Source organism: Pantoea sp. SIMBA_079, assembly GCF_046940275.1.
Lineage (GTDB): Bacteria > Pseudomonadota > Gammaproteobacteria > Enterobacterales > Enterobacteriaceae > Pantoea > Pantoea borealis.
In genome coordinates, this window is record NZ_JAWRYR010000004.1 from 285,548 (window position 1) to 338,068 (window position 52,521).

At 55.2% G+C, this 52,521-nt stretch carries 52 protein-coding genes, 5 tRNA genes and 1 pseudogene (1 of these 58 running past the window's edge); 22 read left to right on the top strand and 36 right to left on the bottom strand.

Annotated elements, in window-relative coordinates; translation table 11 throughout:
- Nucleotides 1–224: the 3' portion of a glucans biosynthesis protein MdoC gene (mdoC, locus tag SB719_RS08795; RefSeq protein ID WP_292972131.1), read on the top strand. The gene continues 907 nt to the left of window position 1, outside the view; 224 of the gene's 1,131 nt are visible here — the last part of the coding sequence; its start codon lies beyond the left edge, outside the window; it ends in the stop codon at nt 222–224.
- 31 nt (nt 225–255) lie between these two features.
- Here the strand turns inward: mdoC and SB719_RS08800 are convergent, their stop codons facing one another.
- Nucleotides 256–1,716 (bottom strand): phospholipase D-like domain-containing protein, encoded by a 1,461-nt coding sequence (locus SB719_RS08800; RefSeq protein WP_304232423.1) that lies wholly within the window; start codon nt 1,714–1,716, stop codon nt 256–258.
- Nucleotides 1,717–1,863: 147 nt separating this feature from the next.
- Here SB719_RS08800 and SB719_RS08805 point away from each other — a divergent pair, with 147 nt between their 5' ends.
- Nucleotides 1,864–3,006 (top strand): beta-glucosidase, encoded by a 1,143-nt coding sequence (locus SB719_RS08805; RefSeq protein ID WP_293004624.1) that lies wholly within the window; start codon nt 1,864–1,866, stop codon nt 3,004–3,006.
- Here SB719_RS08805 and SB719_RS08810 read toward each other — a convergent pair.
- From SB719_RS08810 to SB719_RS08830, 5 genes are all read right to left on the bottom strand, one after another.
- Nucleotides 2,994–3,167, bottom strand: a complete 174-nt coding sequence (locus SB719_RS08810; RefSeq protein ID WP_167350679.1) for a hypothetical protein — start codon at nt 3,165–3,167, stop codon at nt 2,994–2,996. The two genes, SB719_RS08805 and SB719_RS08810, sit on opposite strands and share 13 nt — an antisense overlap.
- A gap of 326 nt (nt 3,168–3,493) precedes the next feature.
- Nucleotides 3,494–4,867 (bottom strand): efflux transporter outer membrane subunit, encoded by a 1,374-nt coding sequence (locus tag SB719_RS08815; RefSeq protein WP_412159139.1) that lies wholly within the window; start codon nt 4,865–4,867, stop codon nt 3,494–3,496.
- A complete protein-coding gene (locus SB719_RS08820; RefSeq protein WP_304232416.1) occupies nt 4,864–5,955 on the bottom strand; it encodes an HlyD family secretion protein in 1,092 nt (363 codons plus the stop codon). The genes SB719_RS08815 and SB719_RS08820 overlap by 4 nt, the downstream gene beginning before the upstream one ends.
- Before the next feature lie 11 nt (nt 5,956–5,966).
- Nucleotides 5,967–7,637, bottom strand: a complete 1,671-nt coding sequence (locus SB719_RS08825; RefSeq protein ID WP_065649635.1) for an MFS transporter — start codon at nt 7,635–7,637, stop codon at nt 5,967–5,969.
- Between the two features lie 2 nt (nt 7,638–7,639).
- Nucleotides 7,640–8,071 carry a MarR family winged helix-turn-helix transcriptional regulator gene (locus SB719_RS08830; protein WP_065649636.1) on the bottom strand — a complete coding sequence of 144 codons (432 nt, stop codon included), beginning with the start codon at nt 8,069–8,071 and terminating at the stop codon, nt 7,640–7,642.
- A 430-nt stretch (nt 8,072–8,501) separates the two neighbouring features.
- Between SB719_RS08830 and SB719_RS08835 the strand changes: the two genes are divergently transcribed.
- Together SB719_RS08835 and SB719_RS08840 are read left to right on the top strand one after the other, a co-directional pair.
- Nucleotides 8,502–10,001, top strand: a complete 1,500-nt coding sequence (locus SB719_RS08835) for a SulP family inorganic anion transporter (RefSeq protein ID WP_065649637.1) — start codon at nt 8,502–8,504, stop codon at nt 9,999–10,001.
- Between the two features lie 154 nt (nt 10,002–10,155).
- Nucleotides 10,156–10,326: a hypothetical protein gene (locus tag SB719_RS08840; RefSeq protein WP_167350680.1), complete on the top strand. Its 171-nt coding sequence runs from the start codon at nt 10,156–10,158 to the stop codon at nt 10,324–10,326.
- Nucleotides 10,327–10,495: 169 nt separating this feature from the next.
- Here SB719_RS08840 and SB719_RS08845 read toward each other — a convergent pair whose 3' ends face one another.
- From SB719_RS08845 to uvrY, 9 genes are all read right to left on the bottom strand, one after another.
- Complete coding sequence (locus SB719_RS08845; protein WP_412159140.1) at nt 10,496–13,357, bottom strand: hypothetical protein; 2,862 nt, start codon at nt 13,355–13,357, stop codon at nt 10,496–10,498.
- Between the two features lie 548 nt (nt 13,358–13,905).
- Nucleotides 13,906–14,718 (bottom strand): hypothetical protein, encoded by an 813-nt coding sequence (locus SB719_RS08850; RefSeq protein WP_304232409.1) that lies wholly within the window; start codon nt 14,716–14,718, stop codon nt 13,906–13,908.
- 335 nt (nt 14,719–15,053) lie between these two features.
- A complete protein-coding gene (locus SB719_RS08855; RefSeq protein WP_304232407.1) occupies nt 15,054–15,329 on the bottom strand; it encodes a hypothetical protein in 276 nt (91 codons plus the stop codon).
- Between the two features lie 666 nt (nt 15,330–15,995).
- Nucleotides 15,996–16,081: transfer RNA gene (locus SB719_RS08860), tRNA-Leu, on the bottom strand.
- Nucleotides 16,082–16,092: 11 nt separating this feature from the next.
- Nucleotides 16,093–16,166: transfer RNA gene (locus SB719_RS08865), tRNA-Cys, on the bottom strand.
- Between the two features lie 42 nt (nt 16,167–16,208).
- A tRNA-Gly gene (locus SB719_RS08870) sits at nt 16,209–16,284 on the bottom strand.
- A gap of 149 nt (nt 16,285–16,433) precedes the next feature.
- On the bottom strand, nt 16,434–16,982 hold the full coding sequence (gene pgsA, locus SB719_RS08875) for a CDP-diacylglycerol--glycerol-3-phosphate 3-phosphatidyltransferase (protein WP_065649638.1): 549 nt from the start codon (nt 16,980–16,982) through the stop codon (nt 16,434–16,436).
- Nucleotides 16,983–17,050: 68 nt separating this feature from the next.
- Complete coding sequence (gene uvrC / locus SB719_RS08880) at nt 17,051–18,883, bottom strand: excinuclease ABC subunit UvrC (protein ID WP_065649639.1); 1,833 nt, start codon at nt 18,881–18,883, stop codon at nt 17,051–17,053.
- The gene (uvrY, locus tag SB719_RS08885; RefSeq protein WP_304232403.1) at nt 18,876–19,535 is read right to left on the bottom strand and encodes a UvrY/SirA/GacA family response regulator transcription factor; all 660 of its coding nucleotides are present in this window, start codon (nt 19,533–19,535) and stop codon (nt 18,876–18,878) included. The genes uvrC and uvrY overlap by 8 nt, the downstream gene beginning before the upstream one ends.
- A gap of 390 nt (nt 19,536–19,925) precedes the next feature.
- Here uvrY and SB719_RS08890 point away from each other — a divergent pair, with 390 nt between their 5' ends.
- Entirely contained in the window at nt 19,926–20,153 is a 228-nt protein-coding gene (locus SB719_RS08890; RefSeq protein WP_039383713.1) for a DUF2594 family protein, read from the top strand.
- A gap of 29 nt (nt 20,154–20,182) precedes the next feature.
- Here SB719_RS08890 and SB719_RS08895 read toward each other — a convergent pair whose 3' ends face one another.
- The 3 genes from SB719_RS08895 to SB719_RS08905 form a co-directional block, all read right to left on the bottom strand.
- Nucleotides 20,183–20,794: an acyl-homoserine-lactone synthase gene (locus SB719_RS08895; RefSeq protein ID WP_065649640.1), complete on the bottom strand. Its 612-nt coding sequence runs from the start codon at nt 20,792–20,794 to the stop codon at nt 20,183–20,185.
- A 123-nt stretch (nt 20,795–20,917) separates the two neighbouring features.
- Entirely contained in the window at nt 20,918–21,640 is a 723-nt protein-coding gene (gene sdiA / locus SB719_RS08900; protein ID WP_304232399.1) for a transcriptional regulator SdiA, read from the bottom strand.
- An 809-nt stretch (nt 21,641–22,449) separates the two neighbouring features.
- Nucleotides 22,450–23,148, bottom strand: a complete 699-nt coding sequence (locus SB719_RS08905) for an extensin family protein (protein WP_304232396.1) — start codon at nt 23,146–23,148, stop codon at nt 22,450–22,452.
- 286 nt (nt 23,149–23,434) lie between these two features.
- On the opposite strand from SB719_RS08905, the gene cycA reads away from it, so the two are divergent.
- Nucleotides 23,435–24,826, top strand: a complete 1,392-nt coding sequence (gene cycA, locus SB719_RS08910; protein WP_065649643.1) for a D-serine/D-alanine/glycine transporter — start codon at nt 23,435–23,437, stop codon at nt 24,824–24,826.
- Nucleotides 24,827–24,867: 41 nt separating this feature from the next.
- On the opposite strand, the gene SB719_RS08915 is transcribed toward cycA, so the two are convergent.
- Both SB719_RS08915 and rutR read right to left on the bottom strand, forming a co-directional pair.
- Nucleotides 24,868–25,842, bottom strand: a complete 975-nt coding sequence (locus SB719_RS08915) for a metal-dependent hydrolase (RefSeq protein WP_304232391.1) — start codon at nt 25,840–25,842, stop codon at nt 24,868–24,870.
- A 19-nt stretch (nt 25,843–25,861) separates the two neighbouring features.
- Nucleotides 25,862–26,497, bottom strand: a complete 636-nt coding sequence (rutR, locus tag SB719_RS08920; RefSeq protein ID WP_065649645.1) for an HTH-type transcriptional regulator RutR — start codon at nt 26,495–26,497, stop codon at nt 25,862–25,864.
- 294 nt (nt 26,498–26,791) lie between these two features.
- Here rutR and rutA point away from each other — a divergent pair, with 294 nt between their 5' ends.
- Genes rutA through rutG form a run of 6 tightly spaced genes read left to right on the top strand, consistent with a single transcriptional unit; the run spans nt 26,792 to nt 31,729 of the window.
- Nucleotides 26,792–27,883, top strand: a complete 1,092-nt coding sequence (gene rutA, locus SB719_RS08925; protein ID WP_065649646.1) for a pyrimidine utilization protein A — start codon at nt 26,792–26,794, stop codon at nt 27,881–27,883.
- Nucleotides 27,883–28,596 (top strand): pyrimidine utilization protein B, encoded by a 714-nt coding sequence (gene rutB / locus SB719_RS08930; RefSeq protein WP_292972504.1) that lies wholly within the window; start codon nt 27,883–27,885, stop codon nt 28,594–28,596. Before rutA ends, rutB begins: the two co-directional genes overlap by 1 nt.
- Nucleotides 28,597–28,621: 25 nt before the next feature.
- Nucleotides 28,622–29,017 carry a pyrimidine utilization protein C gene (gene rutC, locus SB719_RS08935; protein WP_314686566.1) on the top strand — a complete coding sequence of 132 codons (396 nt, stop codon included), beginning with the start codon at nt 28,622–28,624 and terminating at the stop codon, nt 29,015–29,017.
- Nucleotides 29,017–29,820 (top strand): pyrimidine utilization protein D, encoded by an 804-nt coding sequence (gene rutD, locus SB719_RS08940; protein ID WP_314686569.1) that lies wholly within the window; start codon nt 29,017–29,019, stop codon nt 29,818–29,820. The genes rutC and rutD overlap by 1 nt, the downstream gene beginning before the upstream one ends.
- Before the next feature lie 16 nt (nt 29,821–29,836).
- Complete coding sequence (gene rutF / locus SB719_RS08945; RefSeq protein ID WP_065649649.1) at nt 29,837–30,358, top strand: NADH-dependent FMN reductase RutF; 522 nt, start codon at nt 29,837–29,839, stop codon at nt 30,356–30,358.
- 45 nt (nt 30,359–30,403) lie between these two features.
- Nucleotides 30,404–31,729: a pyrimidine utilization transport protein G gene (rutG, locus tag SB719_RS08950; protein WP_065649650.1), complete on the top strand. Its 1,326-nt coding sequence runs from the start codon at nt 30,404–30,406 to the stop codon at nt 31,727–31,729.
- Here the strand turns inward: rutG and SB719_RS08955 are convergent.
- Entirely contained in the window at nt 31,726–32,640 is a 915-nt protein-coding gene (locus SB719_RS08955) for a DMT family transporter (protein WP_065649651.1), read from the bottom strand. The genes rutG and SB719_RS08955 overlap by 4 nt on opposite strands.
- Nucleotides 32,641–32,909: 269 nt before the next feature.
- Between SB719_RS08955 and wrbA the strand changes: the two genes are divergently transcribed.
- Genes wrbA through SB719_RS08970 form a run of 3 tightly spaced genes read left to right on the top strand, consistent with a single transcriptional unit; the run spans nt 32,910 to nt 35,186 of the window.
- Nucleotides 32,910–33,509: an NAD(P)H:quinone oxidoreductase gene (gene wrbA / locus SB719_RS08960; protein ID WP_065649652.1), complete on the top strand. Its 600-nt coding sequence runs from the start codon at nt 32,910–32,912 to the stop codon at nt 33,507–33,509.
- A gap of 18 nt (nt 33,510–33,527) precedes the next feature.
- Nucleotides 33,528–33,758 carry a YccJ family protein gene (locus SB719_RS08965; RefSeq protein ID WP_065649653.1) on the top strand — a complete coding sequence of 77 codons (231 nt, stop codon included), beginning with the start codon at nt 33,528–33,530 and terminating at the stop codon, nt 33,756–33,758.
- 54 nt (nt 33,759–33,812) lie between these two features.
- Nucleotides 33,813–35,186, top strand: coding sequence for an NAD-dependent succinate-semialdehyde dehydrogenase (locus tag SB719_RS08970; RefSeq protein WP_304232378.1), 1,374 nt, complete (start codon nt 33,813–33,815; stop codon nt 35,184–35,186).
- Nucleotides 35,187–35,256: 70 nt separating this feature from the next.
- Here SB719_RS08970 and agp read toward each other — a convergent pair whose 3' ends face one another.
- The 3 genes from agp to SB719_RS08985 form a co-directional block, all read right to left on the bottom strand.
- The gene (agp, locus tag SB719_RS08975) at nt 35,257–36,909 is read right to left on the bottom strand and encodes a bifunctional glucose-1-phosphatase/inositol phosphatase (RefSeq protein ID WP_412159141.1); all 1,653 of its coding nucleotides are present in this window, start codon (nt 36,907–36,909) and stop codon (nt 35,257–35,259) included.
- Between the two features lie 230 nt (nt 36,910–37,139).
- Nucleotides 37,140–37,227: transfer RNA gene (locus tag SB719_RS08980), tRNA-Ser, on the bottom strand.
- A 34-nt stretch (nt 37,228–37,261) separates the two neighbouring features.
- A tRNA-Ser gene (locus SB719_RS08985) sits at nt 37,262–37,349 on the bottom strand.
- 223 nt (nt 37,350–37,572) lie between these two features.
- Here SB719_RS08985 and yccA point away from each other — a divergent pair.
- Nucleotides 37,573–38,229, top strand: a complete 657-nt coding sequence (gene yccA / locus SB719_RS08990) for an FtsH protease modulator YccA (RefSeq protein WP_065649656.1) — start codon at nt 37,573–37,575, stop codon at nt 38,227–38,229.
- A 100-nt stretch (nt 38,230–38,329) separates the two neighbouring features.
- Nucleotides 38,330–38,656: a TusE/DsrC/DsvC family sulfur relay protein gene (locus tag SB719_RS08995; RefSeq protein ID WP_065649657.1), complete on the top strand. Its 327-nt coding sequence runs from the start codon at nt 38,330–38,332 to the stop codon at nt 38,654–38,656.
- On the opposite strand, the gene yccX is transcribed toward SB719_RS08995, so the two are convergent.
- The gene (gene yccX / locus SB719_RS09000) at nt 38,657–38,935 is read right to left on the bottom strand and encodes an acylphosphatase (RefSeq protein ID WP_304232373.1); all 279 of its coding nucleotides are present in this window, start codon (nt 38,933–38,935) and stop codon (nt 38,657–38,659) included.
- A gap of 85 nt (nt 38,936–39,020) precedes the next feature.
- Between yccX and rlmI the strand changes: the two genes are divergently transcribed.
- Complete coding sequence (gene rlmI, locus SB719_RS09005) at nt 39,021–40,211, top strand: 23S rRNA (cytosine(1962)-C(5))-methyltransferase RlmI (protein ID WP_065649659.1); 1,191 nt, start codon at nt 39,021–39,023, stop codon at nt 40,209–40,211.
- A 59-nt stretch (nt 40,212–40,270) separates the two neighbouring features.
- On the top strand, nt 40,271–40,588 hold the full coding sequence (hspQ, locus tag SB719_RS09010; protein ID WP_039383664.1) for a heat shock protein HspQ: 318 nt from the start codon (nt 40,271–40,273) through the stop codon (nt 40,586–40,588).
- A 38-nt stretch (nt 40,589–40,626) separates the two neighbouring features.
- Here the strand turns inward: hspQ and SB719_RS09015 are convergent, their stop codons facing one another.
- Nucleotides 40,627–41,043, bottom strand: coding sequence for a CoA-binding protein (locus SB719_RS09015; protein WP_065649660.1), 417 nt, complete (start codon nt 41,041–41,043; stop codon nt 40,627–40,629).
- A 177-nt stretch (nt 41,044–41,220) separates the two neighbouring features.
- Here SB719_RS09015 and SB719_RS09020 point away from each other — a divergent pair, with 177 nt between their 5' ends.
- Nucleotides 41,221–41,841: a DUF2057 family protein gene (locus SB719_RS09020; protein ID WP_314686590.1), complete on the top strand. Its 621-nt coding sequence runs from the start codon at nt 41,221–41,223 to the stop codon at nt 41,839–41,841.
- 39 nt (nt 41,842–41,880) lie between these two features.
- On the opposite strand, the gene helD is transcribed toward SB719_RS09020, so the two are convergent.
- From helD to SB719_RS09070, 10 genes are all read right to left on the bottom strand, one after another.
- Complete coding sequence (helD, locus tag SB719_RS09025; RefSeq protein WP_412159142.1) at nt 41,881–43,935, bottom strand: DNA helicase IV; 2,055 nt, start codon at nt 43,933–43,935, stop codon at nt 41,881–41,883.
- A 234-nt stretch (nt 43,936–44,169) separates the two neighbouring features.
- Nucleotides 44,170–44,388: an ogr/Delta-like zinc finger family protein gene (locus SB719_RS09030; RefSeq protein ID WP_283341212.1), complete on the bottom strand. Its 219-nt coding sequence runs from the start codon at nt 44,386–44,388 to the stop codon at nt 44,170–44,172.
- Nucleotides 44,389–44,480: 92 nt separating this feature from the next.
- Entirely contained in the window at nt 44,481–45,647 is a 1,167-nt protein-coding gene (locus SB719_RS09035) for a phage late control D family protein (RefSeq protein WP_412159143.1), read from the bottom strand.
- Entirely contained in the window at nt 45,644–46,171 is a 528-nt protein-coding gene (locus SB719_RS09040; protein ID WP_412159144.1) for a phage tail protein, read from the bottom strand. The genes SB719_RS09035 and SB719_RS09040 overlap by 4 nt, the downstream gene beginning before the upstream one ends.
- Before the next feature lie 3 nt (nt 46,172–46,174).
- A complete protein-coding gene (locus tag SB719_RS09045; protein ID WP_412159145.1) occupies nt 46,175–48,655 on the bottom strand; it encodes a phage tail tape measure protein in 2,481 nt (826 codons plus the stop codon).
- Nucleotides 48,645–48,770 carry a GpE family phage tail protein gene (locus SB719_RS09050; protein WP_052246449.1) on the bottom strand — a complete coding sequence of 42 codons (126 nt, stop codon included), beginning with the start codon at nt 48,768–48,770 and terminating at the stop codon, nt 48,645–48,647. The genes SB719_RS09045 and SB719_RS09050 overlap by 11 nt, the downstream gene beginning before the upstream one ends.
- A gap of 32 nt (nt 48,771–48,802) precedes the next feature.
- Nucleotides 48,803–49,081 carry a phage tail assembly protein gene (locus tag SB719_RS09055; RefSeq protein WP_412159146.1) on the bottom strand — a complete coding sequence of 93 codons (279 nt, stop codon included), beginning with the start codon at nt 49,079–49,081 and terminating at the stop codon, nt 48,803–48,805.
- 65 nt (nt 49,082–49,146) lie between these two features.
- Complete coding sequence (locus SB719_RS09060) at nt 49,147–49,656, bottom strand: phage major tail tube protein (protein ID WP_412159147.1); 510 nt, start codon at nt 49,654–49,656, stop codon at nt 49,147–49,149.
- A gap of 12 nt (nt 49,657–49,668) precedes the next feature.
- On the bottom strand, nt 49,669–50,838 hold the full coding sequence (locus SB719_RS09065; protein WP_412159148.1) for a phage tail sheath protein: 1,170 nt from the start codon (nt 50,836–50,838) through the stop codon (nt 49,669–49,671).
- A 41-nt stretch (nt 50,839–50,879) separates the two neighbouring features.
- Nucleotides 50,880–51,497 carry a recombinase family protein gene (locus tag SB719_RS09070; protein ID WP_412159149.1) on the bottom strand — a complete coding sequence of 206 codons (618 nt, stop codon included), beginning with the start codon at nt 51,495–51,497 and terminating at the stop codon, nt 50,880–50,882.
- Nucleotides 51,498–51,719: 222 nt separating this feature from the next.
- Here SB719_RS09070 and SB719_RS09075 point away from each other — a divergent pair, with 222 nt between their 5' ends.
- The gene (locus tag SB719_RS09075; RefSeq protein ID WP_412159150.1) at nt 51,720–52,313 is read left to right on the top strand and encodes a hypothetical protein; all 594 of its coding nucleotides are present in this window, start codon (nt 51,720–51,722) and stop codon (nt 52,311–52,313) included.
- A gap of 126 nt (nt 52,314–52,439) precedes the next feature.
- Nucleotides 52,440–52,521 (top strand): annotated as a pseudogene (locus tag SB719_RS09080) (hypothetical protein); the annotation flags it as partial.

Genomic DNA, 52,521 nt, shown 5'->3' on the forward strand with positions numbered 1-52,521 from the left:
TCGTTTATCTGGTAAACGCCTCGTTGTTTATCTATCTCGTCCATCATCCGCTTACCATTCTGTATGGGATATATGTGACGCCACACATCAGCAATAATACGCTGGGTTTCTTTGCCGGGCTGATAACGGTATTTGCGGCAGCCTTTGCGCTGTATGAAATCCACCTGCGTATTCCGCTGCTGCGCTTTCTGTTTTCCGGTAAAAAAGCCGCGCAGAAAGGATGATGCTGCACCGGCGGCGCGTCTCAGCGCGTCGCTACAGCAGCCACTCTACCGGCAGCCGCCACACCAGCCGCACCAGCAGTCGCTGCAGCAGCGTCGACTGCGGTTCATGTTTATGTACCACTTCTGCGCCCTGCTCATCCTGTTCTATCCAGTTAACGCGGCCCCACTTGTCCAGCCGCAGCGTCCAGGCACGATGTTGCATGCCGCGACTGAAGCGCTGATGCGTCTGGCGCGCCAGGGTTTCGCTCTCAATCACCAGTCCCATTTCGGTGTTGAGTACCGCTGAGCGGGGATCAAAATTAAAAGAGCCCACAAACACTTTGCGTTGATCAACGGTGAACGTTTTCGCATGCAGGCTGGAGCCAGAGTTACCCGTCAGTCCGCGATCGTGCGGCGGGTCGCCGGCGTGTGCCTGAGGTTTCAGCTCATACAGCGCAATACCATGGCGCAGCAGCTTTTTTCGCCAGCGTGCATATCCGGCATGCACCACGGTGACATCATTAGCGGCCAGTGAGTTTGTCAGCACGGCGATACGTACGCCGCGCCGGCGTAGTGACAATAGCTGTGCGACTCCGGCGCGGGTCGGTACAAAATAGGCTGAGATAATATCGAACTGCTGCTGCGGCGTGCCAATTACCTCCAGCATCCGCTGCGGCAGCAGGCTGCTACGCCTGGCTTTGCCCAGCCCTTTTCGCGGGTCGTCGCTTAGCAGGCGTGCCTGTGCCCAGGTCATCTCCAGCGCGCCCTGCTCCAGCTGGCTGACAAAGGTAGAGTGGTCAAGGCGTGCCAGATAACGCTGCACTGCCTCACTCTGCTGCCATTCCGGCGGCAGGCGCACCGCTTCGGCCTCATCGCTGCGTACGTCCACTACGCTGCGTAACGGCGATACCGCCTGACTATGCCAGTAGCGCTCAAAATCCGCTGTGACCTCATCGACAACCGGCCCGATGGCCAGCACGTCGAGGTCGGTAAACAGCGGCTCATTGCCGGTGCCAAAGTATTCATCACCAACGTTGCGCCCTCCCACCAGCGTTGCGGCGCCATCAACCGTGAGACTTTTGTTGTGCATACGGCGATTCAGGCGGGCGAAGTCAGTCAGGTAGCCCAGCGCACGGAGCGTGCGGAAGGAAAACGGGTTAAACAGCCTTACTGCAATATTCGGATGACGATCCAGTTCCGCCAGCGTGTTATCCAGCCCTGGCGTATTATTATCATCCAGCAGTAAGCGCACCCTGATGCCGCGTCCGGCAGCATCCAGCAGCGCGCTGAACAGCAGGCGGCCGGACATGTCGTTATGCCAGATGTAATACTGCACATCGATAGTGTGTCGCGCCATGCTCATCAGCAGGTAACGCGCTGCAAACGCGTCCAATCCATCGTTAAGCGGATGGATGCCGCTCAGACCGGGATGCTGTGCGCACTGCTGCGCCACGCTTTGCCGTAACTCACCGCCCGCGGCCAACTGGCCGGGCAGCGCTGCTGCTTCGCTCATACTGGATCCCTGAATACGTAATCACGCTTACTATTAGCATTGTCGCTGTGGCAGGCAACCTGCACGGCTGATCGGCAGAGCCGGCTGCTAATTTAGTCTAGACTTAGCCCGTGGTTCTGCATCAGGCGTTTACCTGAGGAGTGAAATATGACCGCGTTACTGCCTCGTTATCAACCCCGGCTTTTTCGCAGTTTTTTTCAGGGCAGCTTTCCCTGCTCTACCGCCTGCCGCAGCGGTGGCCGCCGTCTGGATATGGTTGTCAGTAGCGGACACGATATGCTGCTGGACAAAGACTACGCCGCGCTGGCGCGGGAAGGCCTGCACACGGCACGTGATGGTGCGCGCTGGCATCTGATTGAAGCCACGCCTGGCCAGTACGACTGGCGCTCCTTTCTGCCGATGATCCACGCGGCCGCACGCCATAATATGCAGATTATCTGGGAACTGGCTCACTTTGGTTATCCGGCACATCTCGATATCTGGAAACCGGCGTTTGTTGAACACTTTGCCCGCTATGCACGCGCTATGGCACAGCTGATGCGCGATGAGGGCGTAGAGCAGCCTTTTTTTACCCCGATCAATCAAATCTCATTCTGGGCCTGGGCCGGTGCGGATGTTTCATGGCTCGATCCTTATGCCAGCGAGCGCGGACGCGATCTGAAGCGTCAGCTGGTGCGCGCCTCTCTGGCGGCCATGCACGCGATCCGCGACGTCTATCCTGAAGCACGCTTTGTGCTGACCGATCCGCTGGTACAAATCGCCGCAGATGCGGGTAAGCCAGAGAGTGCAGAGCATGCTGCCCGACAGCATGAGATGCAGTTTGAAGCGTGGGACTGGCTGGCAGGACGCGCTGAACCCGGACTCGGCGGACAGACGGACTTTCTCGATATACTGGGCCTGAACTACTATCCCGACAATCACTGGTTCTGGTCAGGTGATACTCTGCCCCCCGACCATCCGCAGCGTCAGCCTCTGCATCAGCTGCTGCTGGCGTGCTGGCAGCGTTATCAGCGTCCGCTGCTGCTGGCGGAAACGGGGGCTGAAGGCGAGGCGCGTGCGCCCTGGCTGCGGCACGTCAGTGCTGAAGCGCGGCTGGCACTGGCGCAGGGCGTTGCGCTGGAGGGAATTTCACTCTATCCCGTGGTGGAGTATCCGGCCTGGGCAGATGATCGCCGTTCGCCCGGCGCCCTGTTCGGGCTTGGCGATCCCAACGGTAACCGCACTCTCCATGAGGGACTGGCACTGGAGTTGCGCAGTCAGCAAATCAAATGGCAGCGTCAGGAGTGCTGAGCACGATGAGGCCCCGGCGCACAGGTTTTTGCGTCCTGCAGCGGGTCGACAGGGCGGCGTACATCGGTAAGCCAGGCCATGGTAACCAGAAAGATCACGCCAATCAGACAGGCGCAGAGTAAGCCGATAATAGCGATCAGTTTATCGTCGCGGGCGTCCATTTAGCACTCCTTGCGGGCGTTGCAGCTGCATTGCAGGCGTTAGCTCATCCACAGAGTGAGCATCAGGACGAAGATTATAAGCGTTACCGAAGTGACCGCAAGAACCACAATGGCGAAGTGGGCATCGTCAAGCGGCTGACGATGAGACTCGTCGTGATCGTCAGGTGGAGCCGGCAAACTCATGGAAACTCAATAGCATAAGCAGGATAAAGGCGGAATTGCGCATTGAGTGTAATGGAAAGTGATAAAGATTTCACGACTATTTCCCCGCGAAACAGATACCGTGCGTGACTTTATCACTCTCCCGTTACTGCTAAAATCCCGCCTCAGGCAGCGTGCCAGCCGCCACCCAGCGCCCGATAGAGATCGATCTGTGCCTGCAGCAGATTGTTTTTCACTGAAACAATATTCAGTTGCGTGGTAAACAGCGTACGCTGCGCATCAAGCTCATCAAGATAAGAGGCATAACCATTCTGATAACGATTACGGGCAATCCGATACGCTTCCGCCACAAACTCCTCCTGTTTTTGCAGTTCTGCCAGCTGTTCCTGATTACGGCGAATCGCATCCAGCGCGTCATCTGTTTCTGAGAAAGCGTTACGAACCGTTTTTTCATAGCTGTAGAGCGCCTGATTACGCGTCGCCATCTGCACATCAACCTGTGCCGTCAGCGCTTCGCGATTAAGCAAAGGCGCAAGGATGCTGCCACCCAGACTCCAGAGACGAAACGGATTATCCAGTAATGTATGCAGCTCACTGCTCTGCAGCGTGCCGCTGGCGGTGAGGTTAAGTGAAGGCAGCAGTCTGGCGCGTGCGGACGCCAGAGAGGCATCTGCCGCCAGCAGCGCACGCTGCGCCTGAATGATATCGGGACGCCGGTTCAGCAGCTGCGAGGGCAGCAGCGCGGGCAGCTTATGCGGCCGGATGTTATCAAAGCGATGACTGCGTGCGATCTCACGCGGGTTCATGCCCGCCAGGACGCTTAATGCGTTCTCCTGCTGTGCAATCTGATGCTGCAGCTGCGGAATTTGCGCGCTGGCCGTCTGGTACTCTGACTCCGCCTGCATCCACTCCAGTCGTGACGTGTAGCCGGTTTCAAACTGGCGTCGGGCAAGCTGGCGGGAGTTTTCGCGGGTTGCCAGCGTCGCCTGAGTCACGCGCAGCTGCTCATCCAGGGCGGCGAGCGTGACATAACCTGATGCCACTGAGCTGGCCACCGTAAGCTCAGCCGCCGCCGCCGCCGCGCGCTGCGCCTCCAGCGTAGCCGCCGCCGCGCGTATGCTGTTACTGCGGCTGCCCCAAAGATCGACCTCATAATTAGCCTGAAGCAACCCCTGAAATATGGCGCTTTCATTAGGCTGGCCGGTTGCTGCCGAGAGCGAACGCTGTCGGCTGGCGGCCACCCCGGCCGAGATCACCGGAAAGTTATCGCCCTGCGCCGCGCGCACCTGTGCCCGATACTGATCGACACGCGACCGGGCAAGAAGAATATCGCTGTTATGTTCCAGCGCCTGACTGACCAGACGATTCAGATCGCTGTCGCCAAAAGTACGCCACCACGCGGCTTCCGGGGGTGCCTGTGGCCCGGTCCGATCACGCCACTGCGCCGGGATCGGAAGCGATGCCGGGGCTTTTTCCACTTCAGTAGCACAACCGCTGAGCAGCAGTAGCGCAAGTGAGAGAGTTAACAGCGGCTTCACGGCGTCTCCTTCACCGGTTCTGCGGCAGTATCGATGCTGACCTCCACTGACATGCCCGGGCGCAGCAGCTGCTGCTCCTCTGCATCAATGCTGATCCGTACCGGAATACGTTGCGCAATCTTCACAAAGTTTCCGGTGGCGTTGTCAGGTGAGATGGCGCTGAATTCTGAGCCAGCCGCAGGGGAAATGAACTCCACCCTGCCGCTGAAGCGCCGGCCATTAAGCGCATCGACGCTAAACGTCACCGGTAAGCCCGGGCGAATATGCGCCAGCTGCGTCTCTTTAAAATTGGCAATCACCCACTTTTTATCCGGCACCACCGAGGTGAGACGCGTACCGGCGGTAACATAGGTTCCTTTGCGCACAGAGAGCTGTCCCAGCTGACCGCTGTCAGGCGCCACAATGCGGGTGTTGGCAAGGTCGATATTCGCCAGCTCCAGCGCCGCGCGGGCGTTAGTCACATCCGCTTCAAGCGAAGCACGATTCACCACCACCGTTTGCAGATTCTGTTGCGCCACGGCAACCTGCGCTTCGGCCTGTCGCATCTGCGCCTGCGCCTGCGCATCAGCTGCACGTGAGGCGTCACGCTCGCGCACCGAAAGCGACCCATCCGACGCCAGATTTTCTACCCGTTTTAAGTCAAGCCCGCTTTTCTGCCGCTGTGCCCGGGCATTTTCCAGCGCGGCTTTGTTACTGAGAATGGTCGCTTCAGCACTTTTCCGCTGCTGCTGATTATTCTTCAGTGCCGCCACTTTCATCTCCAGCTGCGCCTGTGCCTGATGCACACGCTGACGATAAATACGATCGTCAATGGTCATCAGTAGCTCACCCCGGCTCACCGGCTGCAGATCCACGACCTCAACACCGGTCAGATAGCCGCTGACCTGCGGACTGATAAAGGTGATCTGGCCGCGTACATAAGCGTTTTCGGTGGTCTGCACGCTGCTGGTAAACGGCCAGAGCTGCCACGCATAAAGAATTACCAGCACACCCACAATCACAATGCCCGCGCCGGCAGCGATAGAAAGCGTGCGGCGGCGATGCGTGCGTTCGCGCTCAGCTACCTGCAGATCATCCTGTTGACTCATCTTTTCTCCGTTTAGTTCGCTGAGGGCGCAGTCTGACGCGGCTCATCCTGATGATTTTTCGCCTGCCGCCACGCGAGATAACGCTGACGCGACAGCCGCCATAATACCCACAGCAGCGTGCACATCGCCAGGGCTGCCGTGAGCAGATAAGTGTCATTATAGGCAAGGACATTCGCCTGCAGCGTGGCGACTGTCTGTAGCTGGCTGCTGCTCTGGGCACTCAGCAGTACGCTGTCTGTCAGCTGGCTGTTAAACAGCGCCCGGTACTGATCCAGCCGTTCGGTAACGTTAGGATCAAGCTGCGAGAGTCTGTCGGCCAGTAAGCTGGAATGGTACTTCTCCCGCCAGGTCTGAAAGGTTCCGAGGATGGCTGACCCGATCAGCCCGCCCAGATTCTGGCTCATACCAAAGAGTACAACAAAGCTGACCAGGTTTTTCGGCTGTGTCACCACGCTGCCTATCCCCAGCAGCATAGCTGGCGCAAGGAAAAAGGCGCTGCTGAAGCCCAGCAGAAACTGACTAAAATAGAGATTGTGCGCGCGCGTCAGCGGATTTGACTGCGCATCCATCAGCGAGGCCACAATCATAATGGCCAGTGAGGTCACAATGGGCCAGTTAAGCTGACCAGGCTTAATAGTCAGCGCACTGGCGATAATGCCGCAGATGACGCCGGCGATAATGGCCAGCGCCAGGCCGTGCAGCTGATCGTTGAGTAGCCCCAGCTGTTGCAAAAAGCCGATCGCGCCGGTGTTCTGCTCAGCCAGTACGATACGGATCATGATCATGGCGATACCCAGCCGGACAATCATGCCGCTGCTCAGCCAGCGGGTGTTGATAAGCGGGTTGGTCCGGTTATGCTCCAGTACCACAGCTGAAACAATCAGCACCAGCGCCAGCGCCAGACAGACGCCCAGCCAGGGCGTAGTAAACCACCACTCAATACGCCCCAGTGACAGCACGCCACACAGCAGCGCCATACCGGGTGCCAGCAGCAGAAACGTCACAAAATCGAGTTTTTCAAACGCTTTAATGCGGTCACCCGGGGGCAGTCTCACCACCAGCACGCAGCCAAGCGCAATCAGCGCCAGCCCGAGTTCAAACAGATAGAGCCCGCGCCACTCCTCCAGCTGCAGTAGCTCAGTAGAAAAAAGCCGCGCCAGCGGGATCGCCAGCTGCGAAGCGGTAATGCCAATCACCAGCGCCTTGAGCCGGTGCTTTGCCGGCCACGCCTGTACCTGATAGTAGATGCCCAGCGAGCTGAGCGCGGCGGCGACCATTCCGTGTGCGGTGCGCACAATAATTGCGGAGCTGAGATCGTTGGCAAACAGATGAAAAAACGCCACGATGACATACAGCACCAGAAACGCTTCAGTAAACAGCCGCAGACCAAACTGCTGGCGAAATTTCACCAGCAGCAGGTTGATCGATATATTTCCCATCACGTATACCGCCGGCAGCCAGGCAATTTCGTTGCTATACGCGGCAAACGTGCCCTGCAGATTTGTCAGATTCGCCGTAACCAGCGCGTTACTCAGCGCGCCGGTCAGCGTAATCAGCAAGCCGATCAGACCAAACGCGACGCGTTTGCCTGGTGAATGCAACGGCGTGGAGGGTGAGCCCGGCAGCATCGGCTTTTCATGCGGCAGCCACTCCCGCTGCGCGTAAGGATTACGCCTGGCCATACTCAGGCACTACCCAGACGGTTAAGCAACTGCTGCAGTACCGTTTCCGTCACAGCCAGCGCAGCGGGATCGATATCAGCCAGCAGCTGACTGCGCAGGGCATCTGCCTGCGCTTTGACCTGGGTAAACGCCTGTTCGCCCTGCGTGGTAAGCACCAGCAGACGCTTACGCCGATCTTCCGGCGTTTGCAGACGAGCCAGCAGCTGCTGCTTCACAAGCCGATCCACCAGCGGCACTACGCTCGCATCCTCCAGACCCAGCTGCTGCGCCAGCGCTTTCTGCGTCAGCGGCTGGCTGGCGGTAGCGACGCTGGCAATGGCCATCCAGCTGCTCATACTCAAATCATTCTCTTTCAGCCGGCGATCGACCGCCAGCCGCCATGCATGAGCCGTCTGATGTAAAAGCCGGGAAAAAGGCTGCGGATAGTCAACCAAACTTAGCCACCTAATGGTTAGATACCTAACTAAAAGAAGGCGTAATTATAATCCACGCAGATATAAAAAGGAAAAGGTTGTATCGATTTGAGATAAAAACCTGTACATGTCAGACCACAGCCTGCGGAGAGCGCAGCTAAAAGCCTAATATCGCACAAAATGCTTAAGAAATTAGTTGTACAAAAACGCTGTTTTTGTATAACTTTAGCGCCATGAATCGGCTGACGATTCAGTAACGAATGATGCTTTTGCGTCGCCTCTGCAGGTGTTTTTTGGATTTCCACCTGCAGAGGTTATTTTTTTACCCTGCCGCTGTCTCTCTTTCGCTGGCCTGGGCCATCAATGCCCGGTAACATTCACACGTCACACACCCTGTTTTCCAGCTGCATCGCTGCTGCATACGCCTTATAACTTAGAGTCCACACACGTTATGAATTCACAAACCGATCGCACCACAGCTGACGCTGGCGATTTAACGGTCGCCCGCGTTTTGCGTTCGCCGGCCCTGCTCACCCGCGAGTGTCTGGCCGGGGTTATCACTGCCCTGGCGCTCATTCCTGAAGTTATCTCTTTCTCTGTTATTGCGGGCGTTGATCCCAAAGTCAGTCTGATCGCTTCGGTCGTACTCTGTCTGACGCTTTCACTGCTGGGTGGACGCCCGGCGATGGTGACCGCGGCGGCGGGTTCAGTGGCGCTGGTTATCGGCCCGATGGTCCACGCGCACGGTGTGGCCTATATTCTGCCTGCCGTCATTCTGGCAGGCATTATTCAGATTCTGTTTGGCGTTACCGGCCTTTCGCGCATGATGCGTTATATCCCGCGCTCGGTGATGCTGGGCTTTGTAAACGCGCTGGGCGTACTGATTTTCTTTGCACAGGTACCGCACGTCTGGGGCCACTCTCCGCTGGTCTGGGGCCTGTTTGCCGCCACGCTGGCCATTGTGCTGCTGCTGCCGCGCGTGCTGAAAAGTGTTCCGTCGCCGCTGGTTGCTATTGTCGTGGTGACCGCCGTTGCCCTGCTGCTCGGTTATCGCGTACCCAGCGTGGGCGATGAAGGTCCGATGAGCGCCGGGCTGCCCGGCTTTACCGAACTGCTGGTGCCACTGAACCTGCAGACGCTGCAGATCGTCTGGCCTGCCGCGCTTTCCGTCGCATTTGTCGGCCTGATGGAGTCGCTGCTGACGGCAAAGCTGGTGGATGATCTTACCGATACTCCGTCAGGCAAACGGCGGGAATCCTGGGCACTGGGTATTGGCAATATTCTCGCTGGTTTTTATGGCGGTATTGCGGGCTGCGCCATGATCGGTCAGACGATTGTTAACGTTGAACTGGGTCGCGCACGCACCCGGATTTCAACCGTAGCGGCTGCACTGGTACTGCTGTTGCTGGTCACTGGCCTGAGCCATATCATGGCGCAGATCCCGATGGTGGTTCTGGCAGGTATTATGATGGTGGTGGCGGTTAAAACCGTTAACTGGCACAGCCTGCAACCCGCAACGCTGAAACGGATGCCGTGGTCAGAAACGCTGGTCATGGTGGTGACCGTTGCGATCACCGTCTGGACCAGCAACCTGGCGATTGGCGTACTGCTTGGCGTGATCCTTGCCATGATGCTGTTTGCCCGGCGTATCGCCCATGTTATCCATGCCGAGCGCACGCTCAGCCCGGACGGGGATCGGGTTCACTACACCGTACGCGGTCCGCTGTTTTTCGCCAGCAGTAATGACCTGTTCGAGCACTTTGATTATGGCCACGATCCGAGCCAGGTCACTATCGACCTGACTCACGCCCAGATTTGGGACGCCTCCAGCGTTGCCGCACTGGATGCTATCGAATACCGTTATCAGCGTCACGGAGCCACCGTGACCTTTACCGGTCTGGATAACCGCAGCAGTGATTTTCGCGATCGTCTGAGCGGTAATCTCGGTTAACCCGCCTGCCAGCAGGGCGCCCTCTGCGCGCCCTGCCCGTCCGGAATCCTAAAACTCCCCCGTTTCGCTTGCAAGTTAGCCTTTCAGCGGCTTTGCTTAACGGCGCAACGCGCTGAATGGCAAGCGTATAAAAGCAGTTTATTAAGGGGATTGTATGTCGTGGATTATAAAAGCAGGTCTGGTAGCGGTTACGCTTCTTTCACTGGCAGGCTGCATGCAGCACAGTGATGCCGTGGGTGCCGACGGTCGTCCGCACGCGCCAAGTAATCAGCCGGTGCCAGGCGCCAGCGAAGGGGAAGGCCCGGTCGGCCAGCCGCAGGGATAATGCCCGCTACCCGGCTGCGCCGGGTAGTTATTGCCTGACCGGGATGTTGAAGTATGGATACAAGCGGCAGTGAATCCTTACCTTTGCAAAAATATTTCTCTTTAAAAAAGCAATCGACATCCTGCCTTTGCCGACATTCCCGGTATGAAGTCACGGTTATTAGCCAGATTTACTCTTTGCCGACTTTATCATGAGCAGACCGCACCATGGCTATTCGTTGATGCTGTCTCTCACTTCTCCCCGCCGAAGGCAGGTCCGGGAGTCCGGGAGTCTGGTTAATATCCGCGAGGCGTTCTTCCATAACTTCCTGCGTTAGTCGTCCTAATAATCTATCTACCTCTGTCTCATCCGGTCGTGTTACGGATAAATTTTTCTCTATGAGGCTTGCTACCTGATTAAACAGACGTTGCTCTTCAGCCGCCAGCTTTTCCGTGACCCGCTCCATGTCAGTCAGGCGCTGTTTTAGCTCACTATCAGGAAGATTTTTCTGCAGTGCCTGGGTAAAAGCCGTTATAGCAGCATCAGCTTCATTTCTTAACCGCTCTGCCGTACTGATAACCGGCCTCAGGTTAGCCGCTGGCACGCTCATACTGCGTGTTGAAGTCGTCCCGGATTGGACTGCCAGCGCTTTCAGCATCGCTTGCATTTTCTTTCCTGTCTCTTCTCTTTTACTGTTATAAGCACGCATGCGAGCATGATAATACTGGCTGAAACGAGCGTTGATTTCGCTTCTCTCTCGGGCATGCCTGGCCCTGAGATCCTGCCCCCCTGCAACCATATCAGCAACGTGGTGCTCAAGGCTGTTCCACGCATCACGGTCCGCTTCCCTGCGTTTTGCCTGATCTATTGCTGCCTTGTGTGCCAGCCTTTCTCTGTCCTGTTGAATATTCTTGTCGCGCCGGAGAACATGTCCGGTCAGCTTCTCTTCTGCCTGTATAAAACCTTCAGGGGTAGTCAGCTGAGCCAATTTACCTCTGATGCGCTCTACTTCAGGCGATTGCGCTACAGACGATCCGGGTTTCCATGCAGTGCCGATTTCAGGCTCCCGCTCCAGTTCTGCAGATAATGCGCGAGCAGCCCGTTGAGTCTCCGTATCCTTTCCTGCAACGCTCAGGGTCCGGATTAATCCATCATTCCAGGAGTGCATATTTATCTGCCCACGTTTTTCCAGCAAATATTGCTTTAGCGGGTCGAGCAGTGAGGTTTGGGTTACTTCGTTTGCCAGGCTTGCTTCGCCAGCAATAGTCTCGTTTAAAGTCTCATAATAATCTGCAGCGAGGGCCTGGCTAAAATCATTACTCATTTGCGGATAGCTGGCAGAGGAAATATCCTTATCTAAAATAGTCTTAAGTATCTCTTTACCCGGATGGTGCGCCACTTCAGCCAGCGGCAGACCTAATTTAAGCAGGGCATTGAATTCGTGCTGCCGATCGTGGTCCGGCATTCCGTGCTGATATTTCAGCGTTGCCAGGGATCTGATTGGGCGTAATTTCTTTATTTCAGGTGGGGCGATTTTTGAAGAGGATTTATCCGGCGCTGAAGCGAGAACAGCATAGCTGGCCGGCCGTGCATCGGACCAGGCTTTTTTCAGCTGGGAAGCAGTGACAGCAACGCCAGCCTCTTTTAAATGCTGTAAAACCTCTTTTTCACTGCTGCGCGAGGGTAAATCAGTTTCCTTTAGCCAGGCGCTCAGTGCTGAGCGCGTTACCGCCCCACCGCTGCTGGTTGCCAGCGAGGCTAAGGGCGTGGATCTTTCCGGCATGACGGTTTCAGCGTTTTCAGCGTTTTCAGCGGATCTTGCGAATGCTGACGCATCGGGACAATGATTACCAATGACTCTGAAGTTGCTTTCGTTTACGTACTCAACGCTATTTTTACTGACCAGGATATGGGAAGACTGTATGTCTGAGGTATCAACCATCTGGATTGGCGTATCGGGAAACATCTTTGCTATGATTTTTTTTAATTTTGAGCGGGTATTTAACTCTTTATCAAATGCATTGTTCTTATAGACAGAAAATGGAGAAGCGACAACAATCTCAACGGGTGTATCCGGGCTAAACGCTTTTATTTCCTGCAGTATATCTTTAAGAGCTTTCTTGTCTGACGCTATTGTTAAATGTGTTCCTGCTAAAAAGTTCTCGTGTCTGAATGTGATAGTAAGGCAGCTGCTGACTCCCGGATAGCAGATATGATCGCGGGCTATACCGGTTTTATCTTCTCTAAGTACCATGGCTGTTGCAACAGGCTTTTTGTCGCGGGCCAAAGCATTCGTAGCAATCGGTTGCCCTGCTTCACCCGCAGCCGAAGCCGAAGCCGAAGCCGAAGCCGAAGCCGAAGCCGAAGCCAGTTTGTACGGCGGTAATTCGCCATACTGATAGCCATGAGGCTTGCCAATATAAAAAAATTCATACTCTTTGTTGTTGAGCTGATCAAGCGCAGAAAGCAGCGTCAGCTTGTCTATTTTTCCTGTTTTCAGCAATCGTCCACCATGCTGAAGAATCAGTTGTGGCACAGAGATAAACTCTTTTTTATCCGCCTCATTATCAGCATCAACTTTTAGGAGTACTTTCCCTTCTGCCATGAATTTTTTGGCTTTTTTCTCATGACTACTGAAAGATAATATGGCTCCCTGACTGCCGTGACCGGCGGTATGCTTAAACAGCTTTGCCAGATAATCATCTAAATTTTCCTCCTCATTTTCCTGCGTGTTGCGGGTTACCCCTGCGATCGTTACAGTATGAGGATCCGCATAGTGGGAACGATACAGAAAACCATCTTTTATAGCGTAGTCGGCGTCTCTTAATTTCTGTTCAGAATCAAAACAGATATCATTTTTATTGAAAATATTGCTTAGCATCGTTCCCGTCTGGTTCTTTTTCAGCGTTGCCGCCAGCGCTATGTGCTCTATTACATAGGGATCGTTAAAAAAAAACGAGTCCAGAGATATATAGTCCTCTGATGTATTAGCATCTGCCTGAGGCCGAGCAACAGGAACAGACTGCGCCGATGCTGTATTAATAGTAAACATAGTAATATCTCCATATTTTTACTGACTTCTCTCCGGAATCCCTTCAGGCAGCAACCACATGTTAAAGCGCAGACCCTGGTGTAAACACCCTGCATAAATAAGGTTTATATGTAGTAAGGTGTATGGCTGGTTGACCCGAAATCAACAATTCAGTAACAAAGTATAGATGTTGCTTTTGAAGAACAGCTTTCATAAATCGACCATTGATGTTGCCATGCAGCGCTGCCATCGCCTGCTCCAGGCTTTATCAATTCACTGCAGAAAAAATATGAATCATGTCATCTGAACAGGTTTAGTTTTGCATTGAACGATAAAAACCGCCTGAGTGCGGTTACGGCATTGCTTATAGTGCTTTTTTGATTCGATTTTTGTGTGGTGCCCGGGGCGGGAACTGAACCCGCACACCCTTAAACCAAAGAATTATATAAATTTTAAAGACCCTTGAAATTATGCAGTCACGGTAATTTAAAGAGTTACAGACGGTAAAAAATGGATTTACCTGAATTTTCCCGTCTGCTCATGGTTACAGAAAACCGACATGCCAACGCTTAAAAAGAGATGGTTAAGTTGGCGTTTTTCACTATCAGTCGCTTACGATTGATGATGAGTAATGATGTGTCCCCTACACCAGTAAAGATAGCATCACCATAAAAGAATGATTGATCTTGATTACCTGTCAAATGCCTTGCCATCTCTAAATCGCCTTCCTTTAATAGAAACGTTGCATTATCTTTCTTAACACCTATCATTTTCATAGAGCCATCACTCAGCACTATCCACATACCTGAGAAAACAAAAAAACCAACAATCATAAAAATTGATAATCCAGCTTTCATTTTTTTCTTATTTTCTTTTGGGATTCTCTTGTCATGATTGACATTAATGATCAGATAAATACAAAGTGAAAACAATAATATTGAAGTAATCACAAGCTCAAACTGAACTTTTCTTTTTAAAATCAATGTTACTATAACTACCCCTACTATAAATGACACCCCAATTAAGCCGAAAATCGCTTCGAATATCTTTATCTTGAGAGCAGTTCTATAAGTACGTTTAAGCGACTTGTAAACTTTGTTGTTTTTTACTTTTGTTAATCTAAAGTAAAATAGTGATAACTTTAACCCACACCAGACTAAAACACTTGCAATTGAGTACCACCCTATAAAAAAGAACCCCATCAGAAGTGAAAAGGAAAATATAACCATAAGAAAGAATATTGCATCCGACAATGACATGCCTGTTGGAAAAAAACTAATTCTCAGGCAATAGATCAGAAACACCATCACACCTGCAGCACTGACGCAAAAATAGAAATTCCTGGCCACATTCATATTTAAATACTGTCTAAATGAAATCAATTTCCATTCTCCTTACCTGATTGATTAAATGGATTTAGATCGTTAGCTGCCTCTAAATTTTCTGTTGAAAAGTGGCTGTACCGCATTGTCATTTGAATGATTGAATACTCTAAGCTTTGTTGTAAGACGAGTAAATTCCCACCTTTCATCATGAAGTAACTTGCAAGCGTATGTCTCAAAATATGGGTCCACTGGCCGTCAGGCAATTCAGCATTCGCCCTTTCGTGCATGAACCCTAAAGCATCATAAGCATTGTCAAATAGTCAGTCACAACTTTCTGAAATCAATGCAAAAAACCCTTTCAAGATTGAAATAGTAAGAATGATAGCGCGTTTTCAGTTTCGTAAAAGAGCCTTCACACCATCAAGTTTTTTATCACTTTTCCAATGTCCCAGCCTTTTTAGTTCATTAAACACTGCATATAAGTAAGCGTGTTTACGGTTCACTGCGGCTTCTTTTGGTAGTTTTTTGATGCCATGCTTTGAAGGAGCGTTAAAGTCTTCCGCCAGTCGCTGTTTAGCGATAGAGCACAAACATTTCCTGGTGGAGTGAGAAAGCATCTTGATCACCGAGGTGTGACACAGAATGATCTCAATTTTTGAGACTTGCATCGCCATCCTGGAAAGATCTTACGACAGATTATCGCCTGGCTGAAGCCGACGAGCTGAGCAACTTGACAAGATCCTAACGCAAATTGCGGAGGCATACACATGGCGGACTCAATGGATATCGTGCAGCAGCGCCCCAGAGAAATGCTCACACGTAACGTCGCGCTAATCGTCGACCACGCACCGGCAATCAGAGCACTATTCTGTGAAAACCGTAAGGCGCCAATTCCAGAGTTGCATTGTCGTGCCTGTCCAGGCGTTACTCACTGCCTTTCTTGTCAGGAGATTGAAGAATAGCGTGAGGAAAAACTGCAGGTCAAAGCCTGATGGCAGGAATATATGTTTACCCGTGGAACGCTTCACGAGAAGCCATTGCCAGTCCCTATCTTACTTATGAGGCACTGTGAAACCGTGACTGGAGGGTTGCGGCTTGGGCGCATGCTGAGCAACGATTAAGCCAGCAGTTAGCGCTGATACAGATTGACATCAGGCAGCGTGTCACCAGGCGGCAAAAGCCACAAGACATTGCCGTGCCAGTGCATACTTAACAAGGATATTTATTGCGCGTGCATTGCCATGCGTTGAATGTGTTAACCCTCAGGCACAAAAAAACCGCCTGAGGGCGGTTACGACATTGCTTATAGTGCTTTTTTAATTCGGTTTTTTGTATGGTGCCCGGGGCGGGACTTGAACCCGCACGACCATAAGCCGAGGGATTTTAAATCCCTTGTGTCTACCGATTTCACCACCCGGGCAGGGTGTAAACTGGAGGCGCGTCCCGGAGTCGAACCGAGGTAGACGGATTTGCAATCCGTTGCATGGCCACTCTGCCAACGCGCCTTTATTCTGATGTGCAACCGGTCAGTGACCCATTGCTGAAACTGGAGCGGGAAACGAGACTCGAACTCGCGACCCCGACCTTGGCAAGGTCGTGCTCTACCAACTGAGCTATTCCCGCATAACTGCTGTTCTACCGAACTTGCTGTTTTTATTCAGCTTCTTGCAGCTGTGCTGCCGTTCGATGCGATGCATTCTACTTATCTCACGCAGTGAGTCAATAAAATTATTACCCACTGCGTCTGTTTGCTGCTTTTTGAATCGTATCGATCAGCTATCGAGCAGATCGCCGCGTGCGGCGCTCAGATACTGAAACATCGACCAGAATGTCAGCACTGCCGCGATATAGAGTGCGACCACGCCCACACCTATCACCGTGTCATCAGGACGCCACAGCAGCGCAACCAGTGAGAGCATTTGCGCCGTGGTCTTGACTTTACCAATCCAGGAGACAGCAACGCTGCTGCGCTTGCCAATTTCTGCCATCCATTCACGCAGCGCGGAGATAATGATCTCACGCGCAATCATGGTGGCAGCAGGCAGAGTAATCCACCATGCGTGGAAATATTCCGCTACCAGCACCAGCGCCATGGCTACCATTACCTTATCCGCTACCGGATCGAGAAATGCACCAAAGCGCGTGGTTTGTTTCCAGCGACGCGCCAGAAAGCCATCAAACCAGTCCGTTATGGCGGCAATAACAAAAATCAGTGCGGTTGCAAAAGGCGCCCAGTAAAACGGCAGGTAGAACGCCAGTACAAAAAAAGGAATCAAAAAAACGCGAAACAGGGTAAGACACGTTGGGATGTTATATTGCATATGCCAGTAACTGTCTGGTGTGTGTAGGGTTTAACGTATGTTCCTACATTGCCCCCCCTGTTTCAATGTTAGTGTTTCAGCGAGTGGTATATTTTTTCAGCCAGTGCAAAAGAGATCCCGGGCACGCGGGCGATTTCATCCACGCTGGCGTTCATCAGCGGCTGCAGGCCGCCCATATACTTCAGCAGCTGTTGGCGCCGTTTAGGTCCGATACCTTCAATACTTTCCAGTGCACTGGTGTTCTTCACTTTGGCGCGTTTTTTACGGTGGCCTGAAATTGCATGATTGTGAGCATCATCACGAATATGCTGAATCACATGCAGGGCTGGCGAATCCGGCGGCAGAGAAACGCCCTCTCCTTCCGCTTCGAAAAACAGCGTTTCCAGTCCCGCCTTACGATCGCTGCCTTTTGCCACGCCAAGCAGAATCGGATGGTGTTTATCCCAGCTGACATCCAGCTCCGCAAACACCTCTTTCGCCTGCGCCAGCTGACCTTTACCGCCATCAATCAAAATGACATCCGGAATTTTATCCTGCTCCAGCGCTTTGCCGTAACGACGGCGCAGAACCTGATTCATCGCTGCGTAATCATCGCCTGGCGTGATCCCTTCGATATTGTAACGCCGGTAATCAGAACGCAGCGGACCATCCTGGTTAAATACCACGCAGGAGGCGATGGTTTGCTCGCCCATGGTATGACTGATATCAAAACACTCCATGCGCCGGATGCTCTCCAGCTCCAGCCAGGAGGCCAGTGCCGCAAGCCGCTGCTGAATGGTCGAGTGCTGCGACAGCTTAGTGGTCAGCGCTGTCGCCGCATTAGTGCGCGCCAGCTTGAGATAGCGAGCGCGATCCCCGCGCGGTTTGGTCTGTATATTGACTTTGCGGCCGGCCAGCGTACTCAGTGACTCAGCCAGCAGGTTGCGTTCCGCCAGGTTGAAATCCAGCAGAATTTCGCCCGGCAGGGTACGTGCCTCACTCCCCTGCAGATAAAACTGCCCGACAAAGGTCTGCACCACTTCCGTCAGCTCAGTGTCAGCCGGGACTTTTGGGAAATAGCTGCGGCTGCCCAGTACTTTTCCCTGCCGGATAAACAGCACGTGCAGACAGGCCATGCCCGCATCATACGCGACGCCCATAACATCGAGATCGTCACCCTGATTTGAGACAAACTGTTTTTCAGTAATACGGCGTACTGCCTGAATCTGATCGCGCAGACGCCCCGCCTCTTCAAAACGCAGCCCCTGGCTTGCTGCCTCCATGCGTGCCACCAGCTGGTTAATCACCTGATCATCTTTGCCGGCGAGAAACAGCCGCACATAATCAGTCTGCTGCGCATACTCCTCTTCACTGACCAGACCGGCTACGCACGGACCGAGGCAGCGTCCAATCTGATACTGCAAACAGGGCCGCGAGCGATTGCGATAGACGCTGTTCTCACACTGACGAATAGGAAAGACTTTCTGCAACAGGCCCAGCGTTTCGCGTACTGCATAGCCATTAGGGAACGGACCGAAATACTCACCTTTGGCATGTTTCGCACCGCGATGCATCGCCAGCCGGGGGTGCGTATCGCCGCTGAGAAAAATGTAAGGATACGATTTGTCATCACGCAGCAGCACGTTATAGCGTGGCTGGTAAAGCTTGATGTAGTTATGCTCCAGCAGCAACGCTTCGGTTTCAGTATGTGTAACCGTAACATCAATATTACGGATGTTACTGACCAGCACATCCGTTTTACGGCTGCCGGTCTGGGCACGGAAGTAGCTGCTCAGGCGTTTTTTGAGATCTTTGGCTTTACCGACATAGATCACCGTACCGGCCGCATCATACATTCGGTAGACGCCGGGCTGGCTGGTTACGGTGCTGAGAAAGGCTTTGGGATTAAAGAGTTCACTCACTACTGATTAATGGCTCCGCGTTGAACAGACCATGACGAATGGCCAGATGCGTTAACTCTACATCACCGCTGATGTTTAACTTGCTGAACATACGGTAGCGGTAGCTATTAACGGTTTTCGGACTCAGGTTCAACTGTTCGGATATCTCCGTAACTTTTTGTCCCCGGGTAATCATCAGCATAATCTGCAATTCCCGTTCCGACAAACAGCTGAAGGGGGATTCCGCTTTCTGCGGCTCAATCTGACTTAACGCCATCTGCTGAGCGATATCTGAGGCGATATAGCGCTGCCCTGCATGCACGGCGCGAATGGCGCTCACCACCTCCTGAGGTGCGGCACCCTTACTCAGATAGCCCGAAGCACCCGCCTGCATTACCCGGGCAGGCAGCGGATTTTCGGTGTGGATAGTCAGCATAATGATACGTATATCCGGGTTGTAGCGCACAATTTTGCGCGTCGCTTCCAGCCCACCGATGCCCGGCATATTCATGTCCATCAGAACGACATTGACCGTATGCTGGCGGCACCATTTTACTGCGTCTTCTCCGCACGCTGCTTCGCCGGCAATGGCCAGTCCTTTGATATCTTCCAGAATGCGACGAATGCCGGCACGCACCAGTTCATGGTCATCAACAAGCAGCAGACTGATCAACGGGACATACTCCGCAGGTTAGAAAGATAATTAAAAAAAGAGCGTAATCTTAACGTTTTTTACGCGTATTGAACATCAGACATACAAGAACAACCTGCGACGCAATGACTTATATCAAATAATTAAATCTTTTCAGGAAAAATCCATTTTCTGCAAACTAAAAAGCTGGCTGATTTAAGATTTCATTTAATAACAGCATGTTGTAATAAACCGGCCTGTTTTCTCTTTTTAAAACAAAAAATCACGACGTCAGCCACGCGGTCTGCTTGTGACTGGATCGAATAAGGATTTTTCTGGTCCCTGAAAGAGAAAGCAAACCTATGATATACTCTCTGTTTTATACACGGAAAGATACAATCTGTGTCAATCAATACCACCAGGGAGTTGAAGATGAGTGATGAAGATTTCGTAACGTCGCGTGATACTCAGGCACTGGCTGACGAAGTTGCCTGCCTCAAAATGATGATTACTCTGATTCTCAAGGGCATGGGACAGGCAGACGCCGGTAAAGTTATCATCAATATGGAACGCTATGTGCAAAATGCGCTGGCTGATAAACCCCAGGCTGAAGTGTTCAGCAACACGATCCGCCAGATCAAAACCGCTTACCGTCAGTAAGCGGTCAACCCCGTGCAGCGCACGGGGTCTTAATTATGCGCCTGCCAGTTAACCGAAACACCCAGCGAAGGCAGAACCTCTTCCGGACTAAACCGACGCGTTCCGCGATATTTTTCCGCCAGTGCAGGCTGTTCAACCGGGATACGGATAGCGAAAAGATTATCTTCCGACTGAATTAACCCTGGTGTCAGCGGCTCATAAACGACGTTATGCTGCGCGAACATCTTCTCCAGCATCGGCGTGGCTGAGCTAATCAGGTACTCCATGCCGCTCAGCTCTGCCAGCTGCACCGAGTGCCACAGAATATTCAGCGGCAACTCCGCATCCACTTCCAGCCGGGCGGAATAGCGCGACATCTCCCAGACTTTATCCTGTGCAAACGGCAAAATGATACCTTCAGCCAGTTCCGGCTCGTGCCACGGCAGTAACCGCGCGCAGCCGCAAATGCCTTTACGCGCAGTCCAGGCGATGAGCCAGGTCACGTCTGAACGGTCGTAGCGATCATACTCCTGCCCCGGTGTACTCAGCCGCGGAGGAATTGACCAGCCTTCGCCACGCGCAAACACGCTGTAACGATAGGTACCCAGTTCGGCTAGCAGTGAGGAAGGCATATCCTTTAGCTGTGTTTGAATTATTTTCATCATGCGCCTCTGACATCCCCATGTGTGCAATGATTTTTATCGTGCCAGCCTGGCTAAGTTTCCGGCGCAGGGTAGACAACTCAATACGGATAGGGAACTACCAGTATTAGTAGTTGCCTTTTGCTATATCAGACCTACCGCTGCGGCATAACACGCTATCTGCGTTTTATTTGAAACGTTAAAACGTTTTTGCATGTTTTTTTGATGAAAATTCACCGTATGTTCTGATATTGCCAAAATAAGCGAAATCTCTGCTGAGGTTTTTCCTTCAGCTGTCCATTTCAAAATTTCCAGCTCGCGCTCACTAAATCCCTTAGCCAGCACCACCATTGAGCTATCTTTTAAGCGTTCAAGAACCCGTAAGCTCAGGTCCGCCAGAAAGTTTATCTGCACTTCAAGCTCAACGTGGCGGTGCCTGGAGCGTCCGGGCTGACGTGATGCTATTGATAATATACCAATGGCACGATTTGACGCCATCGCTGAGCAAGAAAAGCCGCTGTGGAGTCCTGCTGCCTGCGCATCTGGCCAAAGATTAGCCGCTCCGGCGAAAATCTCAGCGCGCCACTCAATCCCTTTTCCGGACTGCTGACAAAGCTGCAGCACAGGATCGATGGCATAGTAGTTATGCCGCTCATAATGCTGGATCCAGGATTCAGGATAAGTGCTGAACAGGAAAAAACGCGGGCGGGTAAAGGGAACGGGCTGCTGCACGAGAAATGCAAAGAAGTCGAACCCCAGAGCGATGACATGCTTTTGCAACAGTGCTTTTAATTGCACCACCTCCGTCAACGCCTGAAACGCTTTTTCTGTTTCGGCTCGCCAGACAAAATAATTATCGGTAGTCATTATTATCCTGACGTATTTAACGTCTTTTATTACCCTGATGCTTGTCCGATTATTTCGGTGCAGCGTAATCTGAACGAAATGAATAAAAAGGATCCTGCTGAAATTTGCGTTATACAGCGGGAAAGTTATCGATTTGTTGCCCCCCTGGCGAGAGCCGCAGTGACATGCCTGCCAGGTCTCAGGCGTGAAAAGATACGTGAAACCAGCATAGGATTTTTCTGATAAAGTTTCAATCTTCTGGCCATTAAAATTAATAATTAGATGGATAAAAGTTTAGCATCGATTTTAAGTAAAATAATGATTAGCGGTGAGATTCGCGCTCTATTAAAAGTGCTGAATGATTTAGTCATGGACTATTTTTAATCCCACTAATAATTAAAGTTATGACCGGTAACCTGTAAGCCTGAGCTGCCTGAACAAGCCCGGGGATGACGCCTGCGCTATGCCCGGCTACGCCAGTCTATCGGCAAACATGTCCGACAGGATTGAAATGGAAACGTATTGAGGTGGCTAATAAATATAATTGTTTTTCGCTGAAATGATATCTACTGCCGGGTCGTCTGACGAATCAACGTTGAGACGCAATCCTGCCCGCTCTCAGTGACAGAACATACCGGCGAATATCTCATCATCAACGCAGACAAACATTATTTAGGGATGACTTATTTCAACTATAAAAATTAGTAAGGTAATAATTCTCATTTGTAAACACCCGTACCGCTTCTCTAATGTAATGGATCTAAAATAGTTTTCCCGAAAATTGAGTATTATGCCGTTCTGGTGCTGAAAAAATTAACCACTCCGTCAGATCAGCGGCAAAATCCGCCCCCGCGCATTCCCAGATGAAAGTGTGTGGTATGGGCAGCATTGTAATCCGGTCCCAGTGCATTTCCAAAACTGGCACAGCCGTTACGCCAGAGTGCATGCAAGCCGGCAGCGCTACTGGCTGGCTGCTGCCAGTTTTTAGCGACCCGTAACCAGCGGCCATCAGCCAGCTGAAAAGCGGTAACATCCCACGCCTCTGCCGTAGCGTGTTCGCTGCGGCGTCCCTGCTGACGATGATAGACGTTGCGGCAGGCGTAGCTGCCAACATGCTCAATACGCTGCAGCGGACTGGCAATACCCGCCTGCCGCAGGGCAGCATTACTGCGTGTAACATACATCGTACTTGCCACGGCCATCGGGCAGCTGGCAAGAAAACTGCTGCTGAGCGTGACCGGTCCAAATTTGCTGATGCGCACCGGCTGTTCAATGGTGCAGTTACCCCGTACCGGGGGCGTTGTGCGATAGCTCACCCGTCCCTGCACGCTGGCGCGCTCCAGCACCGCCAGGCAGGCAGCGGGATCGTGACGCAATTTTTCCAGCTTGTAACGGGTTATCCAGCCTGGCGCATCAGTGACATCAAGCGGGATAAAGGGGTTCCACTGCGCCGGAAGATGCGATTTCAGCCATGGCAATCCCAACCACCCTGCCAGAGCAATTATTCCTGTCGCGATGAGTGCGCGCACTGTCTCTGCCTTATCACATTGTAAACCTGTGACTAAGTGTAGCTGGCCTGTTTCATCTGCCTGTTCTTCCATGAAAAAGCGCTGCTTATTTACGCAAAGTGACTAAAAGTGCAACCATGTAAATTTTTACTGACAGAGTAAAAAACGCAAAAGGTCATAAAGGTTAAAAAACAATTACCAGACCCGGCAGCCTTTCCTCTATCTTATGCGCTCTTGCCCTGTGCAAAGGCACGTATTTCAACAGCCATCAGAGCTGACACAACATCAAGACAGGAAAGCTATCTTTATGGTTGATCAATCCAAAGCAGCCCTCAGTGAGGCTGAACAGCCGGAAAAACTCCGGCGCAACCTGCATAACCGTCACATTCAGCTGATTGCGATTGGCGGCGCTATCGGGACCGGGCTCTTTATGGGGTCAGGCAAAACCATCAGCCTGGCCGGCCCGTCGATCGTTTTTGTCTATATGATCATCGGTTTCATGCTGTTTTTTGTGATGCGCGCGATGGGAGAGCTGCTGCTCTCTAATCTGGAATATAAATCGTTTAGTGATTTCGCGGCCGATCTGCTCGGTCCGTGGGCGGGCTATTTCACCGGCTGGACCTACTGGTTTTGCTGGGTCGTCACCGGTATCGCTGACGTGGTTGCCATCAGCGCCTATTTTCAGCTCTGGTTTCCCGGATTCTCTATCTGGATGAGCGCGCTGCTGTGCGTGTTTGTCTTTCTGGCGCTGAATATCGCCACGGTCAAACTGTTTGGTGAAATGGAATTCTGGTTTGCGATTATCAAAATTGTCGCCATTGTCGCTCTGATCATTACCGGTATTGTACTGGTCAGCACGCACTATCCTTCACCCGGCGGCAGCACAGCCTCTCTCAGTAATATCTGGCAGCATGGCGGCATGTTCCCGAAAGGACTGAGCGGCTTTTTTGCCGGCTTCCAGATTGCCGTGTTTGCCTTTGTCGGTATTGAGCTGGTAGGTACCGCCGCGGCGGAAACCAAAGATCCGCACAAGGTTCTGCCCCGTGCCATCAATGCCATACCGCTGCGCATTATTATGTTTTACGTTCTGGCGCTGCTAGTGATCATGGCGGTTACGCCATGGAATCAGGTCATGCCGGATCGCAGCCCGTTTGTGGAGATGTTTGTACTGATTGGCCTGCCCGCTGCGGCCAGCATTGTTAACTTTGTGGTACTGACCTCAGCGGCGTCTTCCGCCAACAGCGGCATCTTTTCTACCAGTCGCATGCTGTATGGTCTGGCAGAACAGGGCGTGGCGCACAAGGCGTTTGGTCGCCTCTCCGCACGCGCCGTGCCTACCACCGGCCTGTTTTTCTCCTGCTTCTGCCTGCTGGGCGGCGTTGCGCTGATCTACCTGATCCCCGATGTGATGACGGTATTTACCATGGTGACAACGGTATCTGCCATTCTGTTTATGTTTGTCTGGACCATCATTCTTTGCAGCTATCTGGCCTACCGTAAACAGCATCCGCAGCGTCATGCGTCATCAACGTTTAAGATGCCGCTGGGTAAGATTATGTGCTGGGTCTGCATGGCATTTTTTGCTTTCGTGCTGGTGCTGCTCACGCTGCAGGAGGATACCCGTCAGGCACTGATGGTTACACCGCTGTGGTTTATGCTGCTCACCATGGGCTGGCTGCTGCGACGCCGTAAAGCCTGATCCCGCTCCGTTTAAGGCCCGCACCAGCGGGCCTTTTTCGTTTATAACCGCTGCCGGAACTGATGCCAGGCACGCTGGAGTGACGGACGCGCAGCGGGCTCGCGCTGCGGCGCCGCTGCCGGAGCCTCCGGCCTGCCCAGATTAAAGGTAAAGGTGTAATCGGGCGCCTCCCCCATGCGCAAATCGCTGATCAGCGTATTGCCGCCCTGCTGGCGCAGCGCATAAAAACCGTGGCTGAACCAGACAACCCGCTCTGCATGCCACTGCCCTTTGAAAGGCGTCAGCAGCGCCATCTGACGATCGTGCCACGTAATCTGCAACGGCCGCTGGGGTGAAAACAGCGACCAGTATGCTTCACCATAGCGATCGGGTGTGATGATGACCGTGCGCCAGACCAGCGTGTTAAACGCCGTCGGCGTGACCAGCAGCCGCTGCGGGACGATAGGCTGCTGTGCCAGCTGCTGTTTAATCTGCTGCGTGGCGACGCCCTGTATCACCATACTCCAGCCCAGATAAAGCGTGCTGATTAACAGGCCCAGACGAGTCCAGCGCACGCCGGCTGCATCGCGCCGCCATAATGCCACGCCCAGCGCGACAAGCAGTGGCAGCGTATAGAGGGGATCGACAATAAACATACTGCCGATGGCAAACGGATAGTCAGTGATCGGCAGCCCAAGCTGCGTACCATAAACCGTAGTGAGATCGAGCAGTGGATGGGTGATCAGCGCCAGCCAGAGCGCCAGGCACCAGCTGCGCCAGTGCTGTCTGCTGCGGGTGACCCCGGCCACCAGCCAGCCGGCCAGCGGCGCCAGCAGCGTCAGGATCAGCAGCGCGTGGCTCTCTGTACGGTGCAGCGTCATATTTCGTATCGCGTCGCCGTGATCGATGAACACATCCAGATCCGGCAGCGTGCCGGCTACAGCCCCCGCCAGGGCAGCCTGCCATACCGGTACGCGGCGGTTCATGACGGCAACGGTAACGGCAGCGCCCAGCGCCAGTTGCGACAGCGAATCCATGCCTCTCCTCCATCAATCGTTAGCGCACGCGAATGCCTTCAATAATCATCCGCTCTACGTTATGCAGCGTTTGCGCAAAAAAGTCGGGATCCTGCAGCGTCTGACCCGTGACCGCTTCAACCTGCGAGGCAAAATCCGCATAGTGCTGCGTGGTAGCCCAGAGCATAAAGAAGAGATGCTGCGGCTGAACGGCAGCCAGCTGCCCGGCGCTGATCCACTGCTCGACAATAGCCGCCTTGCTCTCTACCAGCGCTTTCAGATCGCCCGCCAGTTCACCCCGCAGCAGCGGGGCTCCCTGCAGCATCTCCAGACAGAAGAGCCGGGAAGCCTGGGGATGATCGCGGGAGACCTCAAGCTTCAGGCGAATATAGTGGCGAATGGCCGTCAGGGGATCCTGGTCAGCGCGCAGCGCGCGCAGCGGTGCCAGCCAGACATCCAGAATCTCTTTCAGCACTGCGACATACAACACTTCCTTTGAAGGGTAATAGTAGAGCAGATTCGTTTTTGACACCTCCGCGCCTTCAGCCACCCGGTCAAGGCTGGTGCCATGAATACCGAACTGAGAAAACAGCGCCAGCGCCGCCTGCAGGATAGCGGCGCGTTTTGCGGTTGCTGCCTGCGAACGACGCCGCGGTTTTTTCTCATCATTTTTCATGCTGTTACCTCTCCCTGTCGTGAATTCACATCATAACACAGCTGGCAGATATGGCGGCCTGCACCTTTTTTGCACGACGGCTGCCTGATTGCTGTGCATTTGTTTTGACCAAATGGTCTGAAAATCGCGACGCCGTTCCGGCTGGCCAATGGGCAGTTTATATCTCAATGATAAATATAAACATTATTTATGTGGCACGCGGCTTGCAACCTTGTCAGAGAGCGCCGCCCGCAGGAAGCGTGCAGGAAGCAGCGCAGCGCGTGAAAACGTCCTATCAATGCAAAGAGGTGTCACATGAAAATTGGTGTCTTTGTTCCGATTGGTAATAATGGCTGGCTGATCTCCACGCATGCGCCGCAGTACATGCCTACCTTTGAACTCAACAAAGCGATTGTGCAGCGTGCGGAGCACTATCACTTCGATTTTGCCCTTTCGATGATCAAGCTGCGCGGCTTCGGCGGAAAAACAGAATTCTGGGACCACAATATGGAGTCCTTTACGCTGATGGCAGGCCTGGCGGCAGTCACCTCGCGAATTGAGATTTACGCCACGGCAGCCACCCTGACGCTGCCGCCCGCTATTGTGGCGCGTATGGCCGCGACCATCGACTCTATTTCTGGCGGACGCTTTGGCGTTAACCTCGTCACCGGCTGGCAGAAACCGGAGTATGAGCAGATGGGGATCTGGCCGGGCGATGACTATTTTGCCAGCCGTTACCAGTATCTGACTGAATACGTCACGGTACTGCGCGATTTATGGGGCACCGGTAAGAGCGACTTCAAAGGCGATTTTTTCACTATGAACGACTGTCGCGTCAGCCCGCAGCCGCAGAAGCCCATGAAAGTGATCTGCGCCGGACAGAGCGATGCGGGCATGGCGTTTTCAGCTCAGCACGCCGACTATAATTTTTGCTTCGGCAAAGGCGTTAATACGCCGGCCGCTTTTGCACCGACTGCGGCCCGGATGAAGCTCGCCGCTGAGCAGGCGGGGCGTGATGTCGGCTCCTATGTCCTGTTTATGATCATCGCAGCTGAGAGTGATGAAGCGGCCCGGGCAAAATGGGAGCACTACAAGGCCGGTGCCGACGAAGAGGCGCTTGCGTGGCTCACTACCCAGAGCCAGCAGGATACCCGTTCCGGCAGTGACACCAACGTGCGTCAGATGGCTGACCCCACCTCTGCCGTTAACATCAATATGGGGACGTTAGTCGGCTCTTACGCCAGCGTGGCGCGCATGCTCGATGACGTTGCCCGTGTTGAAGGGACACACGGCGTACTGCTGACTTTTGATGACTTCCTTGAAGGTATTGAAGCCTTCGGCCAGCGCATTCAGCCGCTGATGGAGTGTCGTCGCGACGTGATTACCGCGGCACAGGAGGTGGCATGATGAAAACCGTCACCTGCGCACATACCGGCTCCACACCACACATCACCCTGCCCGCGCGTCCGGAGGCGATCGCCCTGCCACCGGCACAAAGCGCGCTGATTGTAGTCGATATGCAGAATGCTTACGCCACCGAAGGCGGCTATCTCGACCTGGCGGGTTTTGACGTCTCTGCTACCCAGCCGGTTATCGCCCGCATTCATCAGGCGGTAACCGCTGCACGGGCCGCTGGCGTGCAGATCATCTGGTTCCAGAACGGCTGGGACAGCGATTACACAGAGGCGGGCGACGCGGGCTCGCCAAACTTTCACAAATCCAATGCGCTGAAAACCATGCGGCGCCGGCCTGAGCTGCAGGGCACCCTGCTGGCGAAAGGCACCTGGGATTATGCGCTGGTAGACGCGCTAACGCCCGAACCGGGCGATATCGTGCTGCCAAAACCGCGCTACAGCGGCTTTTTCAATACGCCGCTCGACAGCATGCTGCGCAGCCGCGGGATCCGCCACCTGATCTTTACCGGCATCGCCACCAACGTCTGCGTGGAGTCCACGCTGCGTGACGGTTTCTTCCTGGAGTATTTCGGCGTGGTACTGGCTGACGCCACGCATCAGGCCGGACCTGATTTCGCGCAGCAGGCTGCGCTGTTCAATATCGAAACGTTTTTCGGCTGGGTCAGCGATACACAAACGTTCTGCGAAGCCCTGCAGGGCCAGTAACTTTTCGCTATCAGGAGATCAGACTATGCCCAAACGCGTCATTATCCCGGTCGGCAGCACTACGCCGATCGCCCCGTTTGTACCCGGCACGCTGGCTGACGGCGTGGTGTATGTTTCCGGTACCCTGCCGTTCGATGCGGACAACAATGTGGTTCACGTCGGCGATGCGGCCGCGCAGACACGTCACGTGCTGGAGACGATAAAAAACGTCATTGAGACCGCCGGCGGCTGTATGGCGGATGTCACATTTAACTCTATTTTTATCACCGACTGGCAGCACTACGCTGCCGTAAATCAGGTCTATGCCGACTATTTTCCCGGCGATAAGCCTGCGCGCTTCTGTATTCAGTGCGGGCTGGTAAAACCTGATGCGCTGGTTGAGATCGCGTCGGTTGCCCACATCGGACAGGCGGAGGCGTGATGAAGCTGGATATCCAGGGGTTAACCGCCGCCGATGCGCCCACGCTGGTTCTCGCATCAGGCCTCGGCGGCGTAGCGGGATTCTGGCAGCCGCAGCTGGCGGCGCTCGCCTTACGCTACCGCGTTGTTACGTACGATCAGCGCGGTACCGGACGCAGCGCAGCGACTCTGCCTGAAGACTACAGCCTGGCGAGGATGGCAGCTGAACTGGCGGAAGCGCTGGCACAGCATCACATCACGCGCTACAGCGTGGCCGGCCATGCACTCGGGGGCCTGATTGGTCTGCAACTGGCGCTGGATCATCCCGATCGGGTTGAACGCGTGGTGGTGATCAACGGCTGGCTGACGCTTAATCCCCATACCGCCCGCTGCTTTAAGGTCAGAGAGGATTTGCTGCTGCAGTCGGGTACTGAAGCCTTTGTCCGCGCCCAGCCGCTGTTTCTCTACCCTGCTGAATGGCTGGCGCAGCATCAGGCGCGCGCTGAGGCTGAAGAGAGGCATCACCAGCAGCACTTTCAGGGCGCAGAGAACCTGCTGCGTCGTCTGCACGCGCTGAAGGCCGCAGATTTTCGTGCCTGCGCCGCGCGCATTACTCAGCCGGTGCTGGCGATCTGCAGCCAGGACGATCTGCTGGTGCCGTGGAGCTGTTCAGCGCAGCTGGCGGCAGCGCTGCCACAGGGTCAGCTGCTGACAATTCCGTGGGGAGGCCACGCCATGAGCGTGACCGATAGCGATAACTTTAACACGCTGCTGCTGCGCTGGCTGACTGAGACCGCTCAGTCCGCCTGCCTGGCGGCAGGCTGAGCACAGGAGTCTGAACATGAGTCTGCACGCCCTTCCGGCTTTACCCGCTGTTGATCGCGACACCTTTCGCAACGCGATGGCGCAGCTGGGTGCTGCCGTCAATGTTATCACCACGGATGGTCCGGCAGGACTGGCCGGTTTTACGGCCTCCGCCGTCTGCAGCGTCACCGACTCCCCGCCCACGCTGCTGGTCTGCCTGAACCGCTCCGCCTCAGCCTGGCCGGCGTTTCGCGATAACCGTGCACTCTGTGTCAATACCCTTACGGCAGAGCAGCATGCCCTCTCCACGCTGTTCGGTGGCAAAACCGCAATGGCAGATCGTTTTGCCGCTGCACAGTGGCAGACGCTTGCCAGCGGCGCCCCGCTGCTGGATGCCGCACTGATCTCTTTTGACTGCGAGATAACGCAGCGGGTCAGCGTGGGCACCCACGATATTCTGTTCTGTACGGTGCTGGCCGTGGCCCAGGGCGAGGCGCGTCAGGGACTCGCCTGGTTTGATCGCGGTTATCACACGTTCTCCCGGCAGGATGCCCGCTGATACCGCATAACGCGGCCCGTTCTATTCACTCTCAGGAGATGATCTATGGCGAGTACCTGGTTTCCACGCTGGCGCGTTAAGTCAGCCATGACAGACAACGGATTGATTGCCCCGGACGAGACGCTGCCGTTCGGGCAGACGCTGGTGCTTGGGCTGCAGCATGCGGTCGCAATGTTTGGCGCAACGGTACTGATGCCGCTGCTGATGGGGCTGGATGCCAATCTCGCTGTGCTGCTCTCCGGGATCGGAACGCTGCTGTTCTTCTTCATCACCGGCGGGCGCGTGCCGAGCTATCTCGGTTCCAGCGCCGCTTTTGTGGGCGTCGTGATTGCGGTCACCGGTTTTACCGGCCAGGGCATCAATACTCATCTCTCTGTGGCGCTGGGCGGCATTATCGCCTGTGGCGCGATCTATACCCTGATTGGGCTGATTGTGATGAAAGCCGGCACCGGCTGGATTGAGCGCCTGATGCCGCCTGTGGTCACAGGAGCCGTCGTTATGGCGATTGGCCTGAACCTGGCACCGATTGCGGTCCACAGCGTTTCTGCCACCCTGTTTGACAGCTGGATGGCAGTGCTGACCGTGCTCTGTATCGGGCTGGTGGCGGTGATGACGCGCGGGCTGGTACAGCGCCTGCTGATCCTGGTAGGGCTGATTGTGGCCTGGGCGTTTTATGCACTGCTGACGAATGGCTTTGGCCTGGGCAAACCGGTTGATTTCAGCGGCGTGGCCCGTGCCGCCTGGTTTGGCGTGCCGCACACCACCGCCCCGGTGTTCGACCTGCAGGCGATAGTGATGATTGCGCCGGTCGCAATTATTCTGGTGGCTGAAAACCTGGGGCATATAAAAGCGGTGGCGGCCATGACCGGCCGCAATCTCGATCCCTGGATGGGCCGGGCATTTGTCGGTGACGGGCTGGCCACCATGCTCTCTGGCTCCGCCGGCGGCAGCGGCGTGACAACCTACGCCGAAAATATCGGCGTGATGGCGGTCACGCGCGTCTACTCTACGCTGGCGTTTGTCGCCGCGGCCGTAATCGCGATACTGCTCGGTTTCTCACCGAAGTTTGGTGCTCTCATCCACACCGTGCCAGCCCCGGTGATAGGCGGCGCGTCTATCGTGGTATTTGGCCTGATTGCGGTGGCAGGTGCCCGTATCTGGCTGCAGAATCAGGTTGATCTCGGGCAGAACGGTAACCTGATTATGGTGGCCACCACGCTGGTTCTGGGCGCAGGGGATTTCGCCCTTAAGATTGGCAGTTTTACGCTCGGCGGCATCGGCACCGCGACCTTTGGTGCCATTATCCTGAATGCGATTCTGCAGCGCCGTCACCGCACGCCAGCCGGTTCCACTGCTCAGCCACACGCTTAAGGCTTCTGCGGTGCCTGATCGGGCACCGCTTTTCTGCGCCGCAGCCGCAGCTCACTGACAATCACGCCGCAGACAATCAGCGCACCGCCCAGCAGCGCTGCCGCTGGCAGTCGCTCCCCGGCCAGACGTCCGACAATCCCCGCCCAGACCGGCTCCCCGGCATAAATCACCGTGGCGCGCACCGGTGAGACGCTACGCTGGGCCCAGTTCATCGTCACCTGAATCAGAGCGCTGGCGGCGCCCAGGCCCGCAGCGCTCAGCACCAGTGGCAGAGAAAACGACGGCAGCGTTTCACCATTAGGGATCATAAACAGAAAGGCGCAAGCGGAGGCGACCAGCAGCTGCACCAGCGTTACCCGCCGCACATCCACCTGTCCGGCATAACGGCTAATCAGAATGATCTCGGCAGCAATCGCCAGCGTGCTCAGCAGGGTAGCGCTTTCCCCGGCGCTGAGTGCCAGGCCGCTCTCCTGTGGCCCTGCCACCAGCAGCAAGCCGCTGAACGCCAGCGCAATGCCCAGCCACGCCATAATGCCCGGTGGCCGGCGCAGCACCAGCCACTGCAGCAGCGGCACCACCGGCACATAGAGCGCCGTCAGAAAGGCAGACTGGCTGCTGGAGATGGTCTGCATCCCCCAGGTCTGGAGGCCATAACCGCCCGCAATAGCCAGGCCAATCATCGTGCCCGCCCTGACCTCCGGCCAGGTCAGTGCGCGCAGATAGCGCCAGAAAAAACAGGCCAGCAGCAGTGACGCCGTGGCGAACCGCACGCCGACAAAGAAAAACGGACCGGAGTACATCATGGCGCGGTGCACCACCAGAAAGGTGCCGCCCCAGACCAGGGTGATAAAAATCAGCACCAGCTCCTGACGGGTAATGCGCAGATAAGGACGTGCAGGTAAAGCAGACATAAAACACCTGATAAGTAGCCAGGCGCCATTCTGGCGTAACCCGTACTGAAGGCGCAATAACTGGCCAGCGTTATCTGCTCAGTATGTAAGGCAGGCTTTAATACTCAGAATTACGACTCATCTGAAAATCAGGGTATTTTATTATAAAAATCATTGAATTAATTTTACAGGCGTACAGATTCCTGGCTGGCTGCACAGCCATTTTCCGGCAGCCTGCGTATGCTCTTCTATACTGTTTTTACTTATCTTACCGGGAGGTTAGAACCACGATGGCAAAAGTTCTGGTGCTCTATTACTCAATGTATGGACATGTGGAAACCATGGCGCAGGCGGTTGCGGAAGGCGTGCAGCGCGTCAGCGGAGCCGAAGTGACTATTTTGCGCGTGCCGGAAAGTATGGATGCGGCGCGTTTTGCTGAGGTGGGCGGCAAGGTCGATCAGCAGGCGGCTGAAGCAACGCCGGACGATCTGACGCAGTACGATGCGATTATCGTCGGTACGCCGACCCGCTTTGGCAATATGTCAGGCCAGATGCGTAACTTCTGGGATCGTACCGGCGGTCTGTGGGCCTCCGGGGCACTGCATGGAAAACTGGCCAGCGTATTTACTTCCACCGGTACCGGCGGGGGTCAGGAACTGACCATCACATCTGTATGGACCACGCTTGCCCATCACGGCATGGTTATTATTCCGATTGGCTACGGCACCAAAGAGATGTTCGATATCTCGCAGGTGCGCGGCGGAACGCCTTACGGGGCGTCGACGCTGGCAGGCGGCGATGGCTCACGCCAGCCCACGCCTGAAGAACTGCAAATTGCCCGCTATCAGGGCGAACATGTCGCCACTCTGGCGGTGAAACTTAAAGGATAAACTCAACAGGAGATCATTATGGCTACAGACCAGTCCAGGGCACATCACGTCGGCGAGTGGGCGAAAATTCGCCAGACCTCTCCTGAAATTGCAGAAGCGATCTTTGAAGTTGCCAATTACGATGAAAAACTGGCAGAGCAGATCTGGGAGCAGCAGGGCAGCGATGACGTACTGATGCGTGCCTTTGATAAGACCGATCAGGATGTTCTGACATGGGACAATATCCCTGTCGAGCGTAAAAACGTGTGAGTACCGGCGGGCATAGCCCGCCTTTTTTTATGGTAATACCAACAGGGGGACGCGATGACGGCTTATCAGAGCATCAATCCGGCAAACAATCAGCTGCTGAAAAACTGGGAGACACATGATGACGCCCGGGTGCAACAGGCGCTCAATACCGCAGATGCACTCTATCACTCAGCCTGGAGCAAAGGTGACATTCAGCCGCGTCTTCAGGTCCTGAACCGGCTGGCAGATTTAATGGAGCAGCGTAAAGAGGAGCTGGCTACCATCGCAAGTCGCGAAATGGGCAAGCTGATTGGTCAGAGCCGGGGAGAAGTCAGCATCTGCATCAGCATTGCGCGCTACTACGCTAAGCACGCCGCAGATTTTCTGCAGCCGCAGCCCTGTCCCAGCGACATCGGGGAAGCCTGGGTGGAATATCACCCGATTGGCGTTATCGTTGCAGTTGAGCCCTGGAACTTTCCTTACTATCAGCTGATGCGGGTTCTGGCGCCTAACCTGGCGCTGGGTAACCCGGTGCTGGCAAAACATGCCAATATTGTGCCGCACTGTGCGGATATTTTTGATCGGCTGGTACGGGAAGCGGGTGCGCCAGAAGGTGCATGGACGAATCTGTTTATCTCTAATGAGCAGGTGGCAGATCTTATCGCTGACAATCGCGTGCAGGGCGTGGCGCTGACCGGCTCTGAACGCGCCGGCAGTGCGGTTGCGCAGCAGGCGGGCAAGCATCTGAAAAAATCCACGCTTGAGCTGGGGGGCAACGATGTCTTTATTGTTCTGGACGATGCGGACCTGGATGAAGCGGTGCGCCAGGGCGTGCAGGCGCGTCTGAGCAACTGCGGGCAGGTCTGCACTGCGGCTAAACGGTTTATTGTACATGCGCAGATTGCCGAGGCGTTTACGGCCAGATTCAGCGCCGCGCTGCAGTCCGCCGTGCCGGGCGATCCGCTGGATGAGAAAACCACGCTCGGACCACTCTCTTCGCGTGATGCGCGCGATCGGCTGGCCCGCCAGGTTGAAGAAGCGGTAGAACATGGCGCAGAACTGCGTTTTGGCGGGCGCATCATCGAAGGCGTCGGATGTTATTATCAGCCTACACTGCTGACCGGTCTGACGCCTGACAATCCCGCTTATTATCAGGAGTTTTTTGGCCCGGTTGCCCAGCTCTATATCGCAGAGAGTGACGATGCTGCCGTGGCGCTGGCGAACGACTCGCACTACGGTCTTGGCGGCTCCATCTGGACGCAGGATATAACGCGCGCGCGCCGGCTGGCGTCACAGATTGAGACCGGGATGGTATTCATTAATTCGCAGAGCGATACCGCTGCTGAACTCCCTTTTGGCGGAGTAAAGCGCTCCGGCTACGGGCGTGAGCTGTCCGATCTTGGTCTGAAAGAGTTTGCCAATCAGAAACTGGTGGTTATTGCCGGCTAACGGGCAATAAAAAACCCCGCCACGGCGGGGTTTTTGTATAGCCTGCTGCAGATTAACCCGCCGTAGCGGATTACTGAGCTGGCTTAGCCTCTGCGGCTGCGTTCCCGGATGCCGGCTGCGCGTTTTGCGCTGCAGCTTCACCCGCTTTCGTTTTATCTTCAGCTGCTTTGCCGGCTTGTGCTTTATCCGCAGCGGCCTTCTCTGCCGCCGCTTTGTCTGCCTTCGCTTTATCCGCAGCGGCTTTCTCTGCTGCTGCTTTGTCTGCTTTCGCTTTATCCGCAGCGGCTTTCTCTGCTGCTGCTTTGTCTGCTTTCGCTTTATCCGCAGCGGCCTTCTCTGCTGCTGCTTTGTCTGCGGTTGCCTGTTCAGCTTTGGCGTTGGCGTCGGCAGGTTTCTCTGCGGCAGCTTTCGCGTCCGGCGCCTTATCTGCACTCTGCTGAGGCTTCGCTTCCTGCGCTACTGCAGCCTGCATAGGGGTCCCCTGCAGGGCACTGTTCAGCGCCGCAGAGAACTGATCCCAGCTGCAATAGCCATTGGCATCGGTATCACAGCCGGCGAGGTGCAGCGTGACACGCTTAGGCGGATTTTTCAGGCTCAGCACATCAGCATTGCGTAACTGCTCGGCGGTCTGATAGACATACTCCACTTTCAGCAGATCTTTGTTATTTTTGCCATCATGCCAGCGCTCAAATACAACCTGCCCGCCGATAGGCGTTTTCTCGTCGTTGCCCGGCAGATCGTAAGGTTTGACCTGCAGTGCGCTGAGCAGCGAGGCAATATTCGAGTCATGCCCTACCATCAGCGTCACTTTAGGTGCGCTGGCCTTATCTTCATCGACCAGCTGGCTGCGGATATAATCCACCAGCGGTGCCGCAACTTCGCGTGCAACCTCTGGCGAACTGAACAGCGCATCCTGATAACCATTTTTGACTGATGCCAGCTCTTTCCACTGTTCAGGCGTTTTAATCTGGCCCCAGGCCACCTGCTCTGCCGGGAAGCCCTCGTAATATTGCAGCGTGAACGCGTCAACAAGTGAATTACCGATTTTCAGCGGGCCGCTGACGCCTGGCTCTTTGCCGTTTTCGGCGCTGAAACTATTGTCGCCGCTGTCCAGCGTGCACTGTTTTTTACCCTTACAGGCAGGCGACGATTTATAATCAACAATCTTTTCCAGACGCTGCAGCGCAGGTTTCAGCGCCAGCTTCTCATTTTCTGCCGTCATCGCCGCCAGCGCTTTTTTGTTAAACGCTTCGCTGTCATCGGTAATAACCGGATTAAAAATAGGATCCATGGTGCCCATGGCATCCTGATGCGTTACCGCAACATCGCAGCCAGGAAAGGCACCGGCGGCAAAAAACTGTGCGGTTGCAACAGTACGCTGCAGGCTATTTGCATAGATGAAAACATCGTTGCTGTCCGGGCAGGTGCCGCCAGCCAGCACGCCCTGCTGCGTCAGCCACTGGCGGGTATATTGACCCATGTAGACTTCCAGCACGCCACCTTTTGTGGTGAGCTCACCGCCCGGCACATCCCATTGCGGCCAGCTCTTTTTAGTGGCTTGCTCCAGTGCGCTACCGTTCGTTGCCAGCGGCGCACGCAGGTTGTGACGGCTCAGCATCAGCACCTGCTGCAGCTGCATATCCCCTTCTGCTGCGGTCGCTGACAGGCTTACCGGCAGCGCCGCAACAACTGACAACGCGCAAAGACTCAGTTTTTTGATCATTGTGCCCATTCCATAATTCATCAGTGAAACACTCTGGCATTCAAACGATTAGCCCGCCAAAGAGCGAATTACCGCACAGTGTAACTCAGCTTGCTGACGAAAATCGCCCGCTGTTTATAAAAACTGTGAATGGACTATAGCAGTAAACGTCAGGGTTGTAGCAGCAGGAAGGATCAGGAAGATAAAGTGTGAAAAGCAAAAAGCCCGCATAAATGCGGGCTTCTTTAATTTGGCGGAGGAAGAGAGATTCGAACTCTCGGATGGTTTCCCATCGGCGGTTTTCAAGACCGCTGCCTTAAGCCACTCGGCCATCCCTCCGGATACAGATTGTACTTTACCTGCAGAGATAAAGTGGCGGAGGAGGAGAGATTCGAACTCTCGGATGGTTTCCCATCGGCGGTTTTCAAGACCGCTGCCTTAAGCCACTCGGCCACCCCTCCGCAATGAGGCGCACTATAAACATCCCCCAGGATGATGTAAAGCAGTGAATGAATCGTTCGCCTGAAAAACAGCCAAATTTATTTTTTTCGCCGTCAAAAACAGCATTCTGCTCAACGAAACAGCGGTTTATCGCGTAAAGAAGGGTAAAACGCCTTTGCTGTTCTGATCCCGCTGCGTATTCTCAGCGCATGTAAGGTGTCCTCTCTCTTTAAGGAGTAAATGATGGACAAAATTATCAGCTCATCGCAGCAGCAATCCCTGATCAGCACCCATAAAGTCCTGCGTAATACCTACTTTCTGCTGGGTCTGACGCTGGCGTTCTCCGCGGTTACGGCCACGCTAAGCACTGTGTATGCGCTCCCCTCACCCGGCTTAATTCTGATGCTGGTCGGGTTTTATGGTTTGATGTTTCTGACCTACCGTCTGGCAAATAGTCCGGCCGGAATAGCAGCAGCGTTCGCCTTCACGGGTTTTCTTGGCTACTGCCTGGGTCCTATCCTCAGCTCGTTTCTGAGCGCGGGCATGGGCGATGTTATTGCCATGGCGCTGGGCGGCACGGCGCTGGTGTTCTTCTGCTGTTCGGCCTATGTACTGACCACCCGCCGCGATATGTCATTCCTTGGCGGTATGATGATGGCAGGCTTTGTGGTTCTGCTGGTTGCGGTCGTGGCGAACCTGTTCCTGCAGCTGCCTGCCCTGCATCTGGCTATCAGTGCTCTTTTCATTCTTTTCTCTGCAGGTGCCATTCTGTGGGAGACCAGTAACATTATCCATGGCGGCGAGACTAACTATATTCGCGCTACCGTTGGGCTCTATGTCTCTCTCTATAATATCTTTGTCAGCCTGCTGAGCCTGCTGGGTTTCGCTAACCGCGATTAACGCCGCAGCGCACAAAAAGTAAACCCCGCTCCGGCGGGGTTTTTGCTTTTTTATAGGGCGGGAATTTACAATAACCGCAGATAACAGATGAGGAAAAGATGTGATTGTTAACGGCAGTGAGATTGTAACCGATGCAGAAGGTTATCTGACTAACCACGCTGACTGGCGTGAAGAGGTGGCGCTGGCAATTGCCCGGCAGGAAAATATCGAGATGAGTGACGCTCACTGGGAGGTTGTCCACTTTGTACGCGACTTTTACCGGGAATTTAATACCTCTCCCGCCGTGCGCATGCTGGTGAAGGCGATGGCGAAAAAGTATGGTGAAGAGAAAGGTAACAGCCGCTATCTGTTTCGCCTGTTTCCGGACGGCCCGGCAAAGCAGGCGACAAAAATCGCCGGCCTGCCGAAACCTGCGAAATGTCTCTGATCAGCCCGTGGTAAAGCTGTCTGGTAATTTTGTCAGCTGACAGGGCTCGGTCAGGACGTTATCCACCCGCGCACTGCGCGGCCCGCCTGCCTGAAGCCAGCTGATAAGCGTCCCGACCTGTTGTTCGTTACCACAGGCCAGCACCTCAACGCTGCCATCAGGCAGATTGCGGGCATGACCGGTCAGACCCAGCGTTTGCGCCTGCTGCTGGGTGTAATAACGGAAACCGACGCCCTGTACCATGCCATATACCCGGATTGTGCAGCTGCGATCAGCCATTGTACCTTTCCCCTATTCTGCGTTGCAATTTGACGCTTTCCACCGGAAAATGGCGCCTCATTTTTTCAGGTAAGCATAGCAAACTATGACCGTTCGATTGATTCTCACTAAGGGACGTGAAAAATCCCTGCTCCGCCGTCATCCCTGGGTCTTTTCCGGCGCCGTTGCGCGTATGGAAGGGAAAGCGCAGTCTGGCGAAACGATTGATATTTGCGACAGCAATGGCAAATGGCTGGCTCGCGCCGCTTATTCACCGGAGTCGCAAATTCGTGCGCGCGTCTGGAGCTGGCAACAGGATGAGTCAATCGATATCGCCTTCTTTGTACGCCGCTTAGAGCAGGCGCAACAGTGGCGCGACTGGCTGGCGACCCGTGACGGACTCGACAGCTATCGTCTGATCGCCGGCGAATCGGATGGTATGCCCGGCGTGACCATCGATCGCTTTGGGCATTTTCTGGTGCTGCAGCTACTCTCTGCAGGAGCAGAGTATCAGCGGCCTGCCATTGTTTCTGCGCTGCAGCAGTGCTATCCGGACTGCGCTATTTACGATCGTTCCGACGTCGCCGTGCGTAAAAAAGAGGGGCTGCCGCTGGCTCAGGGGCCGGTCAGTGGTGAACTGCCACCTGCCCTGCTGCCTATTACCGAGCACGGTATGAAACTGCTGGTGGACATTCAGGGCGGTCATAAAACCGGTTACTACCTTGATCAGCGTGATAGCCGTTTTGCCACCCGCCGCTATGCGCAGGATGCCCGCGTGCTGAACTGCTTCTCTTATACCGGCGGATTCGCCGTCTCGGCGCTGCTTGGCGGCTGCCGCGAAGTGGTGAGCGTGGATACGTCGCAGGATGCGCTGGACGTAGCAAAACAGAATGTTGAGCTGAACGGGCTTGATGTCTCGCGGGCGCAGTTTCTGCGGGATGACGTCTTTAAACTGCTGCGCCGCTACCGCGATGCGGGCGAAAAGTTTGATCTGATTATTATGGATCCGCCGAAATTCGTTGAGAACAAAAATCAGCTGATGGGCGCCTGTCGTGGTTACAAAGATATCAATATGCTGGCGATGCAGCTGCTTAATCCAGGCGGTATTCTGCTGACGTTCTCCTGCTCCGGCCTGATGGCAACGGATTTATTTCAGAAGATTGTGGCTGATGCGGCGCTGGATGCCGGACGTGATGTACAATTTATAGAGCAGTTCCGTCAGGCGGCCGATCATCCGGTAATAGCCAGCTATCCGGAAGGTCTCTATCTGAAAGGTTTTGCCTGCCGCGTACTGTGACTTGAAAACCAGATCCCTGCCCCCATATTCAGTGGCAGGTAAAGTTTTGGGAGGTCGCAATGATTGCCAGTAAATTTGGAATTGGACAGCAGGTCCGGCATCGTCTGTCAGGTGTGCTGGGTGTCATCGTCGATGTTGACCCTGAGTATTCGCTGGATGAACCGGAACTGGATGAAGTTGGTGCAACGGAAACGCTGCGTGCCGCCCCCTGGTATCATGTAGTGATGGAAGATGAAGAGGGCGAACAGGTGCACACCTATGTTGCAGAAGTGCAGCTGGCGGGGGAAACACTGTTCGAGCATCCGGAGCAGCCCTCTATGGATGAGCTGGCCGCCTCTATCCGGCAGCAGCTGCAGGCACCCAGCCTGCGACACTAATTATATCGGCGACGCAGGTCGCCGTTTTATTATCTGATTTATGCTGGCGTAATATTGAGACGCGGGATCTCGATTTTTGGACAGCGATCCATAATCACCGTCAGCCCAGCATCACTTGCCAGTACTGCCGCCTGCTCATTGATCACACCGAGCTGCAGCCACAATGTTTTCGCCCCAATCGCAATAGCGTCCTGTGCCACCTCCCATGCTGCCTCAGCATTACGAAATACATCCACCATATCGACTTTTCCCGGTATCTCCGCCAGTGAAGCATAGGCGGTCTGCCCCATCAGCTGCTGCCCGGCGAGCTTTGGACTCACCGGAATAACCTCATATCCCTGGTCCAGTAAATAACGCATCACGCCATAACTGGGACGAGTGGGTTTATCGCTGGCCCCTACCAGTGCAATACGACGGGTGTTCATCAGCACATCACGGATCACTTGATCGTTCATTCTCTTCCCCCTCTCTCTGTTGCCAGAGTGTAGCTGCCCTATCTGCACGCGATGCAAGCAGCAAAGATGAAATGTTTGCACCAGAACACGAATAAATATGTTTAAATGTAACTTTAGTGCCATAATGAAATACTTTGCTACACATCACTGATTACCCGCCATATTTCGGGAGTAGAAATGAAGCTGTCTCCGGCTGTTACAGGCATTATTGCGCTGCTTGTCACAGCATCCTGCCCCGCTATTACGCTTAAACTCGATCCGCAGATTGATTTACTGGTGCTGGACGGGCGTAAAATTGCCGGCTCACTGCTGAAAGGCGCAGATAGCCTTGAGCTGGAGCAAGGGCAGCATCAGTTTCTGTTCCGCGTCGAAAAACCCTGTCCTGACGCAACCCATTTTCAGTCGGTACCGATGATTGTTACGTTCACCGCTGCAGCACACTCTGTGGCGATCCACCTGCCCTCACTGAATAGCCGGCGTGAACGCAGTACATTTAACAAACTTCTGAACTTCAGGCTGGTTGATGAACGGGGCATGGAGATTGCCAGCCTTCGCGATCGTCTGCCGCAGAGCGGCGGCAGCGACATGGCGCAGGCCATGATGGTTTATAACCGCGCAGCACAGATGGCATCAGTACCACGCTTTGCCTCTCCTTCAGCCACAGCTGTAAGCGAAAACCCCGATTTTGCCTGGCAGGATGCCAGCGATTTGCCCTCAATACAGCGCTGGTTTAAACGCTTTGACGCAGCAACCCGGCAGAAATTGCTCAGCTGGATGAAAACCCTGCGTACCAGCTAGTGACTTGCCCAGTTTTCCGCTGATGCGCTGCTACCAGACTCAGGCTTTACGCGCCACTGGTACACCCAGCTCACGCAGCTGATCGACAAAAGGTGACGGAGAGGCTTTATTAAACAGCAGCCACAGCTGCTCACGTGCCCGCGTCATAGCCACATAAGCGAGGCGCCGCTCTTCCGCATCAGGAAAATCCTCCACAGGGGGCAGCAGTCCCTGCTCCAGCACTGACTCGCGCGCCGGCGCCGGAAAGCCGTCAGCTCCCTGATGGAGCCCGGTCAGGATGACGTACTCTGCCTGCTGGCCTTTACTGGCGTGGATTGTCATAAACTCCAGCTGTAAGCCGGGCCAGCGCGTTTTTGCCCGGTCCAGCAGCGCCGGACGCAGATGATGGTAGCGCGCCAGCAGCAGAATCCTCTCCTCCGGTTGCGCAAATCCGCTGAGTTTATCCAGCAGCCCTTCCAGCTGATCGTCTGGCAGCAGCGTCACCGCTTTTTTACTTTCCTTGCTCAGACTGGTAAGCGTTTTTTTTATCTGATGCGGATTTTGCTGAATAAACCGGTTAGCGATGTCACCAATACGGGCATTAAAGCGATAAGTGGTATCCAGCACGCAGCTGTCGCCGCTGCCAAAATAGTGATGAAAAGCTGTCGTCAGAGTGAGCTTAGCGCCGCTAAAGCGATAGATTGCCTGCCAGTCATCTCCTGCAGCAAACAGGCTGGTACGGGCATTCTGCGCACGCAGTGCCATCAACAGTGCAGCACGCTGTGGCGAGATATCCTGAAATTCATCAACCAGGATATGTTTCCAGGGACTGATAAAGCGCCTTTTTTCCAGCACATCTGTTGCCTGCTGGATCAGACCGGTAAAATCAACGGCGCCTTCCGCTTTTAGCGCACTTTTCCACGCTTTCAGCAGCGGTGCCATTAATTTCGCCTGCTTACTGAAGCTGTCGCGCCACGCTTCCGGAACGGCCGCGATCGTTTCCGCCTGCGTACCGCTCTGCATGCGTATCAGGCTCAGCCACTGCTCGAGACGCGGTGCCAGTCGTTGTGCAATAGCGCTATCCTGCCAGAATGCGCCTTCCGGCAGCGTCCACGCCAGATCGTCCTCCAGCCACTGACGCCAGCCGCTGGCCTGCGACTTTTTAGCCGCACACTGCTCGCGCCAGCTCTCCAGCAGCAGCTGGCGACGGGCTGCGCTGTCACTCTCCAGCTGGCTGATGACTGGCGGTTTGCGGCCCCCCTCGCGAATGATATGCAGCGCCAGCGCATGAAAGGTACGCGCCTGCATATCCTGTACGTTGAGCCGCGCGGCTATGCGTTCATTTATCTCTTCCGCAGCTTCGCGGCCAAATGCCAGCAGCAAAATCTGGTCCGGATGAGCCAGCCGGCGCTGCAGCAGCCAGCCAGCACGTGCTACCAGCACAGAGGTTTTACCGCTGCCTGCTCCCGCCAGTACCAGCAACGTCTCTTCACCATTAACCACGGCCTCTGCCTGCGCCCCGTTAAGCGGCGTGCGCTCAACCGTAGCAAAAAAATCGGGGTTTTCCTGAATCACCCGCTCGCTCCAGCGGCGATTGCGCTGGCGAATGGTTGCTTCCCCCTTTTCCAGCCACTGCCGGCAGCGATGCCAGCGTTCACGACAGTTATCCAGCGTTTCCAGGCGCGCCAGCGGCAGCGGCAGCGCCGCGATCGTCTCATCAACCCGGGCAAGGATAGCCGCCAGCTCACGTCGCTTCAGCCAGCGATCCTCTTCAGTCAGCTGCGAAATATGCTGCAGTAGCTCATCCAGTACGCCTGCGCTGATATGACTCATCTCAGCGCTCCACTGCTGCCAGGTGTGCTGCAGGTGGTGATAAAAACGCTGCGTCTCCTGCCACTCCGTGCCGTGCAGCCGCACCACCTGATTTTCCGCCAGCAGGAACTCCAGCTCCCCCCATACCAGACCGCGTTTACAGCTGATATCCAGCAGCTGATTAAACGGAATAAGATATTCATGGCGGTCACCGCTGACTTCAACTCCGGCGGTCAGCAAACGCACCCGATTATAAGGATGCTGCGCAAGACGTTTACCCATTGCTGTTGCTTTCAGTTCCATGTCCGCATCATCAGGTGAAATTCAGTTATTGCGCAGTTTACCTGTCAGACACTTGGCGCTCCAGCCTTAAAACAGGCTAAACTGTACTCAACAAAGTATTTATATTTAATGTAGTTAAATTTCATGTAGTTACATTAGTAAAGTCTTTAATTATTATTCATATGGCAGCAAATTGGCAGCGGATTTTTTCTGGCTGGCAGCAGACATAAAAAAACCCGCTTTCGCGGGCTTCGTTCAATGCAGCTGTAAGGGCTGCTGCTCTTGATTCACATGCAACGGAACTCTGTTCACCTCACCGGGGCAAACGATGATTCCAGTGAGTGATTCATGCGTCTTAAAAGTGCAGCTACAGTTGATATTTGTGCACTGATGATAACGCTCCTTTGTTTCCTTTGAAATATAACGGCTGCTTTTAGCGTGAGCAGCGGTGCTGCAGAGTGGGCAGTGCATCATGATGGCAGTCCTTTAAAATCGAGAGGTGGAGACTGCATGCATTTTGATTAATCAAACTTAAATTTGCAAATTTAAGTTTTATCTAATTCCTTTTAATCATCTCCACTTGATTCTGCCTGATACTCAACATCGGACAACAGTACCTCAAACTCCAGCTGTGTCGTGTAGCCGCTGTCATTCAGGCTGTGCGTGACCTTACTGATCAGCCACGGCTGCGCATCAATCACCGACTTAAACCCGCTGACCTTCACCGGCGTTTCCGGGTACAGGTCGGCGCGGCCCCTTGCCAGCGTGAGCGAGAACTCAGCGACGCCGCGCTGCAGCTTCTCCCATTTGGCCTTTGCAGCATGCATCGCGGACGCCTGGCTGGAAAACACCGTCGTCAGCGTAAACACGTTGTCCTGGCTCCCGGCCAGATAATCCCCCTGCCGGGCTTCAGGCGCCTTTGCCTTAACCACCTTTTTCTTTTTCGTTTCAGGATGGTGAAAGCCGTAGTGAACTTCCGGCTTTTTCTTTCGCTGCAGCTTCACCTTTTTGGGCTTCGGGTCTTTGGTGTGCAGCCAGCTGGCCGACACGCCCGTATAGGCGCCACGGTCAGCAATGCTGAAGGTGTGCCGGTCGCCGTTCTGGCGGGTAATCGTCACCTGCGGAATCGGCTTACCGCCGGCGGTAACGCCGCCGCCCGGGCGGATAAACAGCAGCCTGCCGGCTTTGATGGCCGCAACGGCGCCATACAGCGTGGCAAGCCGCGTCAGAAATTTGGCGTCGGTTTCCTGCGTCTGGTCAAGGTGCGCCACGACAATCCCGGCAAAGCCGTCGGCCAGCATCAGCTCCAGCTTATTGCGCGCGGCTATCTGCGACACGATTTGCCCGAGCGTGGTGTCGTGATAGGACACCTCGCGGCGTGAGTTCAGCGAGCCGCGAAAATCGGCGCTGCGGGCGCGGATGGTCATGGTGTCCGGCGCGCCGTGATGCTCCACTTCATCCACCGTGAAACTGCCCTTGCCCGTGAGCGCCTGCCCTTTCCAGCCGAGAAACAGCGACACCTCCGCGCCGCGCGCGGGCATTGCCAGCTGCCCGTCGGCGTCGTCCAGCTCGATATCCAGCTGATCGGCCTCAAAGCCCCGGTTATCCGTCAGGGTGAGCGAGATCAGCCGGTCCCTGATGCTGGTCGTTATATCCTTTGCGTTCACCCGGAGCTGAAAGTCAGGCGCGAGCCGGGCGCCCATCTGCACGGGCAGGCTGCTGATGCCGGTCATAGTGAGAACCCTCCCGCCCCCGACAGAAGACTGCCGGCCGCTGATTTCACGCTGTTAATCGCAGAAGAAAGCTGGCCCGGCAGGTTGCCGGCGCCGCTGACGAGGCCGCCGGCCTGCTGCTTAAGGTCGCCGAACATGGCGGTCAGCGATTCATCAACGCGCTTCAGGTTCAGCGTGAACGTGATTTTGCTGGCCGTGCCGTTCGGGAAAAATTCACTGTGCGTGTTTGCGATACTTTCAACAACGTACATGCCGTAAATCATGCCGCTGCCGCCAATCAGGGGCCACGCCATGCCCTGATCGGCAAGCAGCCGCACCGTTGTCAGGGAAACCGCGCCGCCCGTTATTTCGGGGCGCAGCTCCCCGGACAGCGTGATTTTTTCATCGCCCGGCCCGATAAACTGCGCCGCCGGGCGCAGGCCAAAGCGGCTGTTTGTGGGCCAGCGGTAGTCGATGTTCTGCTGCAGCTCGCCGTAGGGCAGCGTCTGGCGCATGAACGGCATCATGCCGTAGATCATCATCATCGGTTATTCCTCCCATCCCATTTTGCTGCGGTTCTGCGCCTGCCGGTTGCGCTGCTCCCGCGCCTGATGCTGCGACATCAGCGCCAGCGCGTCGTCTTTTGTCATACCTTCATGCATCTGAAGCGTGTACTGATAGGTATTCTGGCTGCGGTCGGTAAAGCCGCCGCCCGCCCCCGGCGAGGACACCGGGCGGTAAGGTGCGCCGCCGGTCGCCAGACTGTACTGCAGCCCGCCGGTATCGGCGCCGGCGCCGCCGGTCGCCAGCAGGTCGGGCGACGGCACTTTATCTTTCAGCCCGTCTGATTTCGTGTCGATAATGCCGAGCTTTTCCAGCACCCAGTCTATGCCGCCGCGCAACTGGTTAAGGGCTTCACCGGGTATCTTCAGCGCGTCGGCGAGCATGCTGCCGAACTTTTTACCCATATCACCGGCGGCGGCAAGCTCGGTCTGTGTGGATTTCACCGGCTCCAGCAGCCTGCCGAACCACTCCCACAGCGATTTGACCTTATCCCCGACGGCGGAAAACAGCGGCGTGAGCGTGCCGAAGGCGTCGCCAATCGGCCCCATCGCCGCGACAAACCCCTCCGCAAAGCCTTTGATAAAGGCGCTGATGGGTTCCCAGTATTTACGGACCAGCAGCGCGCCGGCCACAATCGCCGCCGCTACCGCCATCACCGGAAGCGTAATCGCGCCGAGCGCCGTCACGATGGCGCCGCCGGCCATGCTGAAGCCCGCGCCGAGCAGCCCCGCTCCGGCTATGAGCGCGTTGAGGCCCGCCATCACCGGCCAGACAATCAGCCCCACGCCGCCGAGCACGGTCGTCAGCCCCGCCACGGCCCCGGCCAGAATCACCAGTTTTGTGGTGAGGGCCGGATTTGCGTCCGTCCAGGCTCTGAGTTTTCCCAGCCAGCGCGTCGCGGTCTGCGTCAGGGTGCGCAGGTCTGAGTCGGTGTCTTTGAAGGCGTTAAAGCGCAGCCCCTCAAACTCCCCTTTCAGGCGGGCAATATCACCCGACAGATTATCGCGCAGCGTGTTTCCCATGCTCTCAGCCGCGCCGCTCACGTCTCCGAGCCTGTCTTTCATTCCGGCCAGCGCGCCGAGAAAGGCCGGTATCTGGTCCACGGATAAATCTTCCGCCGGCGTGCCGAACAGGGAAATAGCGAGGCTTGCCCGCTCGGCCGGGTCTTTGACGGCCAGCAGCCCCTTAGCGGTTTTCTGCATGGCCTCGCGGGCCTTGCTGCCGCCCGAGGCAATTGCGCGCGACATCTTCAGGGCATTCAGCCCGATTTGCTCATAGGCCATGACGCTGTTTTTCGACATATCCGAGCCGCGTATGCTGAACTCCTTGATCGCGTCCCCGGTCTTGTCCAGGGCAAACTTGCCCTGCTTCGACATATCAACGAGCAGCGACATCGCCTCGGCGCCCGTAAAGCCCATGTTGCGAAAGTGCGTCGAGTATTCGTGCAGGATTTCCGGCATCTCGCCGCGCATCTCAGCCGACACGCGCTGCATCCCGGACACGATTAAATCCAGCGCCTCGTCGCTGCTGCCCGCGAGATTGTTTTTCATCATGATCGCGGCAATCTGGATGCTTTCCGCCGTGTCGGTGCCGAAGGCGGTCTGCATATCCAGCGCCTTGCGGGTGATGCGGTCCAGCTCCGCCGAGCCCACGTCGCCGAGCGTGCCGAGCGTGCTGCGCACCGCCGACACGGCCTCGGTGATTTTTTCAATGTCGCTGCTTACGCCCGAGGCGCTGATGCGCTGAATGGCTGCGGCGTACTGCCCGCCCTTCTCCGCGCTTTCGCCCTGGCGCGCCGCGATAAGCGCCCCGCTCTGCTGCGAATGCACCTCCGGCGCCATCAGCCGGCTGCCGGCGTAGAGCGCGGCGCTCCCGCCCGCAAACGCAGCGGCGCCGCCGTTGCGCACCTTCGCCGACAGCTCCTGCCCGCGCCGGTATCGTTCGCTCACGCGGTTCAGCTGCTCCTGCTGCTGATTCAGGCGCTGCAGCTCCTGCTTTTGCCGGCTCAGGCTCAGCGTTGCCTGCGCGGCCTCGTCTTTGAGGCGCTTCTGCTCGCTGCTCAGGCGGCGGGTTGATATGCCGGCGGCGCTCAGCGCGTCGCGCTGCTGCTGCACCGACAGGCGCAGGCTGTTTGATTTCACCTGCAGCGCGGCGGCCGCCTGCCGGGCCTTTTCCAGCTCGCGGGCCTGCGCCGCCGTTGGCCGTGCAGTGTTGCTGAAGGCCACGCCCAGCGCGGCGGCCTCCTGCTGCGCCTTCTTCAGCTTCTGTTCGGTGACGGCAAGCTGGCCGCTCGTGCGCCGGAAACCCTCAATCCGGGACGCCTGCGCGTCCAGCTTTCTGAGCGTTTCCTGCGTGTCGGTAATGCCGCCTGATAGCCTGCGGGTTTCGTTCTGAACGGCTTTAAACGGGCGGGTCGCCTGGTCTACCGCCTTCAGCATCACCTGCAGTCTGAGGTTATTGCTCATCCGGGGTTGCTCCGCTGCGGATCATGGCTTTATGCCGCCAGTCCACTACTTCAGCCAGCGGCATGTCGTACATCTCGGAGGGCTGCCAGTGGAATATCGTGGCAATGTCGGCCATCAGGTCGTTAACAGTCAGGCCGGGCGGCCAGTCTACTCTGCCAGCTTCGGAGACAAAAAACCGATCACCACGCCCGCGAGCGCAATCAGGTCGGCCGGATCAAGACCGTTGCACTCGGCTTTGGTCAGCGACGGTACGGTGATGCGGGGCAGCACGGCCAGCAGCGCGTCCACGTCCGAGGCGGCAAGGTCGGCGAGGCGCACGCCGCGCAGCGCGCCGGCGTTCGGCTTACTCAGTTCCACCTTGCCGATTTGAGTGTCGCCGCGCGTTACCGGCGCGCCCAGTACGATGATATTTTCGCTCTTATCCATGTTTCTTTGCTCTCTGTTCACTGTGGTCAGTTAAGGCCGGCGCCGGTCCGGCGCTGGCGTGCGGGTTATACCAGGCCGATGTTTTTGCGGCGCTGCTCAAGCCGGTCCGTGCCGTTGACCTTTTCGATCATGTTCACGGTGTCGATTTCAATCAGCTCTTTGCCGTTATACGTCAGCTTGTAGTAGGTATTTTTACTGGTGATTTTGGTTTCGGTTTCCTCGCCCGGCCTGGCTTCACCAAAGTCAAAGCTCTGGTGTTTACCGCGCACCTCAACCTCGACCGCGATTTCCTCGCCGGTGTCGTCGCGCTGATAAGAGCCGGTAAAGCGCAGCGGCACGGCGGACGCGCCCCACTGCGAGAGGATCAGCTCGTCAATGCCGCCGATGCTCCATTCCATGTCCAGCGCGTCATCTTCCAGCCCGTTGTCAATGTGCGCAGCGCCGCTCATGCCGCCGGCGCGGAACGGGTCGAGCTTGCGCGCCAGCTTCGGCAGGGTGACGGAGGTCACGACGCCCTGATAGCTGTTGGCGTCGTTGAAAAGGTTCATGCCCTTCAGTTTGCGTGGCAGTGCCATTTATCCGGCTCCTCAGCTGTTTACGGATGCGGCGAAGTTCGCCAGATATTTGTCGGAGATGCGCTGGCGCAGGGTTAAATCTTCCAGCGGCGGCACCGGCGTATAGTCGTAATCAATAAAGAGCTTACCCGCCTTCAGGGACTCTTTATCGTTGGCGCTTTCGTCATACCAGGCGGACGCGCCGATCAGATAGCCGGCGCTGACCAGCTCGCGAAACTTGGCGTTTATGCCCGCGATAATTTCCTTAACGAGCACCGGCGTCAGCGGCTTATCAACCGCCCACATGTGCGCCTCGGCCATCGTGTCGGCCAGCACCTGCGCCGTGCGGGTGTAGTTCTCAAACTGGAAAAGCGGATCGTCGCTGCAGGTGCGGTTGCCCCAGAAGCGAAAGCCGTCTTTGCGAATAAGCGTCGTGACGTCCGCCTCATTGAGCAGGTCGGCGTCGGTGCCGGTCTGCTGCAAATCCCAGAACACCGACGCGGAGATGCCGGTCACGCCGTTTACGCCGACGTTGGACAGGGTTTTATGCCAGCCCGTGTCGTTGTCGATTTTGGCTCGCAGGCCCAGCGCACGGGCGGTTGCGTAAGCCACGTCAGACTTGTTTGCTGAGGTATTCCACGCGAGGAAGTCAGGCCAGATAACCATGATTTCGCGCTGGCTGAAGTTCTGACGGTACAGCCGGGCCTCGGAGATGGTTTTACACCCCCACGCCGACACGTAGGCGAAGGCGCGCAGCTGCTGTGCAACGGCCGCGAGCGCGGTTGCCACCTCCAGTGAATCCAGCCCCGGCACGCCGAGGATGCGCGGCTTTACGTCGAGCTGCGTCTGCGAGGCAAGCAGCGCCTTCATGCCGGTGTACTGCCCGTTTTCGTCCGTACCGCCGATAATGCTGGAAATGGTTTCGGCCTCGTCGGCGCCTTCGGCTACGCGCACCACGACCGTGACGGGCCTTGACTGATCGGCGATGGCCTGGAGCGCGGCGGCAAGCGTGCCCTTTTTCCCCGCTTTGCCGATGGCGCTCTGCACGTTGGTGATTAGCACCGGCATATTCAGCGGAAACGCGGTCGCGTCCGCATCCTGCGCGGTGCAGACCATACCAACGATAGCGGTTGATACGGTGGAGATAGTGCGCGTGCCGTCGTTGATTTCGACGACGCGGACACCGTGATGATAATCAGCCATTCTGATGCACTCCTGATAAAAGGTGTGCTCAGGGTGTCAGGTCAGCCGGGGCGCTGCATCTGAAGGGGGTTTGCTGAGCCGTCAGCAGACAGATTTATAATCTCCCGCTGCCGGCCTGCCGGTATGTACCGGTAAAGCGTTTTAACGGACACCTCAAGCACCAGGGCTATCTGCTGCAGCGTGGCGCCGTTCGCCAGCATTCTCTCGGCGCGTCCGATAATGTCAGGCGTCATTACCCGGCGCCTGCCTCCGATGCGCCCTTTTTCCCGCGCGGCGGCCAGCCCGGCGCGGGTGCGCTCGACGATCAGCTCGCGCTCCATTTCAGCAAGCGCGCCCATTACGTGAAAGAAAAAGCGCCCCATCGCCGTGCCGGTGTCGATGCTGTCCGTCAGGCTGCGGAATCCTACGCCGCGCTCGCGCAGTTCTTCGGTGAGCATAACGAGATGCCGCATGCTGCGCCCGAGCCGGTCGAGCTTCCATACGACCAGCGTGTCGCCCGCCTTCAGGGTGCGCAGCGCTTTTTTCAGGCCGGGCCTGTCCCGCGTCTTTCCGCTTATTTTATCCTCGAAAATCAGCTCACAATCTGCACTCATGAGCGCATTGCGCTGCAAATCCGTGTTCTGGTCATTTGTTGACACCCTGATATAGCCAATTAGCACCGTTAACCCCTGCAAAATGCCGGTGAGTGTGCCAGCGGCTGCCGCTTCAGGACCAGGGGTTTCTTTCCTTTAAGCCTTTTATTGCACGGTATGTTTTTGAGTAGCATTGAATATTGATCAGCATGAGCTTTTCAGAAGAAAAAACTCTGCCAGAAAATGGTATAAAAAGGTATATTCTTAATATCCTTCAAGGTTTTGGAACGAATAACTGCAGGTAAAATAATGAGCACACAGGCAGACAACACTCAAAATAATAATCACATAGCTAAGCTTGCACTTGCTATGAATGATTACAGCCATTTTTTCTCTATACGTCGTCATCTAAATATAAATTTCATCCGAGACTTAAACGGAAGTGGAATACAGGGCCTGTTTATCAAACGGCAAAGCGATGAGGAAAATTTAATCCAAGTCATTTTTGACTACACCTACAATGAAAGCGAGACTTTCCTTTATGAAGCGGATCTTTTTATGGATCAACGAAAAGATTATGAACCTACTCTTAACAAAGGAAAGCACAAGTTCATTGTAAAGAAAGCTGAAATTAAAATAGACTGGGAAGATGATGAAATGAATCTTTGGCGTTCTGATATTAAACGACTTACGAGGCCGCATGTTACTCTCGAAGATTGGTTAGCTAATGACTCAGAGATGCTAGTGCGTTGCGACTCCTTTTTATTTTGTCGTAAGCCCGTCATTTTCACATCAAACGATCTTAGACGATATATTGCTATGGGCCTAACTCTAGATGATTTAAAAAAGCGCCTCAAATGTATGAAGTGTGGCAAACATATAGCCAGCATTTCAGCTTTTTAATCAGCCAGCATGATTTTATTAACCATTAGTTAAATTGCATATATCAAAAATCAGTGCATCAAGGATGCACGCTGTAACCGCTCCTGATACATAGCGAACCAAATACGCAAAAATCAGATGTTCTTTCTTTTAAACCTCGGTTTGGGCGAAGCAGCAAAGCGGGAAGTTGGAACCGGTAGCGGAGAACTGCCGGATATGAGTTTTTTTG

Excerpts from the sequence above, each read along its gene's own strand:
- SB719_RS08800 (WP_304232423.1), bottom strand. The coding sequence starts at position 1,716 with ATGAGCGAAGCAGCAGCGCTGCCCGGCCAGTTGGCCGCGGGCGGTGAG.
- SB719_RS08805 (WP_293004624.1), top strand. The coding sequence starts at position 1,864 with ATGACCGCGTTACTGCCTCGTTATCAACCCCGGCTTTTTCGCAGTTTT.
- SB719_RS08810 (WP_167350679.1), bottom strand. The coding sequence starts at position 3,167 with ATGGACGCCCGCGACGATAAACTGATCGCTATTATCGGCTTACTCTGC.
- SB719_RS08820 (WP_304232416.1), bottom strand. The coding sequence starts at position 5,955 with ATGAGTCAACAGGATGATCTGCAGGTAGCTGAGCGCGAACGCACGCAT.
- SB719_RS08825 (WP_065649635.1), bottom strand. The coding sequence starts at position 7,637 with ATGGCCAGGCGTAATCCTTACGCGCAGCGGGAGTGGCTGCCGCATGAA.
- SB719_RS08835 (WP_065649637.1), top strand. The coding sequence starts at position 8,502 with ATGAATTCACAAACCGATCGCACCACAGCTGACGCTGGCGATTTAACG.
- SB719_RS08840 (WP_167350680.1), top strand. The coding sequence starts at position 10,156 with ATGTCGTGGATTATAAAAGCAGGTCTGGTAGCGGTTACGCTTCTTTCA.
- SB719_RS08845 (WP_412159140.1), bottom strand. The coding sequence starts at position 13,357 with ATGTTTACTATTAATACAGCATCGGCGCAGTCTGTTCCTGTTGCTCGG.
- SB719_RS08855 (WP_304232407.1), bottom strand. The coding sequence starts at position 15,329 with ATGCAAGTCTCAAAAATTGAGATCATTCTGTGTCACACCTCGGTGATC.
- pgsA (WP_065649638.1), bottom strand. The coding sequence starts at position 16,982 with ATGCAATATAACATCCCAACGTGTCTTACCCTGTTTCGCGTTTTTTTG.
- SB719_RS08890 (WP_039383713.1), top strand. The coding sequence starts at position 19,926 with ATGAGTGATGAAGATTTCGTAACGTCGCGTGATACTCAGGCACTGGCT.
- SB719_RS08895 (WP_065649640.1), bottom strand. The coding sequence starts at position 20,794 with ATGAAAATAATTCAAACACAGCTAAAGGATATGCCTTCCTCACTGCTA.
- sdiA (WP_304232399.1), bottom strand. The coding sequence starts at position 21,640 with ATGACTACCGATAATTATTTTGTCTGGCGAGCCGAAACAGAAAAAGCG.
- cycA (WP_065649643.1), top strand. The coding sequence starts at position 23,435 with ATGGTTGATCAATCCAAAGCAGCCCTCAGTGAGGCTGAACAGCCGGAA.
- SB719_RS08915 (WP_304232391.1), bottom strand. The coding sequence starts at position 25,842 with ATGGATTCGCTGTCGCAACTGGCGCTGGGCGCTGCCGTTACCGTTGCC.
- rutR (WP_065649645.1), bottom strand. The coding sequence starts at position 26,497 with ATGAAAAATGATGAGAAAAAACCGCGGCGTCGTTCGCAGGCAGCAACC.
- rutA (WP_065649646.1), top strand. The coding sequence starts at position 26,792 with ATGAAAATTGGTGTCTTTGTTCCGATTGGTAATAATGGCTGGCTGATC.
- rutB (WP_292972504.1), top strand. The coding sequence starts at position 27,883 with ATGAAAACCGTCACCTGCGCACATACCGGCTCCACACCACACATCACC.
- rutC (WP_314686566.1), top strand. The coding sequence starts at position 28,622 with ATGCCCAAACGCGTCATTATCCCGGTCGGCAGCACTACGCCGATCGCC.
- rutD (WP_314686569.1), top strand. The coding sequence starts at position 29,017 with ATGAAGCTGGATATCCAGGGGTTAACCGCCGCCGATGCGCCCACGCTG.
- rutF (WP_065649649.1), top strand. The coding sequence starts at position 29,837 with ATGAGTCTGCACGCCCTTCCGGCTTTACCCGCTGTTGATCGCGACACC.
- rutG (WP_065649650.1), top strand. The coding sequence starts at position 30,404 with ATGGCGAGTACCTGGTTTCCACGCTGGCGCGTTAAGTCAGCCATGACA.
- SB719_RS08955 (WP_065649651.1), bottom strand. The coding sequence starts at position 32,640 with ATGTCTGCTTTACCTGCACGTCCTTATCTGCGCATTACCCGTCAGGAG.
- wrbA (WP_065649652.1), top strand. The coding sequence starts at position 32,910 with ATGGCAAAAGTTCTGGTGCTCTATTACTCAATGTATGGACATGTGGAA.
- SB719_RS08965 (WP_065649653.1), top strand. The coding sequence starts at position 33,528 with ATGGCTACAGACCAGTCCAGGGCACATCACGTCGGCGAGTGGGCGAAA.
- SB719_RS08970 (WP_304232378.1), top strand. The coding sequence starts at position 33,813 with ATGACGGCTTATCAGAGCATCAATCCGGCAAACAATCAGCTGCTGAAA.
- agp (WP_412159141.1), bottom strand. The coding sequence starts at position 36,909 with ATGATCAAAAAACTGAGTCTTTGCGCGTTGTCAGTTGTTGCGGCGCTG.
- yccA (WP_065649656.1), top strand. The coding sequence starts at position 37,573 with ATGGACAAAATTATCAGCTCATCGCAGCAGCAATCCCTGATCAGCACC.
- yccX (WP_304232373.1), bottom strand. The coding sequence starts at position 38,935 with ATGGCTGATCGCAGCTGCACAATCCGGGTATATGGCATGGTACAGGGC.
- rlmI (WP_065649659.1), top strand. The coding sequence starts at position 39,021 with ATGACCGTTCGATTGATTCTCACTAAGGGACGTGAAAAATCCCTGCTC.
- hspQ (WP_039383664.1), top strand. The coding sequence starts at position 40,271 with ATGATTGCCAGTAAATTTGGAATTGGACAGCAGGTCCGGCATCGTCTG.
- SB719_RS09015 (WP_065649660.1), bottom strand. The coding sequence starts at position 41,043 with ATGAACGATCAAGTGATCCGTGATGTGCTGATGAACACCCGTCGTATT.
- SB719_RS09020 (WP_314686590.1), top strand. The coding sequence starts at position 41,221 with ATGAAGCTGTCTCCGGCTGTTACAGGCATTATTGCGCTGCTTGTCACA.
- helD (WP_412159142.1), bottom strand. The coding sequence starts at position 43,935 with ATGGAACTGAAAGCAACAGCAATGGGTAAACGTCTTGCGCAGCATCCT.
- SB719_RS09030 (WP_283341212.1), bottom strand. The coding sequence starts at position 44,388 with ATGATGCACTGCCCACTCTGCAGCACCGCTGCTCACGCTAAAAGCAGC.
- SB719_RS09035 (WP_412159143.1), bottom strand. The coding sequence starts at position 45,647 with ATGACCGGCATCAGCAGCCTGCCCGTGCAGATGGGCGCCCGGCTCGCG.
- SB719_RS09040 (WP_412159144.1), bottom strand. The coding sequence starts at position 46,171 with ATGATGATGATCTACGGCATGATGCCGTTCATGCGCCAGACGCTGCCC.
- SB719_RS09045 (WP_412159145.1), bottom strand. The coding sequence starts at position 48,655 with ATGAGCAATAACCTCAGACTGCAGGTGATGCTGAAGGCGGTAGACCAG.
- SB719_RS09050 (WP_052246449.1), bottom strand. The coding sequence starts at position 48,770 with ATGGCCGACATTGCCACGATATTCCACTGGCAGCCCTCCGAGATGTAC.
- SB719_RS09055 (WP_412159146.1), bottom strand. The coding sequence starts at position 49,081 with ATGGATAAGAGCGAAAATATCATCGTACTGGGCGCGCCGGTAACGCGC.
- SB719_RS09060 (WP_412159147.1), bottom strand. The coding sequence starts at position 49,656 with ATGGCACTGCCACGCAAACTGAAGGGCATGAACCTTTTCAACGACGCC.
- SB719_RS09065 (WP_412159148.1), bottom strand. The coding sequence starts at position 50,838 with ATGGCTGATTATCATCACGGTGTCCGCGTCGTCGAAATCAACGACGGC.
- SB719_RS09075 (WP_412159150.1), top strand. The coding sequence starts at position 51,720 with ATGAGCACACAGGCAGACAACACTCAAAATAATAATCACATAGCTAAG.